Origin of the sequence: Rhodopseudomonas palustris HaA2, from assembly GCF_000013365.1 — a bacterium.
GTDB lineage: Bacteria > Pseudomonadota > Alphaproteobacteria > Rhizobiales > Xanthobacteraceae > Rhodopseudomonas > Rhodopseudomonas palustris_J.
This window is the reverse complement of record NC_007778.1, coordinates 1-55,229: the sequence shown is the minus strand read 5'-3', so window position 1 is coordinate 55,229 and position 55,229 is coordinate 1. Positions and strand designations below refer to the sequence as shown.

General features: G+C 67.0%; 53 protein-coding genes (1 of these 53 running past the window's edge). 30 read left to right on the top strand and 23 right to left on the bottom strand.

Features of this window, described 5'->3' with window-relative positions:
• Positions 1 to 219, top strand: the 3' portion of a protein-coding gene (locus RPB_RS00270) for a hypothetical protein (RefSeq protein WP_011438954.1). It extends 186 nt beyond the left edge of the window; 219 of the gene's 405 nt are visible here — the last part of the coding sequence; its start codon lies beyond the left edge, outside the window; the stop codon is at positions 217 to 219.
• Positions 220 to 238: 19 nt separating this feature from the next.
• On the opposite strand, the gene mepA is transcribed toward RPB_RS00270, so the two are convergent.
• Positions 239 to 1,195, bottom strand: coding sequence for a penicillin-insensitive murein endopeptidase (mepA, locus tag RPB_RS00265; RefSeq protein ID WP_011438953.1), 957 nt, complete (start codon positions 1,193 to 1,195; stop codon positions 239 to 241).
• Positions 1,196 to 1,567: 372 nt separating this feature from the next.
• Between mepA and RPB_RS00260 the strand changes: the two genes are divergently transcribed.
• Entirely contained in the window at positions 1,568 to 3,796 is a 2,229-nt protein-coding gene (locus tag RPB_RS00260; RefSeq protein ID WP_011438952.1) for a putative bifunctional diguanylate cyclase/phosphodiesterase, read from the top strand.
• A gap of 3 nt (positions 3,797 to 3,799) precedes the next feature.
• On the opposite strand, the gene RPB_RS00255 is transcribed toward RPB_RS00260, so the two are convergent.
• The gene (locus tag RPB_RS00255) at positions 3,800 to 4,723 is read right to left on the bottom strand and encodes a YiiX/YebB-like N1pC/P60 family cysteine hydrolase (RefSeq protein ID WP_011438951.1); all 924 of its coding nucleotides are present in this window, start codon (positions 4,721 to 4,723) and stop codon (positions 3,800 to 3,802) included.
• A 325-nt stretch (positions 4,724 to 5,048) separates the two neighbouring features.
• Between RPB_RS00255 and RPB_RS00250 the strand changes: the two genes are divergently transcribed.
• A complete protein-coding gene (locus RPB_RS00250) occupies positions 5,049 to 6,479 on the top strand; it encodes a flavin monoamine oxidase family protein (protein ID WP_011438950.1) in 1,431 nt (476 codons plus the stop codon).
• A 182-nt stretch (positions 6,480 to 6,661) separates the two neighbouring features.
• On the opposite strand, the gene pheT is transcribed toward RPB_RS00250, so the two are convergent.
• The 5 genes from pheT to rpmI all read right to left on the bottom strand — a co-directional run bounded on the left by pheT (position 6,662) and on the right by rpmI (position 11,874).
• A complete protein-coding gene (gene pheT / locus RPB_RS00245; protein WP_011438949.1) occupies positions 6,662 to 9,070 on the bottom strand; it encodes a phenylalanine--tRNA ligase subunit beta in 2,409 nt (802 codons plus the stop codon).
• Positions 9,071 to 9,211: 141 nt separating this feature from the next.
• Positions 9,212 to 9,703, bottom strand: a complete 492-nt coding sequence (locus tag RPB_RS00240) for an endonuclease domain-containing protein (RefSeq protein WP_011438948.1) — start codon at positions 9,701 to 9,703, stop codon at positions 9,212 to 9,214.
• Between the two features lie 260 nt (positions 9,704 to 9,963).
• A complete protein-coding gene (pheS, locus tag RPB_RS00235; protein WP_041797820.1) occupies positions 9,964 to 11,046 on the bottom strand; it encodes a phenylalanine--tRNA ligase subunit alpha in 1,083 nt (360 codons plus the stop codon).
• Between the two features lie 180 nt (positions 11,047 to 11,226).
• Positions 11,227 to 11,586 (bottom strand): 50S ribosomal protein L20, encoded by a 360-nt coding sequence (rplT, locus tag RPB_RS00230; RefSeq protein WP_011438946.1) that lies wholly within the window; start codon positions 11,584 to 11,586, stop codon positions 11,227 to 11,229.
• Positions 11,587 to 11,673: 87 nt separating this feature from the next.
• The gene (gene rpmI / locus RPB_RS00225; RefSeq protein WP_011438945.1) at positions 11,674 to 11,874 is read right to left on the bottom strand and encodes a 50S ribosomal protein L35; all 201 of its coding nucleotides are present in this window, start codon (positions 11,872 to 11,874) and stop codon (positions 11,674 to 11,676) included.
• A gap of 399 nt (positions 11,875 to 12,273) precedes the next feature.
• Between rpmI and RPB_RS00220 the strand changes: the two genes are divergently transcribed.
• Complete coding sequence (locus RPB_RS00220; protein ID WP_011438944.1) at positions 12,274 to 12,705, top strand: hypothetical protein; 432 nt, start codon at positions 12,274 to 12,276, stop codon at positions 12,703 to 12,705.
• Between the two features lie 130 nt (positions 12,706 to 12,835).
• Here the strand turns inward: RPB_RS00220 and RPB_RS00215 are convergent, their stop codons facing one another.
• Positions 12,836 to 15,043, bottom strand: a complete 2,208-nt coding sequence (locus RPB_RS00215) for a transglycosylase domain-containing protein (RefSeq protein ID WP_011438943.1) — start codon at positions 15,041 to 15,043, stop codon at positions 12,836 to 12,838.
• 194 nt (positions 15,044 to 15,237) lie between these two features.
• On the opposite strand from RPB_RS00215, the gene RPB_RS00210 reads away from it, so the two are divergent.
• Positions 15,238 to 15,489: a hypothetical protein gene (locus RPB_RS00210; RefSeq protein ID WP_011438942.1), complete on the top strand. Its 252-nt coding sequence runs from the start codon at positions 15,238 to 15,240 to the stop codon at positions 15,487 to 15,489.
• Positions 15,490 to 15,532: 43 nt separating this feature from the next.
• Here RPB_RS00210 and RPB_RS00205 read toward each other — a convergent pair whose 3' ends face one another.
• From RPB_RS00205 to RPB_RS00195, 3 genes are all read right to left on the bottom strand, one after another.
• Positions 15,533 to 15,739, bottom strand: coding sequence for a hypothetical protein (locus RPB_RS00205; protein WP_041798465.1), 207 nt, complete (start codon positions 15,737 to 15,739; stop codon positions 15,533 to 15,535).
• Between the two features lie 304 nt (positions 15,740 to 16,043).
• Complete coding sequence (locus RPB_RS00200; RefSeq protein WP_011438940.1) at positions 16,044 to 17,264, bottom strand: ABC transporter substrate-binding protein; 1,221 nt, start codon at positions 17,262 to 17,264, stop codon at positions 16,044 to 16,046.
• Positions 17,265 to 17,402: 138 nt separating this feature from the next.
• Entirely contained in the window at positions 17,403 to 17,771 is a 369-nt protein-coding gene (locus tag RPB_RS00195) for a DUF1304 domain-containing protein (RefSeq protein WP_011438939.1), read from the bottom strand.
• Between the two features lie 83 nt (positions 17,772 to 17,854).
• Between RPB_RS00195 and RPB_RS00190 the strand changes: the two genes are divergently transcribed.
• Complete coding sequence (locus RPB_RS00190; protein ID WP_011438938.1) at positions 17,855 to 18,283, top strand: DUF1330 domain-containing protein; 429 nt, start codon at positions 17,855 to 17,857, stop codon at positions 18,281 to 18,283.
• Between the two features lie 176 nt (positions 18,284 to 18,459).
• Positions 18,460 to 21,195, top strand: a complete 2,736-nt coding sequence (locus RPB_RS00185; RefSeq protein WP_245258284.1) for a hybrid sensor histidine kinase/response regulator — start codon at positions 18,460 to 18,462, stop codon at positions 21,193 to 21,195.
• Positions 21,196 to 21,204: 9 nt separating this feature from the next.
• On the opposite strand, the gene RPB_RS00180 is transcribed toward RPB_RS00185, so the two are convergent.
• The 3 genes from RPB_RS00180 to RPB_RS00170 form a co-directional block, all read right to left on the bottom strand.
• The gene (locus tag RPB_RS00180) at positions 21,205 to 21,651 is read right to left on the bottom strand and encodes a hypothetical protein (protein ID WP_011438936.1); all 447 of its coding nucleotides are present in this window, start codon (positions 21,649 to 21,651) and stop codon (positions 21,205 to 21,207) included.
• Positions 21,648 to 22,124 (bottom strand): MarR family winged helix-turn-helix transcriptional regulator, encoded by a 477-nt coding sequence (locus RPB_RS00175; RefSeq protein ID WP_041797819.1) that lies wholly within the window; start codon positions 22,122 to 22,124, stop codon positions 21,648 to 21,650. Before RPB_RS00175 ends, RPB_RS00180 begins: the two co-directional genes overlap by 4 nt.
• Positions 22,125 to 22,300: 176 nt before the next feature.
• Positions 22,301 to 25,099 (bottom strand): [protein-PII] uridylyltransferase, encoded by a 2,799-nt coding sequence (locus RPB_RS00170; RefSeq protein WP_011438934.1) that lies wholly within the window; start codon positions 25,097 to 25,099, stop codon positions 22,301 to 22,303.
• A gap of 168 nt (positions 25,100 to 25,267) precedes the next feature.
• On the opposite strand from RPB_RS00170, the gene RPB_RS00165 reads away from it, so the two are divergent.
• The 3 genes from RPB_RS00165 to mutT all read left to right on the top strand — a co-directional run bounded on the left by RPB_RS00165 (position 25,268) and on the right by mutT (position 27,804).
• Positions 25,268 to 25,777, top strand: a complete 510-nt coding sequence (locus RPB_RS00165; RefSeq protein ID WP_011438933.1) for an OsmC family protein — start codon at positions 25,268 to 25,270, stop codon at positions 25,775 to 25,777.
• 253 nt (positions 25,778 to 26,030) lie between these two features.
• On the top strand, positions 26,031 to 27,272 hold the full coding sequence (gene argJ, locus RPB_RS00160) for a bifunctional glutamate N-acetyltransferase/amino-acid acetyltransferase ArgJ (protein WP_011438932.1): 1,242 nt from the start codon (positions 26,031 to 26,033) through the stop codon (positions 27,270 to 27,272).
• Between the two features lie 118 nt (positions 27,273 to 27,390).
• Positions 27,391 to 27,804 carry an 8-oxo-dGTP diphosphatase MutT gene (gene mutT / locus RPB_RS00155; RefSeq protein WP_011438931.1) on the top strand — a complete coding sequence of 138 codons (414 nt, stop codon included), beginning with the start codon at positions 27,391 to 27,393 and terminating at the stop codon, positions 27,802 to 27,804.
• Between the two features lie 236 nt (positions 27,805 to 28,040).
• Here mutT and RPB_RS00150 read toward each other — a convergent pair whose 3' ends face one another.
• Positions 28,041 to 28,874, bottom strand: a complete 834-nt coding sequence (locus RPB_RS00150) for a methyltransferase domain-containing protein (protein ID WP_011438930.1) — start codon at positions 28,872 to 28,874, stop codon at positions 28,041 to 28,043.
• 61 nt (positions 28,875 to 28,935) lie between these two features.
• Positions 28,936 to 29,238 (bottom strand): hypothetical protein, encoded by a 303-nt coding sequence (locus RPB_RS00145; protein WP_041798464.1) that lies wholly within the window; start codon positions 29,236 to 29,238, stop codon positions 28,936 to 28,938.
• 164 nt (positions 29,239 to 29,402) lie between these two features.
• On the opposite strand from RPB_RS00145, the gene RPB_RS00140 reads away from it, so the two are divergent.
• The 5 genes from RPB_RS00140 (at position 29,403) to RPB_RS00120 (ending at position 32,810) form a co-directional block, all read left to right on the top strand.
• Positions 29,403 to 30,167, top strand: a complete 765-nt coding sequence (locus RPB_RS00140; protein ID WP_011438928.1) for a ComF family protein — start codon at positions 29,403 to 29,405, stop codon at positions 30,165 to 30,167.
• 38 nt (positions 30,168 to 30,205) lie between these two features.
• Positions 30,206 to 30,481, top strand: coding sequence for a glutaredoxin 3 (grxC, locus tag RPB_RS00135; RefSeq protein WP_011438927.1), 276 nt, complete (start codon positions 30,206 to 30,208; stop codon positions 30,479 to 30,481).
• On the top strand, positions 30,478 to 31,356 hold the full coding sequence (locus RPB_RS00130) for a carbon-nitrogen hydrolase family protein (RefSeq protein WP_011438926.1): 879 nt from the start codon (positions 30,478 to 30,480) through the stop codon (positions 31,354 to 31,356). The genes grxC and RPB_RS00130 overlap by 4 nt, the downstream gene beginning before the upstream one ends.
• Positions 31,353 to 31,847, top strand: a complete 495-nt coding sequence (locus tag RPB_RS00125) for a DUF1178 family protein (protein WP_011438925.1) — start codon at positions 31,353 to 31,355, stop codon at positions 31,845 to 31,847. The genes RPB_RS00130 and RPB_RS00125 overlap by 4 nt, the downstream gene beginning before the upstream one ends.
• Before the next feature lie 81 nt (positions 31,848 to 31,928).
• Complete coding sequence (locus RPB_RS00120; protein ID WP_011438924.1) at positions 31,929 to 32,810, top strand: SDR family oxidoreductase; 882 nt, start codon at positions 31,929 to 31,931, stop codon at positions 32,808 to 32,810.
• A gap of 225 nt (positions 32,811 to 33,035) precedes the next feature.
• Here RPB_RS00120 and RPB_RS00115 read toward each other — a convergent pair whose 3' ends face one another.
• Positions 33,036 to 33,704: a glutathione S-transferase family protein gene (locus RPB_RS00115; RefSeq protein WP_011438923.1), complete on the bottom strand. Its 669-nt coding sequence runs from the start codon at positions 33,702 to 33,704 to the stop codon at positions 33,036 to 33,038.
• Between the two features lie 248 nt (positions 33,705 to 33,952).
• Here RPB_RS00115 and RPB_RS00110 point away from each other — a divergent pair, with 248 nt between their 5' ends.
• From RPB_RS00110 to RPB_RS00040, 15 genes are all read left to right on the top strand, one after another.
• Entirely contained in the window at positions 33,953 to 34,555 is a 603-nt protein-coding gene (locus RPB_RS00110) for a 2-hydroxychromene-2-carboxylate isomerase (RefSeq protein WP_011438922.1), read from the top strand.
• 152 nt (positions 34,556 to 34,707) lie between these two features.
• Complete coding sequence (locus RPB_RS00105) at positions 34,708 to 35,445, top strand: SDR family oxidoreductase (RefSeq protein WP_011438921.1); 738 nt, start codon at positions 34,708 to 34,710, stop codon at positions 35,443 to 35,445.
• 77 nt (positions 35,446 to 35,522) lie between these two features.
• A complete protein-coding gene (panE, locus tag RPB_RS00100) occupies positions 35,523 to 36,443 on the top strand; it encodes a 2-dehydropantoate 2-reductase (protein WP_011438920.1) in 921 nt (306 codons plus the stop codon).
• A 348-nt stretch (positions 36,444 to 36,791) separates the two neighbouring features.
• Positions 36,792 to 38,438 carry a cytochrome-c oxidase, cbb3-type subunit I gene (gene ccoN, locus RPB_RS00095; protein ID WP_011438919.1) on the top strand — a complete coding sequence of 549 codons (1,647 nt, stop codon included), beginning with the start codon at positions 36,792 to 36,794 and terminating at the stop codon, positions 38,436 to 38,438.
• 11 nt (positions 38,439 to 38,449) lie between these two features.
• Positions 38,450 to 39,184: a cytochrome-c oxidase, cbb3-type subunit II gene (gene ccoO, locus RPB_RS00090; RefSeq protein WP_011438918.1), complete on the top strand. Its 735-nt coding sequence runs from the start codon at positions 38,450 to 38,452 to the stop codon at positions 39,182 to 39,184.
• A 9-nt stretch (positions 39,185 to 39,193) separates the two neighbouring features.
• Positions 39,194 to 39,358, top strand: a complete 165-nt coding sequence (locus RPB_RS00085; RefSeq protein ID WP_011438917.1) for a cbb3-type cytochrome c oxidase subunit 3 — start codon at positions 39,194 to 39,196, stop codon at positions 39,356 to 39,358.
• A 7-nt stretch (positions 39,359 to 39,365) separates the two neighbouring features.
• Positions 39,366 to 40,247, top strand: coding sequence for a cytochrome-c oxidase, cbb3-type subunit III (ccoP, locus tag RPB_RS00080; RefSeq protein ID WP_011438916.1), 882 nt, complete (start codon positions 39,366 to 39,368; stop codon positions 40,245 to 40,247).
• 109 nt (positions 40,248 to 40,356) lie between these two features.
• The gene (gene ccoG, locus RPB_RS00075; RefSeq protein WP_041798463.1) at positions 40,357 to 41,823 is read left to right on the top strand and encodes a cytochrome c oxidase accessory protein CcoG; all 1,467 of its coding nucleotides are present in this window, start codon (positions 40,357 to 40,359) and stop codon (positions 41,821 to 41,823) included.
• 19 nt (positions 41,824 to 41,842) lie between these two features.
• The gene (locus RPB_RS00070; protein ID WP_011438914.1) at positions 41,843 to 42,343 is read left to right on the top strand and encodes a FixH family protein; all 501 of its coding nucleotides are present in this window, start codon (positions 41,843 to 41,845) and stop codon (positions 42,341 to 42,343) included.
• A gap of 35 nt (positions 42,344 to 42,378) precedes the next feature.
• On the top strand, positions 42,379 to 44,574 hold the full coding sequence (locus RPB_RS00065) for a heavy metal translocating P-type ATPase (RefSeq protein WP_011438913.1): 2,196 nt from the start codon (positions 42,379 to 42,381) through the stop codon (positions 44,572 to 44,574).
• The gene (ccoS, locus tag RPB_RS00060; RefSeq protein ID WP_041797817.1) at positions 44,565 to 44,738 is read left to right on the top strand and encodes a cbb3-type cytochrome oxidase assembly protein CcoS; all 174 of its coding nucleotides are present in this window, start codon (positions 44,565 to 44,567) and stop codon (positions 44,736 to 44,738) included. The genes RPB_RS00065 and ccoS overlap by 10 nt, the downstream gene beginning before the upstream one ends.
• A 15-nt stretch (positions 44,739 to 44,753) precedes the next feature.
• Positions 44,754 to 44,957, top strand: coding sequence for a hypothetical protein (locus RPB_RS00055; protein ID WP_011438911.1), 204 nt, complete (start codon positions 44,754 to 44,756; stop codon positions 44,955 to 44,957).
• A 140-nt stretch (positions 44,958 to 45,097) separates the two neighbouring features.
• Positions 45,098 to 45,376 (top strand): hypothetical protein, encoded by a 279-nt coding sequence (locus RPB_RS00050; RefSeq protein WP_011438910.1) that lies wholly within the window; start codon positions 45,098 to 45,100, stop codon positions 45,374 to 45,376.
• 147 nt (positions 45,377 to 45,523) lie between these two features.
• Entirely contained in the window at positions 45,524 to 46,033 is a 510-nt protein-coding gene (locus RPB_RS00045) for an Lrp/AsnC family transcriptional regulator (protein ID WP_011438909.1), read from the top strand.
• A 192-nt stretch (positions 46,034 to 46,225) separates the two neighbouring features.
• Positions 46,226 to 47,305: a methyl-accepting chemotaxis protein gene (locus RPB_RS00040; RefSeq protein WP_011438908.1), complete on the top strand. Its 1,080-nt coding sequence runs from the start codon at positions 46,226 to 46,228 to the stop codon at positions 47,303 to 47,305.
• A 21-nt stretch (positions 47,306 to 47,326) separates the two neighbouring features.
• Here the strand turns inward: RPB_RS00040 and gyrB are convergent, their stop codons facing one another.
• The 6 genes from gyrB to RPB_RS25135 form a co-directional block, all read right to left on the bottom strand.
• A complete protein-coding gene (gyrB, locus tag RPB_RS00035; protein WP_011438907.1) occupies positions 47,327 to 49,768 on the bottom strand; it encodes a DNA topoisomerase (ATP-hydrolyzing) subunit B in 2,442 nt (813 codons plus the stop codon).
• Between the two features lie 227 nt (positions 49,769 to 49,995).
• Positions 49,996 to 51,132, bottom strand: coding sequence for a DNA replication/repair protein RecF (gene recF / locus RPB_RS00030; RefSeq protein WP_011438906.1), 1,137 nt, complete (start codon positions 51,130 to 51,132; stop codon positions 49,996 to 49,998).
• An 86-nt stretch (positions 51,133 to 51,218) separates the two neighbouring features.
• Complete coding sequence (locus RPB_RS00025) at positions 51,219 to 51,590, bottom strand: endonuclease domain-containing protein (protein ID WP_011438905.1); 372 nt, start codon at positions 51,588 to 51,590, stop codon at positions 51,219 to 51,221.
• Between the two features lie 165 nt (positions 51,591 to 51,755).
• Complete coding sequence (dnaN, locus tag RPB_RS00020; protein ID WP_011438904.1) at positions 51,756 to 52,874, bottom strand: DNA polymerase III subunit beta; 1,119 nt, start codon at positions 52,872 to 52,874, stop codon at positions 51,756 to 51,758.
• Positions 52,875 to 53,135: 261 nt separating this feature from the next.
• Positions 53,136 to 54,554: a chromosomal replication initiator protein DnaA gene (gene dnaA, locus RPB_RS00015; RefSeq protein WP_011438903.1), complete on the bottom strand. Its 1,419-nt coding sequence runs from the start codon at positions 54,552 to 54,554 to the stop codon at positions 53,136 to 53,138.
• A gap of 157 nt (positions 54,555 to 54,711) precedes the next feature.
• Positions 54,712 to 54,840 carry a hypothetical protein gene (locus RPB_RS25135; protein ID WP_283804835.1) on the bottom strand — a complete coding sequence of 43 codons (129 nt, stop codon included), beginning with the start codon at positions 54,838 to 54,840 and terminating at the stop codon, positions 54,712 to 54,714.
• Positions 54,841 to 55,229 lie beyond the last annotated feature (389 nt).

Here is a 55,229-nt window from a genome sequence, read left to right as displayed (position 1 = left end):
AAATCGCCGACCCAGGCGGTGTACTGCTACAAGAAAGCGTGCCGAAACGTGAAGCTCCAGAAGGTGCCCGGTGGCGACCTGACATTCTCGGTCAACGGCAAGGACTATTTCGAGATGAACATCGTCAATTCGACGCGGATCAACGGCCGTTTCTGGACCGACATGACGCCGCCGGCACGCTCACCCGACGCCACCGCGGTGTTCGTGCGCAAGCCATGATCGTCGGCGGCCTCGCCTGCTAGTCGATCTTCTTGTCGGGCGCGTTCAGCACGGCGCGGCATTCCGCCGGCAGTTCGGCGAGGGTGAGCTGGCGCTTCGGCTTCGGCGGCACTTTCGGCGGCTTGGGATGCAGCACCGCGTCGGAGAACCAGTAGGCGAGGTCGGCGGGCGCGCAGCCCTCGCCTTGCGGAGTTTCGGGTTGCGCCTCGCAGCCGGCGAGACCGGGCGGGCATTTGATGCGGATGTGGAAGTGGTAATCATGGCCGTACATCGGCCGCACCTTGTTGAGCCAGCCGCGGTCGCCCTTGGCCTCGCGGCACAGCGCCTTCTTGATCGCGGCGTTGGCGAAGATGCGCTCGACTTGAGGCTCCTGCGCGGCGGCGCGGATCACTTTCCAATGCGTCGGCGTCCAGGCCGCGGGATCGATGTCGAGCCGGTCGCGGCGCACCATCATCACCGCCGACATCTCCTCGCGCTCGTTGCGCGACAGCTGCCGGTTCGGCATCGGCGTCAGCCAGATGTCGGCGTCGAGCCCGACCTGATGGCTGGCGTGGCCGGTCAGCATCGGCCCGCCGCGCGGCTGCGACATGTCGCCGACCAGAATGCCCGGCCAGCCGGCGTCGCTGTGCGCCTTCCGCGACAGCCGCGCCACCAGATCGACCATCGCCGGATAGGCGTAGAACCGATTGCGCGACAGCCGCATCACCTGCCAGGTCTTGCCGGTGATCGGCAGCGCCTCGGCGCCGGCAAGGCAGCCGCGGGCGTAGAACCCGATCGGCCGCGGCGGCAGCGCGGCGGGCAGATACCGGCGGCCGAACAGTTCGCGCGCGGCGAGTTCGGGATCGTTGGGGTTGGCGAGCGGCGGCAGCGGCTTCGGATCGACCGTGCCCTTGTCCTGCGCCCACGCAGACGGCACCGAGGCGCCGAGCAGCGCGGCGGCCAACAGCCATCTGGCGGGAATCGATCGGCGACGCATCGCCGCCTTATAGCCGACCCAGGAGGCTGGCGAAATCGGGGGGCTGGCGATCGGGCGGGATCGCGAGCCATCCCGCGGCCGAAGGTCTCGATGTTAATGCCAAACTAACCCTCCGGGTGGTTGGCGCGAATTCAAGCTGACGATCCGTCTCCGCACAAGTCTTGTGCAGATCGCGCACAAAACTGCGATCGGATGGCAGAATAGGGTTCCCCGTCTTGTCGCGAGGCACCGGGCGACCGTCTGTGTCTGCCTCATCAACGGGCATTTTCGCCGTGATCGCGCCCGTCGATGCAAATGCCGCTGAAACCGTTACATAATTTTTTCAGATACATCCTGCACAACCGGTTCGCAAAGTGCGTATGGGGCGTGGGAATGCCGCAAATCCGGCTGAAGACAAGCAAGACATCGAAAAGATGCACGGTCGCGCGTAAGCCAAAGCCAAGCCGCTCCGCGACGAAAGGCCCCAAGCCATTGCCGCGTCCGAAGCGGCCGTCGCGCGCCGCGGCGGTCGCCGATCGCGAGCGCGCCGTCGCGGTCGCGCTGGACGAGGCCCGCAAGTCGCACGAGCGGCTGCGCGAGGCGATCGACATCCTGCCGCAGGGCATCGTGTTTCTCGACTCCGAGGGCCGCTACATCCTCTGGAACAAGCGCTACGCCGAGATCTACAAGGCCAGCGCCGATCTGTTCAAACCCGGCGCGCGGATCGAGGACACGATGCGTGTCGGCGTCGCGCGCGGCGACTATCCGGAGGCGGTCGGCCACGAGGAGGAATGGATCGCCGAGCGGATGCGGCGGCTGTTCGACCCGGGGCACAGCCACGAGCAGGTGCTCGCCGACGGTCGCTGCATCCGGATCGAGGAACGCACCACCTCCGACGGCGGCGTGATCGGCCTGCGCGTCGACATCACCGAGCTGAAGCAGCGCGAGGCGTCGTTCCGGCTGATGTTCGAGGGCAATCCGGTGCCGATGATCGTGTGCTCGCTGAAGGACGAGCGCATCGTCGCGGTCAACGACGCCGCGGTGCTGCATTACGGCTATTCGCCCGCCGAATTCGCCGGGTTGACGATCCGTCGCCTGCAGGCGTTCGGGACCGAGTTGCCATGGTCCGGCGAGCAGACCAACGAGGAGCGCGCGGCGCGGACCTGGACGCACGTCAAGGCCGACGGCTCGCTGATCGATCTGGCGGTCTATGCGCGCCAGCTCACCTACAATGGCGAGCCGGCCGTGCTGCTGGCGCTGATGGACATCACCGAACGCAAGCGCGCCGAGATGCGGCTCGCCTTCATGGCGCATCACGACGGCCTGACCAAGCTGCCGAACCGCAGCCTGCTGCGCAAGCGGCTCGACGAATTGCTGGCCAAGACCCGGCGCACCGGCGACAAGATCGCGGTGCTGTTCATCGGCGTCGATCATTTCAAGGCGGTGAACGACACGCTCGGCCACGCCATCGGCGACAAGCTGCTGCGCGGCATCGCGCGGCGGCTGCGTTCGACGCTGCGCGAGGAGGATCCGCTGGCGCGGCTCAACTCCGACGAATTCGCGGTGATCCAGACCGGGATCAAACGACCCGAAGACGTCACGCTGCTGGCCAAGCGGCTGCTGAATGCGATCGCCGAACCGTATCTGCTCGAGGGCCATTCGGTGGTCGCCGGCGCCAGCATCGGCATCGCGGTCGCGCCGCTCGACGGCGACGATTCCGAGAAGCTCTTGATGAACGCCGGCATGGCGCTGTCGCGTGCCAAGACGGATTCGCGTGGCAGCTTCAGCTTCTTCGAGCCGGACATGGACGCCCGCGCGCAGTCCCGCCGCAAGATCGAGACCGAGCTGCGCGCGGCGTTGCGTCACGAGGTGCTGCGGCCGTACTACCAGCCGCTGATCGCTCTGAGCGGCGGCGGCGTCACCGGCTGCGAGGCGCTGGTGCGCTGGCCGCATCCGGAGCGCGGCATGGTCTCGCCTGGCGAATTCATCCCGGTCGCCGAGGATACCGGCCTGATCAACGCGATCGGCGCGCAGGTGCTGCGCGCGGCCTGCCGGGACGCCGCGCGCTGGCCCGGCGACATCAGCGTCGCGGTCAATCTGTCGCCGCTGCAGTTCCGCGTCGGCAATCTGATGGCGACGGTGATGGATGCGCTGAAGCAATCCGGCCTGCCGCCGCGCCGGCTCGAACTCGAAATCACCGAGACGCTGCTGCTGGAGAAGAGCAGCCAGGTGATCGCGACGCTGCACGCGCTGCGCGCGCTCGGCGTCCGGATCTCGATGGACGATTTCGGCACCGGCTATTCGTCGCTCAGCTATCTGCGCAGCTTTCCGTTCGACAAGATCAAGATCGACCAGTCGTTCGTCCGCGGCGTCAGCGACAATCGCGAAGCCCAGGCGATCGTCCGCGCCATCATCAGCCTCGGCATGGGGCTCGGCGTCACCATCACCGCCGAAGGCGTCGAGACCGAAGCCGAACTGAACTGGCTGCGCGCGGAGGGCTGCCACGAGGCGCAGGGCTTCCTGTTCAGCCCGGCGCGGCCGAACGACGAGCTCAGGGACCTGCTCGATCGGCAGGGCACGGCCGGCGGTGCGTTCCCGGTCAGCGCGTCGCGCGTCGCGTAGCGGCTAGTTCGCGGGTTCCCGGGCCGGCGTCGGAGCGGGCGCTTGGTGATGGAGGGCGGTATCCATCACTTGCGCATCGCAAGCCGCCGCTTCCGCGTCAGCCGGCGCAGGAACGAGCGGCGGCGCCGGGTCCAGTCCGTCCTGAAAGGTACTGAACGGGCCCGCTACCTCCGCGAGCGGCTTCTGCTTGTCGGCCCAGTGCAGCGCGGTGTAGTCGAAGCCGTTGACGATGGTCGGCTTCACCACTTCGAAATACGGCGAGATGTCGAAGTCGCGCGGCATGTACAGCGACGAATCGCGGATGTGCAGGATCTCGCGGCGCGCGGCGCGGCTGCCGGCCTTGGTGATCTTGGGCAGGATCGGGTAGCGCACCGCATCGAACGCCTGCGCGATCAGCGCCGAGCAGATGATCTTGGTCGGATCGCCGGAGCCGAGCGCGATCATCCGTCGGCGCCAGCGCTGCGGCACCGGCATCGGTACCAAATAGCGCATCAGGTCGATGATGTTCTTGGTGTCGTAGCCGAAGCCGATCCGGTTGATGGCGTAGCGGCACACGGTGTGGCGGTCCTCGTGCGACAGGCCGACCGGGCGGCAGATCCGCGTGTGATAGTTCAGATGCCGCGACAGCGGCGACGACGAGACGCCCTCGCCGATATTGGCCTCGATCAGCACATGCGGCTCGCCGTCGGGCTCGGCCGCCCCGTCGATCGGGCCGACATACAGGGCCGCATGCGACCAGGTCGATTGGGTCAGATATTTGATGATGCCGGAGATCCGCGCATTGCCTTCGACCAGCAGCACGTCGCCGGGCTGCATGATGGTGCGCAGATGGTCGGGATCGCTCGGCGTGAACGGCTCGTAGCCCGGCTCTTCCTTCTGCAGATAGCCGGCGATGACCTTGCCGATGGCATCGAACACAATGCCCATCCGTTCACTCCCGCGACGTCGTCACGCTCTGTTGGCCGGCTCATCATTGTGGAGAGCCGTTGCAATTTAGTTCATCGGTTCCGCCGCCCGTATACCGATCGTTGCCCATGGCCGTTGCCGCGGTGCAGCGATTCCGGCAAGTTGCGAGGCGAACATGGGCATTGTGCGGCGTCGCGACGCAACCGGGCGCAGCCCGGAAACCGGGCGGAGTCGAAGGTTTTCAGCGCCGTTTGGGGTTAGACTGACGATCGCGCCCCGGCGCAGGACAAGGCCGGGTTGTGCCGCTTCGCAGCGGCCCGGCACAGACATTTTCGGAAACCATGACATGACAATTTCCCGACGCCGCTTTCTCGGAGCCACCGCCGGCCTGGCCGTCGCGCCGATGTTCGGGGGCCGCGCATCGGCGGCGCTGCCGCGCGAGGTCGATGTCGTCGTGGTCGGCGCCGGCGCTGCCGGCATCGCGGCGGCCCGGCGGATCGCCGCGAGCGGCCGCAAGGTGATCGTGGTCGAGGCTGCGGCGCAAATCGGCGGCCGCTGCCAGACCGACACCACCAGCTTCGACGCACCGTTCGATCGCGGCGCGCGGTTCCTGCACAATCCGGACAGCAATCCGCTGGTGCGGCTGGCGCGCAGCGAAGGCTTCGAGATCGCGCCGGCGGCGCCCGGGCAGAAAGTCCGGATCGGCCGCCGCAACGCGCGGGCGCGCGAGACCGAGGACCTGCTCGCCACCATGGTGCGGGCCAGCCGGGCGCTCGGCGACGCCGCCCGCGGCCGGGCCGACGTGTCCTGCGCCGCGGCGCTGCCGAACGATCTCGGCGACTGGACGGCGACGGTCGAATTCGTGCTCGGCCCAGTCGCCACCGGCAAGGACCTGAAAGACCTCTCGGCGATCGACGGCTTTCGCGCGCAGGATCGCAACGCCATCATCGGCGTGCGGCAGGGATTGGGCGGGCTCCTGGCCCGGCTTGCAGCGGCGCTGCCGGTGACACTGTCGACGCCGGTGACGCGGATCGTCTGGAGTGGCCGCGACATCGGCGTGGAGACCGCATCGGGCAAGATCGCGGCGCGCGCGATCATTCTCACCGCCTCGACCAATGTGCTGAGTTCGGGCGCGATCGCGTTTTCGCCGGAGTTGCCGAAGCGCCAGCTCGATGCCGCCGGCAAGCTCGGGCTCGGCAGCTACGATCGGATCGCGCTGTCTTTCAAGGGCAACCCGCTCGGCCTGTCGCGCGACGAGATGATGATCGAGCGAAGTGACAGCGCCCGCACCGCGGTGCTGAGTGCCAATGTCAACGGCTCGTCGCTGTGCACGGTCGATGTCGCCGGCGCCTTCGGCCGCGATCTGTCGGCGCAGGGCGAAGCGGCGATGCAGGCGTTCGCGGTCGAATGGTTGAGCAAGCTATTCGGCAGCGACATCGCCGCAGCGATCGACCGCAAGGCGGCGACGCGCTGGAACGCGGCGCCTTATGTGCAGGGCGCGATGTCGGCGGCGGCGCCCGGCGGCGCGGCGTCGCGCAAGGTGCTGGCCGAGCCGCTCGGCAATCTGTTCATCGCCGGCGAAGCCACCAGCGATCTGATGTGGGGCACCGTGCTGGGCGCATGGGAGAGCGGCGAGACCGCCGCCGACGCCGCGCTGAAGCGGATCGGCCCGGCAAAGCCCGCCGCCGCCGCGGAGAAGCCGCAGCGCAAGCCGAAGCCGCGTCGCCGCAATCAGGAAGCCACCGGCTCCGCCGATCGCTGGCCGGGCAGCCGTTGATTACAAGCACGACGTCATCCTGAGGTGCCCGTTTGTCCGCGCGCAGCGCGGGCGAACGGGCCTCGAAGGATGGCCGCAGGCACCCGTTGCGCATCCTTCGAGGCGCGCAAGAGCGCGCACCTCAGGAAGACGGCCGTGCGTGAGGCATAAGACGGAGCAGAATTAGTCTCGGTGCGACGAATTCAGCCGCGCAGCACGCCGCCGGTCTTCTTCGTCACCTCGGCGACGATCTTCGCGCCGACTGCGTCGATTTCCTGGTCGGTCATGGTCTTGTCGCGCGGCTGCAGCGTCACCGCGATCGCGATCGACTTCTTGTCGGTATCGATGCCCTTGCCCTCGTACACGTCGAACACGCCGACCGAGGTGATGAGCTTCTTGTCGATGCCCTGCGCGGCACGGACCAGGTCGGCAGCCGCGACCTTGCGGTCGACGATGAAGGCGAAGTCGCGCGACACCGGCTGGAACGCCGACAATTCCAGCGCCGGCTTGGCGCGGGTCGGGCGCTGCTTGGCGTCGGGGATCTTGTCGAGGAGCACCTCGAACGCCACCAGCGGTCCGTCGGCGTGCAACTGCTCGAGCACGCGCGGATGCAGCTCGCCGAAATAGCCCAGCACATTCTGCGGCCCGATCTGGATCGCGCCGGAGCGGCCGGGATGCAGCCAGGCGGGCAATTTATTCGTCGCGATCTGCAGCCCCGCCATCGGCGCGCCGGCCGCCGCCAGCACAGCGAAGGCATCGGCCTTGGCGTCGAGCGCGCTCGCTTGCGCCGAGCCCGACCAGTGCCGGCCGAGACCCTGCGCGGAGGCGACGCCGCGGCGCACGCCGCTCGCCGCGATGAATTGATCCTGCGGCCGGTCGCCCTTGAAGATCTGCCCGACCTCGAACAGCGCCAGATCCGGGATGCCGCGATCGGCGTTGGCCTGCGCGGCGGCGATCAGCCCAGGCAGCAGGCTCGGCCGCATGTCGGAGAGATCCGCGGCGATCGGATTGGCCAGCGCCAATTCGGGCTGGCCGCCGCCGAAGGCTTCGGCGCTTGGTTTGGAAATGAACGACCAAGTCACCGCCTCGGTCAGGCCGCGCGCGGCCAGCGCGCGCTTGGCGCGACGGGTGCGGGTCTGGATCTGGGTCAGCACCGGCTTGCGCGGTGCGTCGCCGCGCTCGAACGGCGTCATCGGCACCTTGTCGACGCCGACGATGCGGACGATTTCCTCGACGATGTCGGCCTTGCCGTGGACGTCGCTGCGCCACGACGGCACCGCGACCTTCACCACCGCGCCCGAGCCCGCCACCATGAAGCCGAGATGCGTGAGAATCCGGCGCACTTCCACGAACGGCACTTCGATGCCGGCGAGCCGCTTCACTTCGCTGAGCGGGAAATCGATGATGCGGTCGTCGCCGAACGCCTTGCCGACCACGACGGCCTCCGACGGCGTGCCGCCGCAGAATTGCATCACCAGATGCGTCGCGAGGTCGAGCCCCGGCACCATGAAGGCCGGATCGACGCCGCGTTCGAAGCGATAGCGAGCGTCGGTGTTGATGCCGAGCCGGCGGCCGGACTGCGCGATATTGATCTCGTTCCACAGCGCGGATTCGATCAGCACGTCGGTGGTGTCGTCGGAGCAGCCGGAGGCTTCGCCGCCCATGATGCCGGCGAGCGATTCGACGCCGTGGGCGTCGGCGATGACGCAGACGTTGGGGTCGAGCGTGTAGCTGCGGCCGTCGAGCGCCAGCAGCGTCTCGCCGTCCTTGGCGCGGCGCACGACGAGATCGCCCGAGACCTTGGCGGCGTCGAACACGTGCAGCGGGCGCGAGCGGTCGAAGGTCAGGAAGTTGGTGATGTCGACCAGCGCGTTGATCGGGCGCAGCCCGATCGCGGTGAGCCGCTGCTGCAGCCAGTCCGGCGACGGGCCGTTCTTGACGCCGCGCACCAGCCGCAGCGCGAAGCCGGGGCAGAGCTTGTCGTCTTCGACGCTGACCTTCACCGGGCAGGGGAAGTCGCCCTTGATCGGCTTGATCGACGGGTTCTTGAACTTGCCCATGCCGGCGGCGGCGAGATCGCGGGCGATGCCGGAAATGCCGGCGCAGTCCTGCCGGTTCGGCGTCAGATTGATGTCGAGCACCGGATCGCCGAGCCCGGCCCATTCTGCAAAGCCCTGGCCGATCGGCGCATCCGCCGGCAGCTCGATGATGCCGTCGTGGTCCTCGGAGAGCTCAAGCTCGGCGGCCGAGCACAGCATGCCGCGGCTCTCGACGCCGCGGATGTTGCCGATGCCCAGCGTGATGGCCTTGGCCGGAATGAAGGTGCCGGGCGGCGCGAACACGGTGACGAGGCCGGCGCGCGCATTCGGGGCGCCGCACACCACCTGCACGGGCGCGCCCGCGCCGGTGTCGACGCTGCAGACCTGCAGCTTGTCGGCGTTGGGATGCTTCTCGGCGGTCAGCACCAAGGCGATGGTGAACGGCGCCAGCGCCTTGGCCTTGTCTTCGATGCCCTCGACCTCGAGCCCGATCATGGTGAGCTTGTCGGCGAGCGCGTCGAGCTGCTCGTCGGTGTCGAGATGGTCTTTCAGCCAGGAGAGGGTGAGTTTCATCGGGTGTGACTTCCGTCTGGCGCTGTGCGTGTGTCGTGCTGAAATGAAGGACTGCGACCCGCATCGCCCTCACCCCAACCCTCTCCCGCAAGCGGGAGAGGGGGCGCGTCGTGCCGGATGGAGGGGGCGCGTGTCATGCTGTTAGTCCGCATCGTCCGTTGAATGACGCTGCTTTGAAGTTGTTTGGTCAGGTCGCTGCTTGGCCTCGCGCGCGGCGCGCTCCCTCTCCCGCTTGCGGGAGAGGGTTGGGGTGAGGGCCCTTGCCGCTAGCTCGGTCGCGATGCTCTGCAACACCCCGTCACGATTACTCATCACGTCGGCATTGCTAAAGCGAATCACCCGAAAGCCGCGCGCCTCGATCGCCGCCGTGCGGGCCGCGTCAGCGCGCTCGGCAGCGTCCGCAAAATGCTGACCGCCGTCGATCTCGACCACCAGCTTCACCGAATGGCAGGCAAAGTCGGCGATGAACGGCCCGATCGGCACCTGGCGCTTGAACGAAAACCCACCGAGGCGCTTGTCGCGCAGCTCGCCCCACATCAGCCGCTCGGCGTCGGTCGACTTCTTCCGCAACTCGCGCGCATGGCGGCGCAGGCTGGGCGACACTTTCCAGGTCGGCTGCTTCGAATCGTCCATCGCAAGCTCCGTCCCCGTGTCGCCCTCACCCCGACCCTCTCCCGCAAGCGGGAGAGGGAGCGCGTCGTGCGGTGTTGCAGGGCTTTGAATCATCTCAACTACAAATCTTTCTCAACTGACAGCGCCTGCGTTCAGGCGATCAATCCCGACAGCCGCGGCCTGCCCCCTCTCCCGCTTGCGGGAGAGGGCTGGGGTGAGGGCGACGCTTGTCGCAGCCTCCACGTCCAGCACAACACAGACAGCGCCTGCGAGTACCAAGCTCACGAACTCAATCCGCCCGCCAGCGTCGGGATATCCAGCGGCTTGAAGCCGTAATGATTCAGCCAGCGCGAATCGGCTTCGAACAATTGCCGCAGATCGCTCATGCCGTATTTCAGCATCGCGATGCGGTCGATGCCCATGCCCCAGGCGAAGCCCTGATAGACGTCGGGATCGAGGCCGCAGGCGGTGAGCACGTTGGGGTGCACCATGCCGCAGCCGAGAATCTCCAGCCAGTCCTCGCCCTCGCCGAAGCGGATCTCGTCCTTGCCGCGGCGGCACTGGATGTCGACTTCCAGCGACGGCTCGGTGAACGGGAAGAACGACGGCCGGAACCGCATATTGACGTTGTCGACCTCGAAGAACGCCTTGCAGAATTCGTGCAGGATCCACTTCAGATGACCGAGGTGGCTGCCCTTGTCGATGACGAGACCCTCGACCTGATGGAACATCGGCGTGTGGGTCTGGTCAGAGTCGCTGCGATAGGTGCGGCCCGGACAGATCACGCGGATCGGCGGCTTCTGGCTCAGCATGGTGCGGACCTGCACCGGCGAGGTGTGGGTGCGCAGCAGCAGGCGCGAGCCGTCGTCCTTCGGGTTGAAGTAGAAGGTGTCGTGCATCTCGCGGGCCGGATGGCCCTCGGGGAAGTTCAGCTTGGTGAAGTTGTAGTCGTCGGTCTCGATGTCCGGACCTTCGGCGATGGCGAAACCCATGTCGGCGAAGATCGCGGTGAGTTCGTCCCAGACCTGGCTGAGCGGATGAATCCGGCCGGCTTCGGCGAGCGGTTCACGCAGCGGCAGGGTGACGTCGATGGTCTCGGCGGCGAGCTTGGCGTCGAGCGCGGCGGCCTTCAGCACGTCGCGCCGCGCGGCCAGCGCCTGCGTCACCGCATCCTTGGCGAGATTGATCGCCGCGCCCTCGGTCTTGCGCTGCTCGGGGTCCATCTTGCCGAGCGTGGCGAGCAGCGCCGAGACGGAGCCCTTCTTGCCGAGCGCGGCGACGCGCACCGCTTCCAGCGCGGCCTCGTCGGAGGCCGCGGCGATGTCGGAGAGGATTTGAGATTGCAGAGTCGAAAGGTCGGTCATGGCGATCCTTCTCGGATGCAGAACCGGCCTCTCGTCCGTCATGCCCGGGCTTGTCCCGGGCATCCACGCCTTGCGGCGTGGCCAACAGAAAAGACGTGGATGGCCGGGACGAGCCCGGCCATGACGAATTCACTGCGTGCACAGACAGGCGCGACCGGGGACGCCTGTTGTGAGACGACCTCAGGCCGCGAGCGCGGCCTTGGCCTTCTCGGCGATCGCCTGGAACGCTGCCGGTTCGGTGATGGCGAGGTCCGACAGCACCTTGCGGTCGACGACGATGCCGGACTTCGACAGGCCGTTGATGAACACGCTGTAGGTCATGCCGAACGGGCGCACCGCGGCGTTGATGCGCTGGATCCACAGCGCGCGGAACGTCCGCTTCTTGCGCTTGCGGTCGCGGAAGGCGTATTGGCCGGCCTTGTCGACCGCGGCCTTGGCGGCGCGGATGGTGTTCTTGCGGCGGCCGCGGAAACCCTTGGCGGCCTTGTAGACTTTCTTATGCTTGGCGTGAGCCGTCACACCGCGTTTGACGCGAGCCATGACTGATCTCCTTCATCTGAAATTGGTTTGCTTGGCCGCGCGGACGCGGCCCGATGAGGCTGCCGCGCAGAGGCGCGGCGTGAACGGTCAGGCGTTCGGCAAGAAATACTTCTTGATGTTGTCGCCGTCGGTCTTGAAGATCACGCGGGTGCCGCGAAGCTGACGGATCTGCTTCTTGGTGCGCTTGATCATGCCGTGGCGCTTGCCGCGCTGGGCGGACATCACCTTGCCGGTGGCGGTGACTTTGAAGCGCTTTTTGGCGCCCGATTTGGTCTTCAGCTTGGGCATTTGGCTCTCCTATGCCACGCGCAAAACGCGCCGGTGAGGCGCTGCGCAGGCTCAAAATGCTCGTTAGAGCGTTGAAGTTGCTCGATTTATTCTCTCGCGAGAAAAACCGGCAGGCTCATCGCCACGGCAGCCCTTGATCAGCCGGGCGACGAAGGTTGCGCTTATGGCAGAGCGCGGCCGGATTGGCAACGCATAACGCCGGCGATCGCGTGCCGGCGCGCTCGGCTCGGCGGCGGAAATTGCGGCGCGCAGCCGAACCTTTCGGCGCATCGCCACGTCGCATCATCCGTAGACAGTTTGCGTCGACACCTCTTATCGGCAGGCGCAGGATCGCAGCATCCGCGCCGCGGCCGGCAAGGTCGGTACCGGCCGGTCGTAGGTTCAGCTTCGGAGATGATCATGACGTCCTCAGCCTGCTCTCATTCCGGACCGCCCAACCGCGGCATTGCTCGGACCGGCCTGTTGGCCGCCGCAGCCGTCCTGGCTCTGGCACTCGTGGCCGTGTCCGGCGACGCCGAGGCGGCGAAGCGGCGCGCTTCCGTCGGGCATTTCGACGGCACCTGGAACGTGGTGTTCGCCACCCGGGCCGGCAATTGCAGCCCGACCTACAGCGCGCCGTTCGCCGTGCAGGGCCGCCGCGTCGCCTCGGCCGGCGGCGGCAAGGTCACGGGCGGCATCACCGGGGGCGGCAATGTCGCGGTCCGGCTGTCGGTCGGCGCTTCGGTCGCCAATGGCCGCGGCCGTCTGTCGGGCAATTCGGGCACCGGGATCTGGAGCGGCCTGATCCAGGGCGACCGCTGCCGCGGCGTCTGGCAGGCGACGCGGGGCTGAGGCCCGAACGCGGTCGCCGCGAGCATCAACCCTCCCCCTCCAGGGGAGGGTAAAGAGAGCGCCGCCGCAATCCTCGACATCAGGGTGAGGGTGGGGGCGATGCGAGCACGGCCCTCATTGCGGGCGAACGCTATCGCCCGAACAGCCGGTCCATCAGCCAGCCGTCGAGGCCGCTGTCGGCTTCGGGGCGGACATTGGCGCGGGCGGGCTGCGGGCGAGCGGCGCCGGAAGCCGCAGGGATGTTGACGATCTGGGTTTCGCCGCGCGGGCCGGCCTGCGCGATGGTGCCGCCGGCGGAGGGGCTGCCTGCGACCAGCGGGCCGCCGCTCCAGCCGCCGCCGGGTAGCGGCTGCGGCGCGGTGCCTTTCAGCGCCTCGCGCATGAAGCGGGTCCAGACGTCGACCGGCAGGCCGCCGCCGGTCGCCTTCCGGGTCGGCGAATTGTCGTCATTGCCGAGCCAGACGCCGGTGACCAGCGTCCCGGTGTAGCCGATGAACCAGGCGTCGCGGAAATCCTGGCTGGTGCCGGTCTTGCCGGCGGCGGTCCAGCCCGGAACGTCGGCCTTCTTCGCGGTGCCGGACTGCAGCGTCTCCCGCATCATGGTGTTCATCATCGCCACCGCACGGGCATCGACGACGCGGTTCGGCGGATCGTTCGGCCGGGCATACAGCAGCTTGTTGCCGCTCGCGGTGCGGATCCGGTCGACGACATGCGGCGACGCCGCCAGCCCGCCATTGGCGAAAGGCGCATAGGCGCCGACCAGCTCCAGCACCGACACTTCCGAGGTGCCGAGCGCGATCGAGGCGTTGGCCTCGAGCTTGGAGGCGATGCCGAGCCGGTGCGCGGTGCGCACCACGTTCTTCGGCCCGACCTCGAGCCCGAGCCGCACCGCCACGGTGTTGAGCGACATCGACAGCGCCTGGGTCAGCGTCACCGAGCCGAAGTACTCATGGGTGTAATTCTCCGGCCGCCAGCCCTTGACGTCGAGCGGCGCGTCCTGCCGGATCGTCTCCGGCGTCAGCCCGGCCTCGATCGCCGTGAGATACACGAACGGCTTGAATGCCGAGCCCGGCTGCCGCTTGGCGGTGACGGCGCGGTTGAACTGGCTCTCGGCGTAGTTGCGGCCGCCGATCATCGCCCGCACCGCGCCGTCCGGCGTCATCGCCACCAGCGCGCCTTGCGAGACCTTGAACTTGACGCTCTTGGCGGCGAGTTCGTCGATGATCGCGGCTTCGGCTTCCGCCTGCAGCTTCGGATCGATCGAGGTCTCCACCACGATCGACTGATCGATCTGTCCGACCAGGTCGTCGAGCACCTCGCCGATCCAGTCGGCGACGTAGTTGATGGTGCCGGCGCCGGTCGGCTTGACGGTGTAGACCGGGTTGGCGATCGCGGTGCGGGCCTGCTTGTCGGTGATGAAATCGGCGTCGGCCATTGCGGCGAGCACCAGCTGGGCGCGCTTCTCGGCGCCCTCCGGATTGCGGTTCGGCGCCAGCCGCGACGGCGATTTGACCAGGCCGGCGAGCATCGCCGCCTCGACCAGGGTGACGTCCTTGGCCGACTTGCCGAAATATTTCTGCGACGCCGCCTCGATGCCGTAGGCGCCGGAGCCGAAATACACCCGGTTGAGATACAGTTCGAGAATCTCCGCCTTGGAATGCTTGCGCTCCAGCCACAGCGCCAGTTCGACCTCCTGCAGCTTGCGCATCAGGGTGCGGTCCTGGGTCAGGAACAGGTTCTTGGCGAGCTGCTGGGTGAGCGTCGAGCCGCCCTGCGACACGCCGCGATGCAGCACATTGGCGATCGCGGCGCGGCCGATGCCGATCGGATCGACGCCGAAATGCTGATAGAAGCGCCGGTCCTCGATGGCGATGAAAGCCTTCGGCAGATAAGGCGGCAATTCCTTCAGCGCCACATTGGTGCCGGCCATCTCGCCGCGCACCGCGAGCTGACTGCCATCGGCGGCGACGATGGTAATGGTCGGCGGTCGCTTCGGAATTTCCAGCGACTGGATCGGCGGCAGATGCGCGCCGACCCAGACCATCAGCCCGACCACCGCCAGCACCGCCCAGATGCCGGCGACGGCGGTCCAGTACACGGTGCGGGTGACGAGGCGGCGCAGTCCGCCTTTGCTGCGGGATTTTCCGCGCGGCTTGCGCGACCCGCCGCCGCCCGAGGATCTGGCGGGTTGCGCTTTGGCAGCTCTGGGCTTTTTCGGCCGGTCGTCGTCGGCCACGCTGATCCGGTCCTGCGGGTTGAGGCGCAGGCCGGACAGCGAGTCGGCCAAGCCGAATTTCGGCTCCCGCCGTTCGCCGGCTTTCTTCTTGCCCACCGCCATTCGCAACGCCCACGCCGACCGATGCGGGACCGTAACGGAGTGGGTTTAAGGCCCGGTAAAGCGATGGTTAAGGTCGGGTTCCAAGGTTCCGGCGAAGTCGTCGACAGTTCGACGGGCCCGCTTGAGGCATCTCAAGCGTCGTTTCCTGCGGCCTGCGATAGATCGCCGCCAGCGAGCCACGACGAGAGCGACTGATGAGCCGGGTACTGAAGACCGCCGAGGAGATCGAAATCCTGCTGCTGCAAGACGTCCGCCAGCAGCGCCATTGCGACAAGGTCGAGGCGATCCGGATCTGCCCGTGTCCGCCCGACGACGACAGCAACGGCGCCAATTGGAAAGTGGCCTCGGTCGACCCCGGCCAGGCCAGCCGCGAATTCGCCGGCGCCGCGGTGATGATCGCGATGGACCGGCTGCAGCGCGAGGTCAGCGTCGGTTCCGAGGGCTGAGCTTGCCGGGGGACGAGCCTGCGACAGCGACGGCCGGCGCGCCTCAGTGATAATCGCGCCGGGGCGGGGCGATTCCCATCTCGCCCATCAGCCAGCTCTTCATCTTGGCGCGGCTGGCGAAGCGCTTGGCTTCCTGCAGCAGCTCCTCGCGCTCGTCGCCCTCCGGCGTCAGCGCCGCCTCGATGTATTTGGCGACCGCGAGTTCCTCGAGCTGTTCGACGGTAAAGTAGCGACTGGGTTCTGCTCTCATCGTGATTTCGCCGCGCGCCGCGGCGCTCCCGAAGTCGTCCACATCCAGCATGTCTGCTGAGAACTCATTCGACGACGATTCGAGCGCAGCTGTCTGTCACGTTTTGCTCTGCGCGTGGAGAGCTCCACTTGAACCAACGATCAAGATCAATGATTGGGTTACCGATTAGTTGTGCGTAGTTCTACGCGCTCTTGCGAGGATCCGACCGGGTCGCGGCCGGAACTCCGCGTGGCGGTCCCGGGCTGCGGCGCGCATCGGCTGCGACGCCGCGCCCGGGATTTCTTCGTGCGGAATTCGCGCCGGCTCACATCGCGGCGTCGTCCTCAATGATCGGGCCGAACAGCTCCCAGCGCTCGCCGTTGAACTTCATCATCCGCAACTGCTTGTTGACGCGGAAGTCGGTCGGCGAGGTATTGATCGACATGCCCGGCAGCGACAGGTCGAGCGTGACGTTCTTCAGATTGGCGGCCTGCTTCATGATGTTGTCGCGGGTGAGATTGTCGCCGCACTGCTTCAGGATGGTGATCAGCAGCTCCGCGGTGGAATAGCCGTAGCTGTTGACGGTGTTCATCTTGTCGCCCTCGGGATAGTACTTGTCCATGAAGGCGAAGTACTTCTTCACGCCCGGGTCGTCGGCCCATTGCGGGTCGGCGGGGTCCTTGCCGTAATTGACGCTGATGATGCCCTTGGAGATGTCGAGGCCGGCGGGCTTCAGCGTCGCCGACACCGGGCTGGCGTTGATGTCGAGGATGTGCACCGGATTCCAGCCGAGATCGGCGACTTTCTTGATCGCCTGCGCGGCGAAGCGCGGCGTCGATGCGTCGTACAGCAGCGTGGCGCCGGCGGATTTCAGCTTGACGATCTGCGAGTCGACGGTCGGGTCGGTGAGTTCATAGGACGTCTCCGCCACGATCATCTTGTCGGCCTTGTCGCCGAGGCCGGCCCGCAGGCCGGTGACGTAGTCGCGGCCGAGATCGTCGTTCTGGAACAGCACGCCGATCTTGGCGTCGGGGTGGTTCTTCAGGATGTAGCGCGCGTAGATCCGACCCTCGGTCTGGTAGTTCGGGTTGTAGCCCATCGTCCAGGGGAAATTCTTCGGATCGGTGAACCGTGTCGCGCCGGTCGCCGCGAGCAGTTGCGGCACCTTCTTCTGGTTGAGATATTTCTGCACCGCGGCGTTGGACGGGGTGCCGATGATCTGGAAGGTCAGCAGCACCTCGTCGCTTTCGACCAGCTTGCGCACCTGCTCGACCGCTTTCGGCGGCGAATAGGCGTCGTCGTACTGGATCAGGTTGATCTTGCGGCCGTTGATGCCGCCGGCATCGTTGATCATCCGCATATAGGCCGCCTGGGTCTTGCCGATGCCCGCATAGGCCGAGGCGGGACCGGAGAACGGCACGGTCTGGCCGATCTTGATCTCGGTATCGGTGGCGCCGGTGTCGTATTTCTTCTGTGCCGCAGCCGGGGCGGCAGTGAGCACAATCGCAGCAACAGCCGCCGTGGCGGCCTGAATCAGGCTCTTCATCGGTCGTCGACTCCCTGTGGCTCGTGACCGGCGGTCTTCTGCGAGCCGCCGTTGGCAGGGAGTGTGGATCAGCACCGCTGCGCTGGCAATGGCGCCGTCGTCGCGGATCGGAGGGCGCAGATCGCGCGTGCGGTGCAACTAAGCCCGCGCCAGCCAGACCAGTATCAGCGCCAGCGCTGCCGGGGCGGCCTGCACATAAAGGATGCGTTTGCTGACGCTCCAGCCGCCATATAGTCCGGCGACGATCACGCAGCCGAGGAAGAACGTCGCGAGCTGCAGCGCGACGACGGGATCGGGATGCAGCAGGCTCCAGATCAGGCCGGCGGCGAGAAAGCCGTTGTAGAGGCCCTGATTGGCGGCCAGGACGGCGGAGCTGGCCGCCTTCTCGGGCGTGTTGCGGAAGGTCTTCAGCCCGAGCGGCCGGGTCCAGAGAAACATCTCGAGGATCAGGAAATAGACGTGCAGCGCCGCGACCAGCGCGATCAGGGTGTTGGCGACGGCATTCACGCGAAATCTCCGAATGCAGACAACAGGGGCAGCCGCGTGATAGTAGCACGGCCAACACGGGGCAACGCAACGGGGAGGGGTGAATGAGCGGGCATATCGATCCGACCAAGGAGGTGTTCGCGCAGTTTCGCGACAACGACCGGGAGGGGCCGATCCACATGCTCAATCTGGTGCGGCTGAAGCCGCGTGCCGCCTACCCGGACGGCCGCGCGGCGAGTGGAGCGGAAGCCTATGCGGCCTATGGCCGTGAGTCGCAGCCGGTGTTTTCGCGGCTCGGCGGCAAGGTGGTCTGGCAGGGTGCGTTCGAGCTGATGCTGATCGGTCCGCAGCAGGAGCACTGGGACCACGTCTTCATCGCCGAGTATCCGAGCGTGGCGGCGTTCGTCGAGATGATCCGAGATCCGGCGTATCGCGAGGCGGTGAAGCACCGCCAGGCTGCGGTCGAAGATTCCCGGCTGATCCGCCTGAAGCCGTTGCCGGCGGGCGGCGGCTTCGGCCAGATTCCGGACTAGCTCCGAGGCGCCATCGCGGCGCATTGCGCCGCCGCGGGGCTCAACACTAGACCATCGGCGATTCCGGCTCGATTCGGTGGCGCGCGTTGCGTCCATCGTATAGCGTGCCGGCGCCGATTGCGATCAATCGGCGGGGGAAGCGGCGCATGCGGCTGTCGGTGCGTCTGACGTTGGCGATGACGGCACTTGTGCTCTGTGCGGTGGCGGCGGTCGGCGTTCTGGCCTACTACAATATCGGTCGCGCCGTGGTGCCGGCCGAACTCACGCGTCTCGCCGGTCAGGCTAAGGCGCGGCTGGGCGCGTTCGATTCGATCCTCCGGGTGCTGCACAACGAGATTCTCGCCGCGCGGACGCTGCCGGGGCATCAGGGTATCGTTCGGGCCGTCCTCAATGGCGGCGTCGATCCGCAGGATCACTTCACTTCGGCGAAGTGGCTCAGCCATCTCGGCGACGTCTATGCCGGCCAGATGAGCGTCAAGCCGAGTATCGTCCGGTTCAGCCTGATCGGCGTCGCCGATGGCGGACGCGAATTGCTCAGCGTCGACCGCGCCGGACCGGACGGCGACATTCGCGTCGTGCCGGCCGACGAACTCGAGCGCGTCGGCGATGATGAACTGTTCGAGCGGACGCTGGCGCTGCCGCCCGAGCAGGATGTCTACGCTTCGCCGATCCGCGCCGGCCCGGGCCGCCACGGTGACACCGCGCCGGTGCCGATGATCTCGATTTCGGCGTTGCTGCGGGCGCCGTCGGGCGCGCCGTTCGGCGTGCTCGTGCTCGACTTCGACTTGCGGCCGACCTTCGAGCGGATCCGCGCCGCGCTCGACGACACCACCAAGGTGTATTTCGTCGGTGCCGATGGGCGCTATCTGCTGGATCTGCTCGACGGCCGGGTGACGCCGTCGGGCCAGACCGGCCGCTGGCAGGACGATTACCCCGATCTGGCGAAGGCGCTGGCCGACAAGCAAGGCACCGCCACGGTGCTCACCGCGCCCGACGGCAAGCGGGTCGGAGCGGCGATCGTGACCGCGCCGCTGGTCGGCGGCCTGCGCGTCGGCGTGATCGAGACCCAGGATTTCAGGAAGATCATCGCGCCGGCAACGGCGCTGGAGAACACCAGCATCACGGTCGCATTGGTTGCCGCTCTGGTGGCCGTGCTGCTGTCGGCGCTGCTGTCGCGGTCGCTCGCCAGGCCCGTGGCGCAGATCACCGCCGCGGTCGCCGGTTTCACCCGGAGCGGACGGCTCGCCTTGCCGACCGGGCTGAGCGGCGAACCCAAGATCCTGGCCGCCGCTTTCGCCCAGATGGTCGAGGAGATCGACAAGGCGACCGCGGCGCTGCGCGCCAAGTCGGAAGTGCTCGACAAGACCATCGCCAGCATGGCCGACGCCGTGCTGGTGATCGACGCCGAGGGGCGCCGGGTGTTCGCCAATCCGCCCGCCAACGCGATCTTCGGTGATTTCCGGGACATCGGATCGGAGACGTGGAGACGCGAGTATCAGCGCTTCCGGGCCGACGGCGTGACACCGATGGCGGAGACGGAATGCCCCGCGCGCCGCGCCTCCCAGGGCGAGGGGTTCGACAATGTCGAGATCGGCATCAGGCGCGACGGCGGGCCGCTGCTGCAACTTGCCGCCAGCGCGCGCACGATGCAGAAGGCCGATGGGAGTTTCGACGGCGCCGTGATCGTCTATCGCAACGTCACCGCGCTGAAGGAGACCGAGCGGCAACTGCGCCAGGCACAGAAGATGCAGGCGATCGGCCAGCTCACCGGCGGCGTCGCGCACGATCTCAACAACATCCTCACGGTGCTGACCGGCGGGATCGAGATCCTCGCCGAAGGCGTCAGCGACCGCCCGGCGCTCAGGGACGTGGCGCTGATGGTCGATCAGGCGGTGACCCGCGCCAGCGACCTGACCAACGGGCTGCTGTCGTTCGCGCGCAAGCAGCCGCTGCAGCCGCGCAGCATCGACGTCAACGCACTGATGCAGGAAACCGCGCGGCTGCTGCGCTCGACGCTCGGCGGCGACATCGAGGTCGAATTCGAGCCCGCGCCCGGCCTGCGCCCGGCGCTGGCCGACTCGTCGCAGCTCTCCAGCGCCCTGATCAATCTGGCGATCAACGCTCGCGACGCGATGCCGCGCGGCGGCACATTGCGGCTCGCGGCCGGCAACGCCGATCTCGACCAGCGCTACGCCGATCAGCACGACGAAGTCGTCGCCGGGCGCTACGTCGTGCTGGCGGTGACCGACACCGGCATCGGCATTCCGGCCGCGATCCGCGACCGGGTGTTCGAGCCGTTCTTCACGACGAAGGCGGTCGGCGAAGGCACCGGGCTCGGGCTCAGCATGGTGTACGGCTTCGTCAAGCAGTCCAATGGCCACATCGAGATCAGCAGCAACGAGGGCGCAGGCACCACGGTCCGGCTGTATCTGCCCTGCGCCGCGGCGCAGGACGATGCCGCCGATGCCGACGCTCCGCGGCAGGCGCAAGGCGGGCGCGAGACCATTCTGGTGGTCGAGGACGATGTGCTGGTGCGCAGCTATGTGATGACCGATCTGGCCGGGCTCGGCTACACCGCCCATGGCGCCGCCACCGCCGCGGAGGCGATGGTGCTGGTGTACGACGAACTCGAATTCGATCTGCTGTTCACCGACGTGATGCTGTCGGGCGGCATCGACGGCCGGCAGCTCGCCGATGCGCTGCGCAAACACCGTCCCGGCCTCAAGGTGCTGTTCACCTCCGGCTACAGCGGCGGCGCCTCGCGGCCGCAGGCCGACCGCACGGACGGATCCCTGATGCTGGCGAAGCCCTACCGCCGCGCCGAACTGGCGCGGATGCTGCGGCTCGCGCTCGACGGCGAGGCCGCATCCGCGCCGGCGAACGACGGCGACGTCCGCTTGCGCGGCACGTAGGGCATCGCGTCAGGCCCGCGCCGGCGCGAAGCGGTGGCTCAGGCGGAAGCCGTCGCGGATGTTGAGGCCGAGCAGCGCCAGGTTGATCGCGCCGGCGATGAGCTCGATCGCCTGCACCACGGTGAAGGTCTGGTCGAACAGCCCGGCGGCGGCGCGCTGCTGCAGGAAGATCGCGCACGGCACCAGCACCACGATGCCGTTGAAGGCGATCACCGGCATCCGCTTGCGCTTGCGCGCGATGTCGGGGTGCTGCGATTTGCCGCCGAGCCTGAAGCCGCTGGCGCCGGCCAGCGCGATTGCCGGCACCAGCAGCACCAGGCCCCACAGGATCGCGCGCTTGACCGCCGCGATGCTGGCCTGGTCGCCGCCGAGTTCGACGACCACGGTCGACAGCCAGAAGCAGAGGATGGTGACGAAGGCGATGATCCCGGCAACCGGGTGAAGCGTCCTGATCATGCTGAACTCCCGTTTTCGGATTGATCTTCCAGCCGGCCCCGCAGGGCCGCGAGGTTGTCGATGGTCTTGCGAAGGTCGCGGGCGGCGAGCCCGCCCGCCATCGCGTCGGCGACCGGCCGCCACAAGTCGGTGGCGCGGGCGAAGGCGCGCTCGCCGCGCGGCGTCATCACCACCAGCTTGGCGCGCTTGTGCGCCGGGTTGGCTTCGAAGCCGACCAGGCCGGCCTCGGCCAATTCGTCGACGATGCGCTGCACCGACTGGCGGGCGAGACCCATATTGTCGGCGAGCCGCGCCACCGAAAACGTGCCGCGGCCATGCGCGATCGAGCCCAGCACCTGCCAGCGCGCGCTGCTGAGGCCGAGCGGCTTCACCAGTGCGTCGCCGAACCGGATCAACGCGCCGTTGAGCCGGAAGACTTCCAGCACCAGCGCATTGGCGGGGTGGTCAAAGGGGGCGTGAGCTTCATCAGTCATGACAGTATACTGCCAAAATGGCAGCATACTGTCAATATGTCGTGCCGGCGCGGAAAACCGCATCGGCGCACGGCTTCCTGCGGCCGCGTGCGGCGCCGCCGTCGCGACGCTCGGTCTGGTGATCTCGGTCGATGTCAGAGGACGATGCGGCGAACCGGCTTGCCGGCCCGCCCGGCTCACGCCGCCGGCTGTTGCTCCGCGTCGCCATTGGCGAGCAGGTGAACCAGCGCGCGCTTGATCGCGGCCTGCCGGGTCGGCGCGGTGATCTGGGCGCCGAGCAGATCGGTGACGTAGAACACGTCGCGGGCGCGTTCGCCGAAGGTGGCGACATGCGCCGAGGCGATGTTGAGGTTCAGCTTCGAGATCGCGGTGGTGAGCTGATACAGCAGGCCGGGGCGGTCGAGGCCACTGACCTCGATCACGGTGTAGCGGTCCGACCAATTGTTATTGATCGAGACTTCCGGCTCGACCACGAAGGCGCGCAGCTTGGCGCGGCCGTTGGTGGCGCGCCGCGCCACCGCTTCGGGCAGCCGCAGCTTGCCTTCCAGCACTTCCTCGATCATCTCGCCGATCCGCGTCGCGCGGCGGCCCTCGTCCTCGTCGCGATCGTATTCGCGGCTGATCGAGATGGTGTCGAGCGCGCGGCCGTCGGTGGTGGTGTAGATCTGGGCGTCGACGATGTTGGCGCCGGCCGAGGCGCAGGCGCCGGCGATGATCGACAGCAGCCAGGGATGGTCGACCGCCAGGATCGTCAGTTCGGTGACGCCGCGCGCCTCGTCGAAGCCGACATTGACCGCGAGCTTGTGGCCGGCCTGTTCGGAGGCGCGCAGGAAGCGGGCGTGGCGGATCTTGCGCGCCAGCTCGACCTTGAGCCAGTACGCCGGGTAGTGCCGCGCCACGTAGGCGTCGAGCTCGGCCGCCGGCCATTCGGTGAAATTGGCGCGGAATTCCGCCTGCGCGCCGCGGATGCGCTCGGCGCGGTTGACCTCGGAGAAGCCGCCGGTCAGCACCGGCTCGGTCTCGTAATACAGCGTGCGCAACAGCTGCGCCTTCCAGCCGTTCCAGACGCCCGGGCCGACGCCGCGAATGTCGGCGGTGGTGAGGATGGTCAAGAGCTTCATCTGCTCGACCGACTCGACCACGGCGGCGAAATTCTCGATGGTCTTGCGGTCCGACAGGTCGCGTGATTGCGCCACGGTGGACATCACCAGATGCTTGTCGATCAGCCAGGCGATCAGTTCGGTGTCGGCGGCGTTGAAGCCGAACCGCGGGCACAGCCGCCGCGCCACCTTGGCGCCGGCGGTGGAGTGGTCCTCCGGCTGGCCCTTGGCGATGTCGTGCAGCAGCACCGCGACATACAGCACCGCACGGTGGTCGGGGCGGATCTTGCGGATCAGGTCGGACGACAGGATGAACTCGTCGTTGCCGCCGCGCTCGATCTCCTGGAGGTTGCCGACACAGCGCAGCAGATGCTCGTCCACCGTGTAGCTGTGATACATGTTGAACTGCATCATCGAGACGATGCGGCCGAAGGCGCGGATGAAGCGGCCGAGCACGCCGGTCTCGTTCATCCGCCGCAGCACCTGTTCGGCATTGTCCGAGGTCAGGATCTCGATGAACAGTCGATTGGCCTCGGGATCGTCGCGGAGCTGGGCGTTGATCAGTGCCAGCGAGCGCGTCACCGTCCGCATCGCGTCGGGATGGAAGGCGAGGTTGTTCTTCTGCGCCAACCGGAAGATCCGGATCAGATTGACCGGGTCGTGCTTGAACACGTCCGGCATCGCGCAATTGATGCGGTTGTTGTCGATGACGAAGTCGTCGCTCTCGGGTACCCGGCGTCGCGTCGCGCCGGGCCGCAGCCGCGCCATCATCCGCGACAGCGCCGGCGCCGGCTTGGCCTGCTGGTCCTCGAGCTTGGCGCACAGGATAGCGGTCAGATTGCCGACCTTCTTGGCGATCAGGAAGTAGTGCTTCATGAAGCGCTCGACGTCCTGCATCCCGGGATGCGAGGTGTAGCCGAGCCGCACGCCGATCTCGCGCTGCAGGTCGAACGACAGCCGCTCCTCGGCGCGCCGCGTCACGAAATGCAGATTGCAGCGCACCGACCAGAGGAAATCCTCGCAGCGGCGGAAGGTGCGGAATTCGATCTGGTCGAACACGCCGTGTTCGAGCAGTTCGCTGGTGCCGCGAACGCGGTAGACGTATTTGGCGATCCAGAACAGCGTGTGCAGGTCGCGCAAGCCGCCCTTGCCGTCCTTGACGTTGGGCTCGACCAGATAGCGCGACTGGCCGGAGCGGCGATGCCGCTCCTCGCGCTCGGCGAGCTTGGCGGTGACGAATTCGGCGGCGGTGCCCTCGACCACTTCCTTGTCGAAGCGGTCGACCAGTTCCTGATACAGCGCCTTGTCGCCGGTCAGGAAGCGGGTTTCCAGGATCGCGGTGCGGATCGTCATGTCGGCCCGGGCCTGACGGATCGACTCGTCGACCGAGCGGGTGGCGTGGCCGACCTTGAGACCGATGTCCCACAGGCAATACAGGATCACCTCGGCGACCTGCTCGCCCCAGGCGGTCTGCTTGTAGGGCAGGATGAACAGCAGATCGATGTCGCTCTCCGGCGCCATCAGGCCGCGGCCGTAGCCGCCGGTGGCGACCACCGACATCCGCTCCGAGCTCGACGGCGTCGGCGAATTGTAAAGATATTGAGTCGCCGCCATGAACAGCAGCCGGATGATCTCGTCCTGGACGAAGCACAGATGCTCGGCACAGCGCCGGCCGTGGCGGTCACGCAGCAACTGCGCCTCGGCCGCCGCGCGGGCCTTGGCGAGTTCGGCCTTCATGAGTTGCGCGAGCGCGGTGCGGAACGTCGGCTCGTTGCCGGCATGCTGCCCGGCCAGCGCCGCGATGTCGGCGGTGATCCGCGTTGTATCGAACCGCTCGTCGGCGGCCGGCCGTTGAGGTGTCACGACTTTGTCCATGCGACTCCGGATATCGGACGCCGCCCGCGCTGTCACGAAATTCCGCGTGATCAGGGCCGAACGGCTGATCGCCCGCCATGCGTCGGTTCGGGCCGGCGGGACGCATGCCAGGTGACAGGCGCCGAATTCCGGCATTAGATACCAGAAAACAGCCAAGGGAGAGACGTCATGGATGCGGCCACGCTGCGCGCCACCCAGGCCCCACTCAAGGAGCGCTTCAAATCCGACCCGGCGGCGGCGCTGATCACGCTGACGGCCAAAGGCGCGGTCGACGGCCCGGGCATCGCCTGCCGGCTCGAGACCGGCCGCGGGCCGGCGCAGGCCGGGCTACATCCGTCGGCCGGCGGCTCCGGGCTCGATCTGTGCTCCGGCGACATGCTGCTGGAGGCGCTGGTGGCCTGTGCGGGGGTGACGCTGAAGACGGTCGCCACCGCGATCGAGTTGCCGCTGACCGATGGCCGCGTCACCGCGGAGGGCGACCTCGACGTGCGCGGCGCGCTCGGCATCGACAAGGACGCGCCGGTCGGCTTCCGCGACATCCGGCTGCGGCTCGAGGTTGCGACCGATGCGCCGCAGGACCAGCTCGACCTGCTGCTGAAGCTCACCGAGCGCTATTGCGTGGTGTACCAGACCATCAAAAACGGCCCGAAGGTCTCGGTGTCGCTCGAGCGGGTGTGAGCGGGGCGCCGTTCGGCGGCAGGTCTATCAACATGTCGTCCCCGCGCAGGCGGGGACCCATACGCCGCAGCCTTGCGATGAGGGCAATGTGGTGGAGACCTCCCTTCAATGGGAAGGCCAGGGGCTATGGGTCCCCGCCTCCGCGGGGACGACTCGGCGCGGCCGGAATTTTTCTTCTCAACGCCATGCGCTTGTGAGACAGGGGTGGGCTCCCGCGCCGCGGGGCCCGTATGAACCTGCCGAAAGCGCTCCGATGTCCAGCAAAGTCTCTCCGCTCGCGCCCACCAACGTTCCCACGCTGCCGGAGCTCGCCGGCGTCCGCCTCGCCACCGCCGCGGCCGGCATCCGCTACAAGAACCGCACCGACGTGCTGCTGGTGGCGCTGGACCCGGGCACCAGTGTCGCGGGCGTGTTCACCACCTCGAAATGTCCGTCGGCGCCGGTCGAATGGTGCCGCGACAACCTCAAGGGCGGCACCGCGCGGGTGCTGGTGGTCAATTCCGGCAATGCCAACGCCTTTACCGGCAAGACCGGCCGCAAGGCGACGACGCTGACCGCCTCGATCGCCGCGAAGGCGACCGGCTGCAAGCCGGCCGAAGTGTTCCTCGCCTCCACCGGGGTGATCGGTGAGCCGCTCGACGCCACCAAGTTCGAGGGCGTGCTCGGCACGCTCGCCGAGACCGCGCAGCCGGGTGGCTGGCTGGATGCCGCGAAAGCGATCATGACCACCGACACCTTCCCCAAGGTCGCGACCAAGACCGTGAAGCTCGGCAAGGCCAAGGTCACGATCAACGGCATGGCCAAGGGCGCCGGCATGATCGCGCCCGACATGGCGACGATGCTGTCGTTCATCTTCACCGACGCGCCGCTGTCGGCGTCGTGCCTGCAGGCGCTGCTCAAGGCCGGCGTCGCCGACACCTTCAATGCGGTGACGATCGACGGCGACACCTCGACAAGCGACACGCTGCTGGCATTCGCCACCGGGGCGGCGGCAAAGAACGGCGCGCCAAAAATTTCGCGGGCCTCCGATCCGCGGCTGACCGCGTTCGTCAAGGCCTTCAACGCGGTGCTGGCCGATCTCGCCGAGCAGGTGGCGCGCGACGGCGAGGGCGCCCGCAAGCTGGTCGAGATCATCGTCGACGGCGCCGTCTCCAAGGCGAGCGCACGAAAGATCGCGCTGTCGATCGCCAATTCGCCGCTGGTCAAGACCGCGATCGCCGGCGAGGACGCCAATTGGGGCCGCGTGGTGATGGCGGTCGGCAAGGCCGGCGAGCCGGCCGATCGCGACAAGCTCTCGATTGCGTTCAACGGCATTCGCGTGGCGAAAGCCGGCGCGCGCGACCCGTCCTACGACGAGAAGGAAGTCTCGGCGGCGATGAAGCAGCCGGAAATCCAGATCAAGGTCGGGCTGGGTCTGGGCAAAGGCCGCGACCGGGTGCTGACCTGCGACCTCACCAAGGAATACGTCGCGATCAACGGCGACTACCGGTCGTGATGATCAGTCACCAACCATCCACGTCATTCCGGGGCGCGAGCGCAGCTCGCGAACCCGGAATCCATAACCCCTGCAGGGAGTATGGATTCCGGGCCCGCGCCAAGAGGCGCGTCCCGGAATGACGAAGTCTATCAAGCTCCTCCTCGTCGTCGCCGTCGCGCTGATCGACGCCGACAACCGCGTGCTGATCGCGCAGCGGCCGAAGCACAAGCAGCTCGGCGGGTTGTGGGAATTTCCCGGCGGCAAGGTCGATCCCGGCGAGCGGCCGGAAGCCGCGCTGATCCGCGAACTCGATGAGGAACTCGGCATCACGGTGAAAGAAGCCTGCCTGGCGCCGCTGACCTTCGCCAGCCATGCCTATGAGGACTTTCACCTGCTGATGCCGCTGTATGTCTGCCGGCGCTGGGACGGGCAGGTGATGCCGCGCGAGGGCCAGGAGCTGGCCTGGGTCCGCGCCAACAAGCTGCGCGACTACCCGATGCCGCCGGCCGATATCCCGCTGATCCCGCCGCTGATCGAGCTGCTGATGTAGTTCGTCATGCTGAGGCGCTCGCCCGCAGGGCGAGCCTCGAAGCATGCGCCACACGCGCGGCCTATCCTTCGAGGCTCGCTACGCTCGCGCCTCAGGATGACGCCCAACAAGTAGCAGCGTCATGCGCGGGCTTGACCCGCGCATCCATCACGCTTTCGAAGAAGATGGATTGCCGGGTCAAGCCCGGCAATGACGACTGGTTGGGTACCGTTCCGCAGCGTCCGGGACACAAATAGTTACTTCGTGCCCAGTCGCTTCACCGCCTCCGCCAGACTCGCTTTCGCCGAGCCGGGCTTCAGCGGCTGCTGCTGGCTGTCGTGGGGCGACCAGCCGGACAGCCAGATGATCTCGAAGGTGGCGCGGATGCGGCCGTCGGGGTCGGCGAAGCGCTCGGCGTAGATGTTGGCCATGCGCGCCAGCGTGGCGCGGCGTAGCGGGGTCCTGCGGCGCTCGATCAGCACATTGCCGGCGCCCATCCGCCGCAGGTCCTGCATCAGCGCGAAGGCGTGGTCGTAGCGCACCACCACGCGGTCGACATCGGTGACCGGCAGCGCGAAGCCGGCGCGTTGCAGCAGCGCGCCGAGGTCGCGCAGATCGGCGGTGGGCGCGACATGCGGCGAGACGCCGCCTTCGATCTCGGCCTCGGCGGCCGCGAAGGCCTGGCGCAATTCGGTCAGCGTGTCGCCGCCGGTCAGCGCCGCGAGCAGCAGCCCGTCCGGCTTCAGCGCGCGGCGGATCTGCGCCAGCACGCCGGGCAGATCATTGGCGAATTGCAGCCCCAGCGCCGACACCGCGAGGTCGAGCGAGCCGGGCGCCAGATTGAGCGCCTCGTCGCCGGATGGGTCGATGTCGACATGCCTGACGTTGGGAAAGCGCTCCGCCGGCAGCGCATCGCCGGGCGTCCAGATATCGGCAATCGCATTGAAGTCGCGCAGCACCGCGTGCAACCGCTCGGCCATCTCCTCGGTGATGCGGTCGAGCAGGAACGGCGCGGGGCCGAGCGCACGGGCGCGGGCGAGCCTTGCTGCAAGCAGGCGGCGATCGAACAGGATGGGCGTGGGCTCGGTCATGCGCGGCAGCTAGCGTCACGGACGCCGCCCGGCAAGAGCCGCGCCGGCATCGTCGTCATGCTCAGTTCAGCTTCGAGGCCGCGGCCGGGCTCTGCTGCGAGGCCTCGAACATCTTCAGCACCGCGTCGAGTGCGTTGCGCAGATGCAGCGCGCCGGCCTGGCTGCAACGCAGCCGCGCGGTGGTGACGAATTTCACCTCGACCGAGCCGTCGGACAGCGGGTTCAGCGTGCGCGCGGCGAGTTCGATCTCGACATTGTTGGCCATCACGCCATGCGCCGGCGCGATGTCGAAATAGACGTGCGACGCGGTCGGGATGTCGACGTAATTGATGATGTCGGCGGATTTGTCGTTGGACTCGGACACGGCGATCTCCCGGGTTGCGCGGCGCGTATCGCCCTTGTGCGCCATTCGCGCGCCGGACACTACCCGGTTGTCAGCCTTGACGCCGGTGGGCGCGGCGCTAGCCTCCGGCCATGCAGGTGGAACCTCTCACGGCTCCTGAGGCGACAGCGGGTGGCGGTGGCCTGATGCAGGCCGTCGGCGCGGTCCGCCGGCTGTGGTCGCGCGCGGCGCATCTGGCGCTCGATGTCGCGCTACCGACGCTGTGCGTCGCCTGCCGCGAGCCGGTGGCGGGTGAGGGGCTGTGCCCGCAATGCTGGTCGCAGCTCTCGTTCATCGCGCCGCCTTATTGCGAGAAGCTCGGGATTCCGTTCGTCTATGACCCCGGGCCCGGTATCCTGTCGATGCAGGCGATCGCCGATCCGCCGGCCTATGCCCGCGCCCGCGCCGCGGTGCGCTACGACGAGGTGGCCAAAACGCTGGTGCATGCGCTGAAATTCCACGACCGGATCGATCTGGCGCCGACCATGGGGCGGTGGATGGCGCATGCCGGCGCGCCGCTGCTGGCCGACGCCGATCTGCTGATTCCGGTGCCGCTGCATTGGCGGCGCGGCTTCGCCCGGCGCTACAACCAGTCCGGCGCGCTGGCGCGGGCGATCGGCCGGCAGACGCAATTGCCGGTGGCGATCGAGGCGCTCAAGCGGGTGCGTCCGACCGCGCATCAGATCGGACTGTCGCGGGCGGAACGCGCCGCCAATGTGCAGGGCGCCTTCAAGGTTCCGGCCGAGCGCAAGGCCGAGGTTCAGGGGCGACGGATCGTCCTGGTCGACGACGTGCTGACCTCGGGCGCCACGGTCGATGCCTGCGCCCGGGCGCTGCTGCGGGCGAAGGCCCAATCGGTCGATGTGCTGGTCTTCGCGCGGGTTGTGGACACCCTGAAATCTCCCATATAATCCGCATCTTGCTTCCACCGCCGAGCCCTGGAGCTGCGATGAGTGCTGCGATCGAGATCTTTACGCGTCCCGGCTGCGGCTATTGCAGCGCCGCCAAGTCGCTGCTGAACCGCAAGAAGGCGGCGTTCACCGAATACGACGTCGCGGTCGATCCGGCCCATCGCAAGACCATGGACGCGCGCACCTATCCGGGATCGACCTATCCGCAGATCTTCATCGGCGGCACCCATGTCGGCGGCTGCGACGACCTCTATGCGCTCGATCGCGAAGGCAAGCTGGACGCGCTCTTGGCCGGCGAGAAGGCCACGTCATGACGGAAACCGCGCCCTTCAATGCCGCGCTGGTGCAGATGCGCACCGGGCTCCTGCCCGGGCCGAGCCTCGAGCAGGGGACCAAGCTGATCCGCGAGGCGGCGGCGGCGGGCGCCGACTACGTGCTCACCCCCGAGGTGAGCAACATGATGCAGCTCAACCGCGAGGCTTTGTTCGACCAACTCGCCGACGAGGACAGCGACGTATCGCTGAAGGCCTATCGCGATCTCGCGCGCGAGCTGAAAATTCATCTGCATATCGGCTCGCTGGCGCTGCGCGCGAGCCCGGATCGGGCCGTCAACCGCTCGTTCCTGATCGATCCGTCGGGGACGATTCTGGCGAGCTACGACAAGATCCATATGTTCGACATCGATCTCGGCAATGGCGAGAGCTATCGCGAATCGGCGAACTACCAGCCCGGCGAAACCGCGGTGATCTCCGATCTGCCGTGGGGCCGGATCGGGCTGACGATCTGCTACGATGTGCGCTTCCCGGCGCTGTATCGCGCGCTCGCCGAAGCCGGCGCGTCGTTCATCTCCGTGCCGGCGGCGTTCACCCGGCCGACCGGCGAGGCGCATTGGCACGTGCTGCTGCGGGCGCGGGCCATCGAAAACGGCTGCTTCGTGTTCGCCGCCGCGCAAGGCGGGCTGCACGAGAACAAGCGCGAGACCTACGGCCATTCGCTGATCATCGATCCGTGGGGCGTGGTGCTGGCCGAAGGCGGCGTCGATCCGGGCTTCGTGATGGCGCGGATCGATCCGGCCGAGGTCGGCAAGGCGCGCGGCAAGATCCCGTCGCTGCAGCACGGCCGCCGCTTCACGCTGGTCGACGCCAAAGCGACGCCCGACTATCTGCATCTCGTGCGGGAGCAGACATGATCCGCTACACGCTGCGGTGCGATCGTGGCCACTCGTTCGAGAGCTGGTTCCAGAGCTCGTCGGCTTACGATTCGCAGGTGCGGCGCAAGCTGGTGGAGTGCCCTTCCTGCGGTTCGGTGAAGGTCGAGAAGGCGATCATGGCGCCGCAGATCGTCGGCAAGAAAGGCCGCGGCCGCGCGCCGGAGCCGGTGACGAGCGAACCCGCCGTGGGCGAGGCGTCGGAGCCGATGACTTCGGAGCCGTCGGCGACGCCGCTGATGCTGGCGCAGGAGCGCGAGCTGCGCGCCAAGCTGAAGGAATTGCGCGACCACATCGTCAAGACCGCCGACAATGTCGGCGAGCGCTTCCCCAACGAAGCCCGCAAGATGCATTACGGCGATATCGAGCACCGCCCGATCTTCGGCGAAGCCTCGCCCGCGGAGGCCAAGGCGCTGATCGAGGAAGGCATCGAGGTCGCGCCGCTGCCGGTGCTGCCGGAAGACCGCAATTAGCACCTCCGCCGAAGCCGCTTCGATCTGATCGCGTCCCGCGCTACAAGGGACGAAAGCTGGTCGGCGCAAAGGGAGGAATTCATGTCATCACTCGCGGGCAAGACGCTGTTCATCACCGGGGCCAGCCGCGGCATCGGGCTGGCGATCGCGCTGCGGGCGGCGCGCGACGGCGCCAATGTGGCGATCGCCGCCAAGACCGCCGAGCCGCAGCCCAAGCTGAAGGGCACGATCTACACTGCGGCCGACGAGATCCGCGCCGCCGGCGGGCAGGCGCTGCCGCTGATCTGCGACATCCGCGACGAGGCGCAAGTGATCGCCGCGATCGACAAGACGGTGGCCGAATTCGGCGGCATCGACATCTGCGTCAACAATGCCAGCGCGATCAGCCTGACCAATTCGCAGGCGACCGACATGAAGCGCTACGACCTGATGATGGGCATCAACAGCCGCGGCACCTTCATGGTGTCGAAATACTGCATCCCGCATCTGAAGAAGGCGGCCAACCCGCACATCCTGATGCTGTCGCCGCCGCTCGACATGAAGGCGAAATGGTTCGCGGCCTCGACCGCCTACACCATGGCCAAATTCGGCATGAGCATGGTGGTGCTGGGATTGTCGGGTGAATTGAAGGGCGCGGGAATCGCCGTCAACGCGCTGTGGCCGCGCACCACCATCGCCACCGCCGCGGTCGGCAATCTCTTGGGCGGCGACGCGATGATGCGCGCCAGCCGCACGCCGGAGATCATGGGCGACGCCGCGCACGCGATCCTGACCAAGCCGTCGCGCGACTTCACCGGGCAGTTCTGCATCGACGACAAGGTGCTGTATGAGGCCGGCGTCACCGATTTCGAGCGCTACCGCGTCGATCCGAGCGTGCCATTGATGTCGGATTTCTTCGTGCCGGACGACGACGTGCCCCCGCCCGGCGTCACCGTCGCGTCGCTGCCGGGCGCGAAGGGGTAGGGCATTTTATAGGCGCCGTGCGCGCCCCGAGCACTGCGAACTCCCTCTCCCGCGTGCGGGAGAGGGTTGGGGTGAGGGCGACGCGAGCGGTGGAGTCTCGATTCAGAGAGATCAGGCAGATCGCAAGCGCAGTGCCTGCGGCTTCCCCCACCCCGGCCCTCCCCCGCAAGCGGGAGAGGGGGCAGGCAGTGCTCGCGGCGAGCGACGTGCTGACTTCGCTTGCGGCTACGCCTTGCCGATCTCGTACGGCCCACCCTTTTCCAAGGCACGCTTGTAGGCCGGACGGGCGTGGATGCGGGCGAGCCAGGCTTGGGCGTTCGGGTAGGTCTGGTCGAGCCCGGCGCGGGACGCGGCGGCTTCCAGCGGGAAACTCATCTGGATGTCGGCGGCGGTGAAGTCGGCGCCGGCGAAGTAATCGCTCTTGGCCAGCTCGCTCTCCCAGAACGCCATGTGCTGCTTGAGCTGCGGATCGACGAAGCCGGTCAGCGCGCCGCCGGCGACCAGCTTCACCAGCGGCCGCAGCAGCGCCGGCGCGCGCTGCGGCATCATGGTGAACAGCAGCTTCAGCAGCAGCGGCGACATCGCCGAGCCTTCGGCATAGTGCAGCCAGTAGGTGTAGCGCAGCCGCTCCGGCGTCTTCGGCGGCGGGATCAGCCGGCCGTCGCCATAGGTCTCGACGATGTAGGTGATGATCGCACCCGACTCGGCGACGGTATTGCCGGCGTCGGTGATCACCGGCGATTTGCCGAGTGGGTGCACGGCGCGCAATTCCTTCGGCGCCATCATGTCGGGCTGGCGCTGATAGCGCTTGATCTCGTAGGGCAGGCCGAGCTCCTCGAGCAGCCACAATACCCGTTGCGAACGCGAATTGTTGAGATGGTGGACGGTGATCATGTCTCGATATGTCCGGTTGTGCGCGTCGACGCGCCAGGGCGCCGCCGCAGGGAAGGCCACCCGCCCATAGCAGACTTCGTGCCAGTTCGGCATCACAGTTCCGAAGCCGGTTTCGGTCCCCGGCCCGGGCGGTTCGGCCTGGTCGCGGCCGCGACCCGGTTGATTGCCCGCCGCCGACCCGCTAGGCTGCTATGGCATGACGATGATCATATAAGGCGCGCCGTACGCGCCGCGACCGGGAGTGACCAATGACCCAGCCGGCCCCGCAATTCCTGTTCGATTTCGGCAGCCCCAATGCGTTTCTCAGCCACCGGGCGATCCCGGCGATCGAGCGGCGCATCGGCGTCACATTCGACTACGTCCCGGTGCTGCTCGGCGGCATCTTCAAGGCCACCAACAACAAATCCCCGGCCGAGACGCTGGCCGGCGTCAGGAACAAGCGCGAATTCATGGCGCTGGAGACCGAGCGCTTCCTGAAGCGCTTCGGCGTCACGCCCTATGTGTGGAATCCCAACTTCCCGGTGAACACCCTCAATCTGATGCGCGCCGCGGTTGCGGCGCAGCGCGACGGCGTGTTGGCGCAATATGTCGACGCCGCCTTCCACCACATGTGGGTCGAGCCAAAGAAGATGGACGATCCGCAGATCGCAGCCCAGGCGCTGGCGTCGTCGGGGCTCGATGCGGAAAAGCTGTTCGCCGGCGCGCAGGAGCCGGAGATCAAGGCGAAGCTGATCGCCAACACCGAGGACGCGGTCGCCCGCGGCGTGTTCGGCTCGCCGACCTTCTTCGTCGGCGCCGAGATGTTCTTCGGCAAGGAGCAACTCCGCGACGTCGAGGAGATGTACGGCTGAGTCCGCGATTTCAAAGCGCCCGACACCTCCGTCATGGCCGGGCTCGTCCCGGCCATCCACGGACACCGGCGCAGCGGTTGCGTCATCGTGGATGCCCGGGACGAGCCCGGGCATGACGAACTCATAACCCGGTTCAATTCGGAGAAGCCAACATGACGCCACGCAACGCAACCGTCGCGGTGATCGGCGCCGGCGACTACATCGGCGCCGAGATCGCCAGGAAATTCGCCGCCGAAGGCTTCACGGTGTTCGCCGGCCGGCGCGACGGCGCCAAGTTGGAGCCGCTGGTGCGGGAGATCGAGGCGGCCGGCGGCCGCATCGTCGCGCGCACGCTGGATGCCCGCAAGGAGGACGAGGTCGCGGCGTTTCTCGACGCCGCCGACGCGCATGCGCCGCTCGACGTGACGATCTTCAACGTCGGCGCCAACGTCAATTTCCCGATTCTGGAGACCACCGACCGGGTGTTCCGCAAGGTCTGGGAAATGGCGTGCTGGGCGGGCTTTCTCGCCGGGCGGGAATCGGCGCGGCTGATGCTGCCGCGCGGACGGGGCAACATTTTCTTCACCGGCGCGACCGCGTCGCTCCGCGGCGGCTCGGGTTTCGCGGCCTTCGCCAGCGCCAAATTCGGGCTGCGCGCGGTGGCGCAGTCGATGGCGCGCGAATTGATGCCGCAGAACATCCACGTCGCGCATCTGATCATCGATTCGGGGGTCGACACCGCCTGGGTCCGCGAGCGCCGCGAGCAGCTCTGGGGCAAGCAGGCGCTCGACAATCCCGACCTCCTGATGCCGCCGGCCTCGGTCGCCGGGGCCTATTGGCAGCTCTATCAGCAGCCGAAAAGCGCCTGGACCTTCGAGATGGAAATCCGTCCCTTCGGGGAAAAGTGGTAGGGGCCATGCAAAGCCGGCGCTCGCCATGGCGGGGCCGTCGCGATAGGAGTTCGCAACATTCAAGGGAGGGGTGAGCGATGCGGATTCTGATTGTCGGCGCCGGTGCGATCGGTGGCTATTTCGGCGGCCGGCTGCTGCAGATCGGCCGCGACGTCACCTTCCTGGTGCGCCCCAAGCGCGCCGACGAGCTGGCGCGTGACGGGCTGGTGATCAAGAGTCCGCACGGCGACCTGACGATTCCACATCCGCCGGTGGTCCAGGCCGATGGCCTCGCGCCCGACTACGATCTGGTGCTGCTGAGCTGCAAGGCGTTCGACCTCGACGACGCCATCGCCTCGTTCGCCGCGGGGGTCGGGCCGCAGACCGTGGTGCTGCCGCTGCTCAACGGAATGAAGCATCTCGACGTGCTCGACGCAGCGTTCGGTCGCGCGCGGGTGCTCGGCGGCCAATGCGTGATCGCGGCGACGCTGGATGCGCAGCGCCATGTCGTGCAGCTCGCGCCGATGAATGCGATCACCTTCGGCGAGCGTGACGGCGGCCTGTCGGACCACGTCGGCGCGATCGCGCGGACGCTGGGCGGCTCCTCCTTCGAGGTCAACCCGAGCGCCGAGATCATGCAGGAGATGTGGGAGAAGTGGGTGTTTCTCGCCTCGCTGGCCGGCTCCACCAGCCTGATGCGCGCGGCGGTCGGCGATATTCTGGCGGCGCCCGGCGGCGCCGATTTCATGCTCGGCGTGGTCGACGAGATCTCGGCGATCGCAGCCGTCGCGGGCCATCCGCCGCGCGAAGCGTTCCTCGAACGCGCCCGTGGCGCGCTGCTGGCGAAAGGCTCCGCGCTCACCGCCTCGATGTTTCGCGACATCCAGGCCGGCGCCAGGATCGAGGCCGATCATGTGATCGGTGACCTGATCGCGCGCGGCGATGCGGCCAAACGCCCGGTCGCCCGGCTGCGGGTGATCTACACCCACCTCAAGGCCTATGAGCGGCAGCGCGGCTGACCCGCCGGGCCGACGCGATTCAGCGCCCGCGACAGCAGCGCCGCGCGGGTCCGCGTCCGGCGTAGACGCCTCGGATACCATCCATAAAAGCGAATGAATTGCGTTCGCTTCTTGCGCATCTCATCCTTTGGTCTAGTGGTTCGCCCGTCCGTGTCAAAAACGCCTCGTACTGGCACGAGGCGCGCGTGCTGAGGCCTTTTGTTCCTTGCACATTTGACGCGTTTCAATGACAACCGCCGCGACCGCACTGCTGTGGCGCAAAATTGTGCAATTTGATTTCGATCAAATGGCCCTTTCCGTTTCAGGGTTTGGTGCGACCAACTGCCCCGCCGAGAAAAGATTGATCAGATGAATCAAGCTCTCACATCCAAACGGATCACCTTCGGCGAGGGTGGTCTGACGCTCGTGTTCACGCTGACCACGGCGCTTTGCATCTACGCGTCGATCTTCGCCAAGGACGCGCCGTTCGCCTTCCACGCCGCTCTCGGCGCTGCCGTCAGCGCCTGGGCCGTGTTCGCGATCATCACCCGCTACAGCCGCCGCACCGGCGTGCCGCCGCAGGAAATCAACGGCGTGCCGAACTACAATCTCGGCCCGATCAAATTCCTGTCCTTCATGGCGATGTTCTGGGGCATCGCCGGGTTCTCGGTCGGCCTCTACATCGCGTTGGAGCTGGCCTATCCGGGGCTCAACGTCGCGCAATGGGTCAATTTCGGCCGGCTGCGCCCGCTGCACACCTCCGCGGTGGTGTTCGCGTTCGGCGGCAACGTGCTGCTGGCGACCTCGTTCTACGTGGTGCAGCGGACGACGCGGGCGCGGCTCGCGGGCGATCTGGCGCCGTGGTTCGTGGCGATCGGCTACAACTTCTTCATCGTCATCGCCGGCACCGGCTATCTGCTCGGCGTGACGCAATCCAAGGAATACGCCGAACCCGAATGGTACGCCGACCTGTGGCTGACCATCGTCTGGGTGACCTATCTGCTCGTGTTCGTCGCGACATTGATGAAGCGCAAAGAGCCGCACATCTACGTCGCGAACTGGTTCTACCTCGCGTTCATCCTGACCATCGCCGTGCTGCATCTCGGCAACAATCCGACGCTGCCGGTGTCGCTGCTCGGCTCGAAGTCGTACATCGCCTGGGCCGGCGTGCAGGACGCGATGTTCCAGTGGTGGTACGGCCACAACGCGGTCGGCTTCTTCCTCACCGCCGGCTTCCTCGCCATCATGTACTACTTCATCCCGAAGCGGGCGGAACGGCCGGTGTATTCCTATCGGCTGTCGATCATCCACTTCTGGGCGCTGATCTTCCTCTACATCTGGGCCGGCCCGCACCATCTGCACTACACCGCGCTGCCGGACTGGACGCAGACGCTCGGCATGACCTTCTCGATCATGCTGTGGATGCCCTCCTGGGGCGGCATGATCAACGGCCTGATGACGCTGTCGGGCGCCTGGGACAAGCTGCGCACCGACCCGGTGCTCCGCATGATGGTGGTGTCGGTCGCGTTCTACGGCATGTCGACCTTCGAAGGCCCGATGATGGCGATCAAGGCCGTCAACTCGCTCAGCCACTACACCGACTGGACCGTCGGCCACGTCCACTCCGGCGCGCTCGGCTGGGTCGGCTTCGTCTCGTTCGGCGCGCTGTACTGCCTGGTGCCGTGGATCTGGGGCCGCAAGGAGCTCTACAGCCTCCGGCTGGTGAACTGGCACTTCTGGATCGCGACGCTCGGCATCGTGCTCTACATCTCGGCGATGTGGGTGTCGGGGATCCTGCAGGGCCTGATGTGGCGCGCCTACACCTCGCTCGGCTTCCTCGAATATTCGTTCATCGAGTCCGTCGAGGCGATGCATCCCTTCTATGCCATCCGCGCCGCGGGCGGCGGACTGTTCCTAATCGGCGCGCTGATCATGGCCTACAACCTCTGGATGACGGTTCGCGTCGGCGAATCGTCGGAGGCCCAGCCCCGCGTCGCCCTGCAGGCCGCCGAGTAAGGAACCGACCGATGTCTTTCTGGAATCGTCACAAGATCTTCGAGACGAACTCGATCATCCTGATCGTCGGCATTCTGCTCGTGATCTCGATCGGCGGCCTGGTCGAGATCCTGCCGCTGTTCTACCTCAAGAGCACGATCGAGAAGGTCGACGGGATGCGTCCCTATACGCCGCTCGAACTGGCCGGCCGCAACATCTACATCCGCGAGGGCTGCTACCTCTGCCACTCGCAGATGATCCGTCCGTTGCGCGACGAGATCGAGCGCTACGGCCACTACTCGCTCGCCGCCGAAAGCATGTACGACCATCCGTTCCAGTGGGGCTCCAAGCGCACCGGTCCGGATCTGGCGCGGGTCGGCGGCAAGTATTCCGACGACTGGCACGTCGCGCATCTGAGGGACCCGCGGTCGATCGTGCCGCAGTCGGTGATGCCGGCCTATGCGTTCCTCGGCAAAACCACCGTCGACGGTGCGAGCCTGTCCGATCATCTGCGCACCAACCGCACCCTCGGCGTGCCCTACAGCGAAGAAGACGTCGCCAAGGCGGCCGAAGACCTCAAGACCCAGGTCGATCCCGACAGTGCCGGCGCAGCCGACCTGCTGAAGCGCTATCCCAAGGCCGTGGTCCGCAATTTCGACGGCCAGGACGGCGCTCCGACCGAACTCGACGCGCTGGTCGCCTATCTGCAGATGCTCGGCACGCTCGTCGACTTCAAGCTCTACAACGAAAAAGCCAATTTGCGCTGAGGCCGGGACATGAAAGCGATCCTCTCCGTCGAGAACTTCGTCTCCAGCTTCGTCACCATGTGGTGGACGCCGCTGTTCGTGGTGATCTTCCTCGCCATCGTGGCCTACGCGTTGTGGCCTCAGAACAAGGCGGAGTTCGACGCCGCCGCCCGTATGCCGCTGCGAGAGGATTGATACGACCATGGCTGACCACGCACATCACGCCGAGATCGACAAGGTCACCGGCACCAGCACCACCGGCCATGAATGGGACGGCATCAAGGAACTGAACACGCCGCTGCCGCGGTGGTGGATCTGGACCTTCTATGCCTGCATCGTCTGGTCGCTCGGCTACTTCCTGGTCTATCCGGCTTGGCCGTTGGTCAACGGCTACACCACCGGCTTCTTCAACTACTCCTCGCGCGCCGAACTGGCGGTCGACCTCGCCAAGCTCGACGTGGTGCGCGGCGACAAGATGGCGGCGCTCGCCACGGCGCCACTCGCCGACATCGAGAAGGATCCGGCGCTGCTGGCTTTGGCCCGCGCCAAGGGCAAGGTGGTGTTCGGCGACAATTGCGCCGCCTGCCACGGCTCCGGCGGCGCCGGCGCCAAGGGCTACCCCAACCTGAACGACGACGACTGGCTGTGGGGCGGCACGCTCGAGCAGATCGAGAAGACCCTCCTGTACGGCGCCCGCTCGGGCCACGACGACGCCCATCAGGGCAACATGCCGGCGTTCGGCAAGGACGGCCTGCTGGAGAAGGACCAGATCGTCCAGCTCGCCAATTACGTGCGCTCGCTGTCGGGGTTGTCGGTCCGGCCCGGCACCGATCTCGCCGCCGCCAAGCAGCTGTTCGCCGACAATTGCTCGTCCTGTCACGGCGACGAAGCCAAGGGCAATGTCGAGCTCGGCGCGCCGAATCTGACCGACCGGATCTGGCTCTACGGCTCGGATGAGGCTACGTTGATTGAGACCATGACCAACGGCCGCGGTGGCGTGATGCCGGCCTGGAACGAGCGTCTCGATCCGGCCACCATCAAGGCGATGGCGGTGTACGTGCACTCGCTCGGCGGCGGCAAATAGCCGCCGGCCGCCGGACGGGATCCTCGACGTGTTGGGGGGCACGCGAGGGTCGACAGACGCGCCGGCCGCGGAGTCGCGGCGCGGCGACGAAACCAAGAAGAACCCCGAGATGAACAAGCCCCTGCGCGACACCGACCTGGTCCCGGACGACGACGGAGGCCCGCTCTACGCCGCCGGGAAGAAGATCTATCCGCAGCGCGTCTCGGGATCGTTCCGGCGCATCAAATGGATCCTGATGGCGGTGTGCCTCGGGATCTACTACTTCCTGCCCTTCGTGCGCTGGAATCGCGGCCTCGGCGCACCCGACCAGGCGGTGCTGATCGATCTCGCCAACAACCGTTTCTATTTCTTCTTCATCGAGTTGTGGCCGCAGGAGATCTATTACTTCACCGGCCTTTTGATCGTCGCCGCGATCACGCTGTTTCTGATGAACGCGCTCGGCGGCCGGGTGTGGTGCGGCTATCTCTGCCCGCAGACGGTGTGGACCGACCTGTTCTTCGCGGTCGAGCGGCTGGTCGAGGGCGATCGCCGCGAGCGGATGCGCAAGGCCGAGGAGGGTTGGTCGCTGCAGCGCGGCTCCGAGTTGGTGCTGAAGCATTCGATCTGGCTGATGATCGCGTGGTGGACCGGCGGCGCCTGGGTGCTGTATTTCGCCGACGCGCCGACGCTGATCAAGGACCTGGTCACCTTCCAGGCGCCGATGGTCGCCTATATCTGGATCGGCATCCTCACCTTCACCACCTACACGCTCGCCGGCTTCATGCGCGAGCAGGTCTGTGTCTACATGTGCCCGTGGCCGCGGATCCAGGCGGCGCTGACCGACGAATGGGCGCTCAACGTCACCTATAAGTACGATCGCGGCGAGCAGCGCACCTCGCTGAAGAAGGCCGCGCAGGCGCGCGCGCTGGGCGAACAGGTCGGCGACTGCGTCGATTGCAACCAGTGCGTCGCGGTGTGCCCGACCGGCATCGACATTCGCAACGGGCCTCAGCTCGACTGCATCCAGTGCGGCCTGTGCATCGACGCCTGCGACAACGTCATGACCAAGATCGGCCGCCCGACGCGGTTGATCGGCTACGACAACGACATCAACATCCATCGCCGGATGGAGGGCAAGCCGGAGATCTTCAAGCCGCTGCGTGCCCGCACCGTGGTGTATTCGGCGCTGATCGCCGGCATCGGCGCGATCATGCTGTATGCGCTGCTGAACCGCAGCCTGCTCGACCTCAACGTGCTGCACGACCGCAACCCGGTCGCGGTGCGGCTCAGCGACGGCTCGATCCGCAACGGCTACACCATCCGCTTCCTCAACAAGCGCGGCTTCGACCGCGTGATCGCGGTCGACGTCAGCGGGCCGCCGAATGCGGTGATCCACATCGTCGGCGCGGATTCGATCGTGCCGGACCGGCCGATGATCATCCTGGCCCGCGACGCCACCACCGAACTGCGCGTGCTGGTCGATTCCCGCCCGTCGTCCGAGGAAGACCTCGCACCGTCCACGCCGGTGGCGTTCCACGTCACCGATATCGGCCTCGGCGAAGTCGCATCCGCCAAGGACGTCTTCGTCAAGCCCTGACCGCCACCGGAGCCGTTCCATGACTCGTCCAACCTCCAAACCCAGGCAACTCACCGGCAAGGTCGTGTTCGTGTCGCTGGTCGCCTTCTTCGGCGTGGTGTTCGGCGTCAACGGGCTGATGATGGCGCTGGCGATCAAGACGCTGCCGGGTACCGAGGTCGACAGCGCCTATGCGGCGAGCCTCGCTTACGAAAGCGAGATCGCCGCGGCGCGCGATCAGGAGAAACGCGGCTGGAAGGTCGACGCCCGGGTCGAACGCCGGCCCGACGGCCGCGCGACGCTGCGGGTCGAGGCGCGCGACCGCGCCGGACTGCCGCTGTCGGGGCTGACATTCTTCGGCCGCCTCGAGCGACCGGCCGACAAGGCGGGGGACCACGATGTGGTGCTCGCCGAGACCGCGAGCGGCGTGTTTCAGGGCGATGCCACGGGGGTCGCACCGGGGCGCTGGGATCTGGTGCTGGAGGGCGATCAGAACGGCAACCGCATGTTCTTGTCGAAGAACCGCCTGACGCTGAACTGACGAGCGATCCGGACGAGGATCAAAAGGCGCGCCGCATGTTGATGACCCGGGACTTCTCGCACTACGTCAAGGACGTCGATCCGCAGACCGCGCATCTCGACCTCGCGGTCGAGGGCGTCAGCTGCGCCGGCTGCATGGCCAAGATCGAGCGCGGGCTGTCGGCGATTCCGGACGTGACGCTGGCCCGCGTCAACCTCACCGACCGCCGCCTCGCGGTGGAGTGGAAGAAGGGCGCGGTGGAGCCGGCGCTGTTCATCGATCGGCTCGCCGAACTAGGCTACAAGGCCTATCCCTACGAGCCGGTCCGCGCCGAGGTCGAGGAGACCGAGCGCAGCAAGTTCCTGCTGCGCTGCCTCGGCGTCGCCGCCTTCGCGACCATGAACGTGATGATGCTGTCGGTGCCGGTGTGGGTCGGCGGCGATCTCAGTCCCGAAGCACGCGATTTCTTCCACTGGCTGTCGGCGCTGGTGGTGCTGCCCTGCGCCGCCTATGCGGGCCAGCCGTTCTTCCAGTCGGCCTGGCGCGCGCTGAAGGCCAAGAGCGTCAACATGGACGTGCCGATCACGATCGGCGTGGTGCTGGCGCTGGGCATGTCGCTGGTCGAGACCATCAATCACGCCGAGCACACGTATTTCGATGCGGCGATCATGTTGATCGCCTTCCTGCTGGCGGGCCGCTTCCTCGACCAGAAGATGCGGCAGAAGACCCGCGCGGTCGCCGGCAATCTGGCCGCGCTGAAGGCCGAGACCGCGACCAAATTCGTCGGTCCCGACGAAATCAGCGAAGTGCCGATCGCCGCGGTGCGCGCCGGCGACCTCGTGTTGCTGCGCCCGGGCGAGCGCTGCGCGGTCGACGGCAGCGTGGTCGAGGGCCGCTCCGAGATCGACCAGAGCCTGATCACCGGCGAGACGCTGTATGTGAAGGCCGAGCGCGGCACCCAGGTCTATGCCGGCACGCTCAACATCTCCGGCACGCTGCGCGTGCGGGTTTCCGCGGCGTCGGAAGGCACGCTGCTCGCCGAGATCACCCGGCTGCTCGACCATGCGCTGCAGGCGCGCTCGCGCTACGTTCGGCTCGCCGATCGTGCCTCGCAGCTCTATGCGCCGGTGGTGCACGCCACCGCGCTGCTCACCGTGATCGGCTGGGTGCTGGCCGGCGCGAGCTGGCACGATGCCATCGTCATCGGCATCGCCGTGCTGATCATCACCTGCCCCTGCGCGCTCGGTCTGGCGATCCCCGCGGTGCAGACGGTGGCCTCGGGCGCGATGTTCCGCGCCGGCGTGTTGCTCAATGCCGGCGACGCAATCGAGCGCGCCGCCGCGGTCGACACCGTCGTGTTCGACAAGACCGGCACGCTGACGCTGCCGGAGCTCGACGTCGTCAACGGCGCCGGCGTGCCCGACGAGGTCTTCCAGCTCGCCGGGCGCCTCGCGCTCGCCAGCCATCATCCGGTCGCCGCCGCGGTGGCGCGCGCCGCCCAGGCCAAGGCGCCGCTGCCCGGTGTCACCGAGGAGCCCGGCCGCGGCGTCCGCGCGCTGTTCGAGGGCGAGGAGCTGCGGCTCGGCAGCCCGGCCTTCTGCGGCGCCGATGCCGAGGCCAACGCCATTCTCAGCGCCGATCCGGAAGTCTCGGTGGTCGCCTTCAGCCGCGGCGATCGGCACACCGTGTTCGCGGTCCGGCAGTTGCTGCGGCCCGACGCCGCCCGGACGATCGACGCGCTGCTCAATCGCGGCATCGCCGTGGAATTGCTGTCCGGCGACCGCGAGCCGGCGGTGCGGCATGCGGCCGACGCGCTCGGCGTCAGCGCCTGGCGCGCCGGGGTGACGCCGGCCGAGAAGATCGCCCATATCGAGGCCTTGAAGGCGCAGGGGCGCGTGGTGATGATGGTCGGCGACGGCATGAACGACGCGCCGTCACTCGCCGCCGCGCATGTGTCGATGTCGCCGATCAGCGCCACCCATCTCAGCCAGGCGACCGCCGATCTGGTGTTTCTTGGCAAGGAACTTGCACCGGTATTGGCCGCGATCGACTATTCGCGCAAGGCGATGGCAGTGATGCGGGAGAATCTGACGCTGGCGATCGGCTACAATGTGCTCGCGGTGCCGATTGCGATCGCGGGCCTCGCCACGCCGCTGATCGCCGCATTGGCGATGTCCGGCTCGTCGATCCTGGTGATGCTGAATGCGATGCGCGCCCGTCGGGTCCGCCTGGGGGGTGCGTCATGGAAGTGATGGTGTTTTTGGTGCCGCTGGCGCTGATGCTGGGGCTGCTCGGTCTGGCGGCGTTCCTGTGGTCGCTGAAGAGCGGCCAATACGAGGACCTCGACGGCGCCGCCTGGCGGGCGATTTCCGACGACGACCAGACGCCGCGGCCGCCGGCGAAGGAACCGGCCTGAGAGTGCGAGGCTGATATGGCGATGTTCACCTACTCCGATTCGGACGCGCTGATCCGGCCCAAGCCGGCGCCGGTCGAAACCCGCCCGGAGCCCGCGACGGACGAGGATGCCGACACACGCTGGCTGCGGTCGCTGTCGCTGCCGCACCGGTCGTTCGTGCGGTTCTACCGGGCGCTGCGCAAGCTGCAGCCGATGTTTCCGCCGCTGTCCTGCTGCTGAGTCGCCGCAGGGCAAAGCGACGCGCCACCAAAGCGTTAAGCCGAATTCATCGGGCTGATACAGACCGCGGTTATCAGGCCGGCGTAGCACCGACGCGAATCGCGCTCCGCGAATCGCCCGCCTCGAATCGACGAGCCGCCATGCCCCGCACCTTCGCCTCCCAAGTCGCCGCGTCCGAAGCCCCCGCGACCCAGGCCGGGTCCCAATCCGCGTCCAAAGCCTTCATCATCGAAGTGAATTCGCGCGCCGCCGGGATTGTCGTGCGTGACGGCCGTGGCTTTCGTTTCCATGCCGCGACCGACGATTTCACCGGACTGGAGGGCCGTGGCTTCCGTTCGCCGGGCGACGCCCATAAGGCCGCGCAGCGCCTGCTCGACAGCCTTCGGCTCGGCCGGAGCATGAAATTCGGCGCCGCCTGATCGAGCCCGGCCAGGACCCGACCAAGACCCGGCCAAGAACCGGTCAAGACCCGGCTTCGCGGCCACGCCGGCCAGCGTCGGCACTTGCGTGAAAAAATCTTCCAAGTAGAATGATCTCTGATCTTCAATTTGGAAGAATGTTCTCTCATGTCTGATGCCGATGTTCCCGTCGCCGAGACCGTCCGCCGCCTCGATGCGATCGACCGGAAGATTCTGACCGTGCTGCAGCAGGACGCTTCGCTGTCGGTGGCCGAGATCGGCGACCGCGTCGGGCTGTCGTCGACGCCGTGCTGGAAACGGATCCAGCGGCTCGAAGCCGACGGCGTCATCACCCGGCGGGTGGCGCTGGTCGATCAGGACAAGATCGGGCTCGGCCTGTCGGTGTTCGTGTCGATCGAGAGCGGTGATCATTCCGAGGCGTGGCTGAAGACCTTCGCCGACGCGGTCAGCGCGATGCCGGAAGTGATCGAATTCTATCGGATGGCCGGCGACGTCGACTACATGCTGCGCGTGGTCGTCGCTGACATGCGGGCCTACGACGTCTTCTACAAGCGGCTGATCAGTACGGTTCCGCTGAAGAACGTCACCTCGCGCTTCGCGATGGAGAAGATCAAGTCGGTCACTGCGCTACCGGTACCGCCGATGAGTGCCGCCTGACGGACTCGTCGGTTCGTTGCCGTGTTGCGGGAGCGCCCCTCCCGCATTGCGGGAACCGATCGGTGATTGATCATCTGCACAAACTAACAGCGGTCTCGCCGGCGCGAATTCCTAATTCCCGGTTTTCGGTTTAGCTCTAGTTAGGACAAATCACGCAAATTATCGCCCGGCGCGACGTCGGGGTGGAAACAAATGCAGACAGCGGTCATTCGGCGGGATGGATCGGCCGACCAGGTCGCTTCCGCGGACCATGACGACATCTCGGCGCTGGTGGCGCGGCTGACCTCCGAGGTCAATGAGATCGCCTGCGGCAAGACCAAATCGATCCAGAAGATCACCAGCCAGATGAAGATCCTGGCGCTCAACGCGCTGATCGAGAGCGCCCGCGCCGGCAAGCAGGGCGCCGGCTTCGCGATCGTGGCGCAGGAGGTGCGCAATGTCGGCGCCCAGATCGAGGAGATCGCGCGCGATCTCGAAAGCCAACTCACCAAACGCACCGGCGAACTGATCAGTTCGATCGGCAGCATGACCGAGCGGTCGCGCGGCGACCGGCTGGTCGATCTGTCGCTCAACGCGGTCGAACTGATCGATCGCAACCTCTACGAGCGCACCTGCGACGTGCGCTGGTGGGCGACCGATTCCGCGGTGGTCGATTGCGCCGCGAAACCCGATGCGGCGTCGGCGTCCTATGCCGGCGAGCGGTTGGCGGTGATCCTCGGCGCCTACACGGTGTATCTCGACCTGTGGCTGTGCGGCCTCGATGGCACGATCCTCGCCAACGGCCGGCCCGGCCGGTTCGGCGTGGTCGGCAGCAGCGTCGCGGGCTGCGACTGGTTCAAGGAGGCACTACGCCTGCGGTCGGGCGACGACTATGTCGCCGGCAATGTCGAGCGGATGCCGCAGCTCGGCAATGCCCAGGTCGCGACCTATTGCGCCAGCGTGCGCAGCGACGGCCGCAGCACCGGCGCGCCGCTCGGCATCCTGGCGATCCATTTCGACTGGGAGGCGCAGGCCAGGGCGATTGTTCAGGGCGTGCGGCTCGATCCGCAGGACAACGCCCGCGTGCTGCTGCTCGACTCCCGGTTCCGCGTGATCGCCGCCTCCGACGGAAGCGGCCTGCTCGAGGAACGCTTCCCCCTGAAGGTCGCCGGCCAGCGCAGCGGTACCTACCGCGACGCCTCGGGCGCCATGGTCGGCTTCCACCTCACCCCGGGCTACGAAACCTATCGGGGCCTCGGCTGGTACGGCGTGATCGTCAGCCGGGCGGAGTAGGCTGGCGCCGCTGCAGTGGGTTTACACGTCCACCGTCGCGCTCAGCGAATTCTCCTGGATGAATTCGCGGCGGGGTTCGACGACGTCGCCCATCAGCTTGGTGAAGATGTCGTCGGCTTCGTCGACTTCGCGGACCTTCACCTGCAGCAGCGAGCGGGCGTTGGTGTCGAGCGTGGTCTCCCAGAGCTGGCTCGGGTTCATCTCGCCGAGGCCTTTGTAGCGCTGCAGCGCCACGCCCTTGCGGCCAGCGTCGGTCACCGCCTCGAACAGGCTGACCGGGCCGTGGATCGCGGTTTCCGCATCCTTGCGGCGCAGCACGCCGGGGCGCGGATAGACCTCCTGCAGCACGGCGGCGTATTCATCGAGCTTGCGGGCGTCGGCGGAGCCGAGCAGCGCGTCGTCGATCATCGCCACGTCCTTGACGCCGCGCACGGTGCGCTCGAAGTGGAAGCCTTCGCCTTCGACGAAGCGGCCGATCCAGCCGCGCTCGACCTCGTCGGCCAGCGCGTCGAGCCGGCGCGCGATATAGGCGGCGGCTTCGTTGGCGGTCGCCACGTCGCTGGTGATCCGCGGGCTGAGCACGCCGGCGATCGCCGCCTGCTCGACCACCGAGCGATTGTAGCGGCCGTGCAGATTGTGCAGCGTCTGGCGGATCACGCGGGCGTCCTCGACCAGCGCCAGCAGATCCCGCCCGCCGCGGACTTCGCCGGAGGCGATCTTGAACGCGCAATCGTCGAGTCCGGTCGCGATCAGATATTCCTCGAGCGCGCGCTCGTCCTTGAGATACTGCTCCGACTTGCCGCGCGTCACTTTGTACAGCGGCGGCTGCGCGATGTAGAGGAAGCCGCCCTCGATCAGAGCCGGCATCTGCCGGAAGAAGAACGTCAAGAGCAGCGTGCGGATGTGCGCGCCGTCGACGTCGGCGTCGGTCATCAGGATGATCTTGTGGTAGCGCAGCTTGGCGATGTCGAAATCGTCGCGGCCGATGCCGGTGCCGAGCGCGGTGATCAGCGTGCCGATCTGCTCGGAGCCCAGCATCTTGTCGAAGCGCGCGCGCTCGACATTGAGGATCTTGCCGCGCAGCGGCAGCACGGCCTGGAATTCGCGGTTGCGGCCCTGCTTGGCGGAGCCGCCGGCGGAGTCACCCTCGACGATGAACAGTTCGGATTTCGACGGATCGCGCTCCTGGCAGTCGGCGAGCTTACCGGGCAGCGAGGCGATATCCAGCGCGCCCTTGCGCCGCGTCAGCTCGCGCGCTTTTCGCGCGGCTTCGCGGGCGGCGGCGGCTTCGATCACCTTGCCGACGATGACCTTGGCTTCGGCGGGATGTTCCTCGAACCAGGCTGCGAGCGCTTCGTTCAGCACGTTCTCGACCACCGGCCGGACTTCCGAGGACACCAGCTTGTCCTTGGTCTGCGACGAGAACTTCGGATCCGGCACCTTCACCGACAGCACCGCGGTGAGGCCTTCGCGGCAATCGTCGCCGGTCAGCGCGATCTTTTCCTTCTTGGCGTTGCTGTCCGCATAGCCGTTGACCTGCCGCGTCAGCGCGGCGCGGAAGCCGGCCAGATGCGTACCACCGTCGCGCTGCGGGATGTTGTTGGTGAAGCACAGCACGTTCTCGTGGTAGGTCTCGTTCCACCACAATGCGGCTTCGACGCCGATGCCGTTGAGATCCGCCGCCAGCACGATCGGCGCCGGCACCATCGGCTTCTTGTTGCGGTCGAGATATTTGACGAATTCGGTGACGCCGCCCTCGTAGCGCATCTCCTCGCGCTTCTCGACCGGGTGGCGCATGTCGGACAATACGATGTTCACGCCGGAATTCAGGAAGGCGAGTTCGCGTAAGCGATGCTCCAGCGTCGCGAAGTCGTATTCGATGTGGGTGAAGGTTTCCGGCGACGCGAAAAATGTCACCTCGGTGCCGCGCCGGCCATTGGCGTCGCCGACAACGCTCAGCGGCGCCACCGCGTCGCCATGGGCGAATTCGATGATGTGCTCTTTGCCGTTACGCCACACGCGCAGGACCAGCTTGCTCGACAGCGCATTGACCACCGAGACGCCGACGCCGTGCAGTCCGCCGGACACCTTGTAGGAGTTCTGGTCGAATTTTCCGCCGGCATGGAGCTGGGTCATGATGACTTCGGCCGCCGAAATGCCTTCGCCCTTGTGGATGTCGACCGGAATGCCGCGGCCGTCGTCGCGCACCGTCACCGAGCCGTCGGCGTTGAGCACGACTTCGACCGCGGTGGCGTGGCCGGCGAGCGCTTCGTCGATGGCGTTGTCGACGACTTCGTACACCATGTGGTGCAGGCCGGAGCCGTCGTCGGTGTCGCCGATATACATGCCCGGCCGCTTGCGGACAGCGTCGAGGCCCTTCAGCACCCGGATCGATTCCGCGCCGTATTCGGCCGGAACGGGCGACGGGGTTTCGGCGATCGGCTGCCGGGCGGGTTCAGTCATGCAGGAACCTTTGAAGGATGAGTTCGAATCGGCTTGCGAGGGCGCGCATGCAGCGCCTTTTGTGCCACGAAAGACGGATTGCGCCTAGCGCAAAGTGGCATGCTTCAAGTTATTGAAGAGATAGGATTTTTTATCGGTTCAGCAAGCCCGAAAACGGCCGATTCGAGCACTCGGGAATGTCGGCTCGCAAGGGCCGGTTGAGGCCCCTTCGGGGCGATCTCCGCCGCTCATTGTTGCGGCCTGATCCGGCCGGATTCGACGGTGAATATCTCGGCGCCGGAACCGATCTCGGCGAACGCTGCGGGGTCGGCGCCGGTCATCCAGACCTGGGCGCCGAGCTTCGCCAATTCCTCGAACAGCGCGGCGCGCCGCGACGGGTCGAGATGCGCCACCACCTCGTCGAGCAGCAGCAGCGGCGTGATGCCGGTCATCTCCGAGACGAGCTGCGCATGCGCGAGGACGAGCCCGATCAGCAGCGCCTTCTGTTCGCCGGTGGAGGCGTCGCGCGCCGGCATCGCCTTCGGCGCGTAGACGACTTCGAGGTCGGTCAGATGCGGGCCGTCGAGGGTGCGGCCGGCGGCGGCGTCGCGCGGGCGGCCCTCGCGCAGGATGGTGCGGTAGCGATCTTCCACCGCCGTGGCGGGTTCGGTGAGCAGCGCGCTCTCCATCCAGCCGTCGAGCATGATCTTCGCCGACGGAAACGCCGATGCCGCGCCGCGGGCGTCGAGCATCGCGGCGAGGCGCATCGCGGTCTGGCCGCGCATCGCCGCGACCGCGACCGCGAGCTCGGCGGTTTCGCGCTCGATCGCATCGAGCCAATGCGCGTCGGGGTAACGTACCTCCAGCAGGCGGTTCCGCGATCTGAGGCTGCGGTCCAGCGCCGAGACCCGGCCCGAATGCTGGCTGTCGATCGCCAGCACCAGCCGGTCGAAGAACCGCCGCCGTTCCGAGGCCGCGCCCATGAACAGCCCGTCCATCGCCGGCGTCAGCCACACCATGCGTAAGTGATCGCCGAATGCGGTGGCGGAGCCGACCGGCTCGCGGTCGATCCGGCAGCGCCGCGAGGTCGCGGCGTCGGCGCGCGGCGGATCGATCCCGGTGCCGAGCGTCGCCAGCCCGAGCGCGCCCTCGACCTCCGCCGCCACCGCCCAGGAGCCGTCGCCCTCATTGTCGGCGACGTCGTCCAGCGTCGCCCGCCGCAACCCCCGCCCCGGCGACAGAAACGAGATCGCCTCGAGGCAATTGGTCTTGCCGGCGCCGTTGGCGCCGACCAGCACCACGCGCTCGGCACTCGTCGTCAGCACCGCCGCCCGATAATTGCGGAAATGCGTCAACGTCAGCCGGGTGATGCGGGAGGCGGTCATGTGATTAAAGCGAGAACAGCGCCGAGTGACCCTCTCCCCTTGTGGGAGAGGGTGGCGCCGAACGAAGTGAGGCGCCGGGTGAGGGGTTATTCGTCCGTTTCGGAAAGCTTCGCAAGGATATCTTCAAGCACCGCTGTGCGACGCTGCAGCACGTCGTTGTTCCAGTAGCGCGGCACGCGAAAGCCCGCAGCGAGGAGCGTGGCATCGCGAATCTGGTCGCGCGTTTGCTCTGCATGCTGACTGCCGTCGATCTCGATCACCAGGCGCTGCTCGAAGCAGACGAAGTCGAGAATGTAGTTCTGGAACGGCACCTGCCGGCGGAATTTCAGCTGGGCGAAACGGCGATCGCGCAGCAACTTCCACATCGCGGATTCCGCATCAGTGGGCGCGTGCCGCATCGTCTTGGCAAAGGCACGGAGTTTCGCTGGGGTTGAAACGTGACGCGGGCGCTGCGGCATGACCCCTCACCCGGCTTCGCTTCGCGAAGCCACCCTCTCCCACAAGGGGAGAGGGTGATCAAAGCGGGCTCTGCATTGTCTGGTCAAGTCAGGCAAATGCCGCTTACGGCGATTCTCCGGTCAAGCCGGGCGGTGACAATTGATGCCGGTCGGGCGCGGGTGGAACTACACCCGCATCGGCATCAGCACGTACAGCGCGTTTTTCTTGTCGCGGTCCTGGATCAGGGTGGGCGAGCCGGGGTCGGCGAGGCGCAGCACTGCGACTTCGCCTTCGATCTGAGCGGCGATGTCGAGCAGATAGCGCGAGTTGAAGCCGATATCGAGCGGGTCGGAAGCGTATTCGACCTCAAGCTCCTCGGTCGCGCTGCCGGAATCCGGGTTGGTCACCGACAGCACCAGCTTGCCGGCGCTCAAGGCCAGCTTCACGGCGCGGCCGCGTTCGCTCGAGATCGTCGAGACGCGGTCGACCGCGGCCTCGAAATCCTTCTTGTCGACCACCAGTTCCTTGTCGTTGTTCTGCGGAATCACGCGGCCGTAATCCGGGAAGGTGCCGTCGATCAGCTTCGAGGTCAGCACCACATTGCCGATGGTGAAGCGGATCTTGCCGACCGACAGTTCGAGGCCGATCTCGGCGTCGTTGTCCTCGATCAGCCGCTGCACCTCGCCGACGGTCTTGCGCGGCACGATCACGCCGGGCATGCCGGCGGCGCCGGCGGGCTGGGTCAGGTCGACCTGCGCCAGCCGATGGCCGTCGGTCGCGACCGCGCGCAGCTTGGCGTCCTTGGCCGAGCCGGCGGTGTGCAGATAGATGCCGTTGAGGTAGTAGCGGGTCTCTTCGGTCGAGATCGCGAACTGGGTGCGGTCGATCAGCCGCTTGACGTCGGAGGCGGTGAGCGAAAACGAATGCGACATCTCGCCGGCGGCCAGATCCGGGAAGTCGCTCTCCGGCAGGGTCTGCAGCGTGAAGCGCGAGCGCCCGGCGCGGATCGCCAGCACCGAACGGTCGCCGTCGCTTTCCAGCACGATCTGCGAGCCGTCGGGCAGCTTGCGGACGATGTCGTAGAACATGTGGGCCGGCACGGTGGTCGACCCCGCGGTGGCGGTCTCGGCCGGCAGCGTTTCGGTGACTTCGAGGTCGAGGTCGGTCGCCTTCAGCGACAATTGGGCGTTTTCGGCGCGCACCAGCACGTTGCCGAGAATCGGAATGGTGTTGCGGCGCTCGACCACGCGGTGGACGTGGCCCAGCGACTTCAGAAGTTGCGCGCGTTCGACCGTGACCTTCATTGCAAAACCCGCCTGATCCGCACCCGCATCGTGTGATGCAGCCGCCGGAGGTACTGGAGAAGCCGGGCGGCCTGAAACGGCGCCACGGCGATGGGGACCCTGCGGATGCGTCCCGAACCCGCGGGGGGTCCGCAGGGTGGCGTGGTTATGCGGCGGACGCAAGGGTGCGTGGCCGGTATGGCCCCGAATGTCCCCGAGTTTTGCCGAGGGCCGCCGCGGCCGGGCGCTTCCCCGGTCGTTTCGTCCGTCACGCCGCCGGGGCTATTCCTGAAGCTGGCGCTTGAGCGAATCCACCTCGTCGGACAGCGTGGTGTCCTTGGACACCAGCCCCTCGATCTTGCGGACGGCGTGCAGCACCGTGGTGTGGTCGCGCCCGCCGAAACGGCGGCCGATCTCCGGCAGCGAGCGCAGCGTCAGCGTCTTGGCCAGATACATCGCCACCTGGCGCGGGCGTACCACATTGGCGGTGCGGCGCGACGACAAGAGATCCGAGCGGCTGACATTGTACTGCCGCGCGACGATGCGCTGAATGTCTTCGATCTTGATCCGCTTCGGCTCCTGCGGCCGGATCAGATCGCGCACCTCGTGCTCGGCCATCTCCAGCGTCACCGGCTGGGCGTTGAGCTTGGAATGCGCCAGCAGGCGGTTGATCGCGCCTTCGAGATCGCGGCCGTTATGCGTGATGGCGCGGGCGAGATATTCCAGCACCGGCGCCGGCACGTCGAAGCTCGCATGATGCGCGCGCGCCGCGACCACGCGCGACTTCAGAATGCCGAGCCGCAGATCCTCGCCGAGCGGCGCCATCTCGACGACGAGGCCGCCGGCGAGCCGCGAGCGCACCCGCTCGTCGAGGCTTTCGAGATCCGACGGCGGACGATCGGCCGCGACCACGACCTGGCGGCCGGCGTCGATCAGCGCGTTCAGCGTGTGGCAGAATTCGGCCTGGGTGGTCTTGCCCTGCAGGAATTGCAGATCGTCGATTACCAGCACGTCGATGCCGCGCAGCGCTTCCTTGAAGGCGAGCGAGGTCTGCGTCTTCAGCGCGGCGACGAAGCCGTACATGAATTTCTCGGCGGTGAGATACAGCACCTTGCGCTCGATGCCGGTATTGCCGGCCCAGGTGACGGCCTGCAGCAGATGCGTCTTGCCGAGGCCGACGCCGGAATGGATGTAGAGCGGGTTGAACATCACCGGATCGCCGCGGCGGCCTTCCGCCACCTGCTTGGCGGCGGCATGCGCCAGCGTGTTGGAGCGGCCGACGACGAAGCTCGCGAAGGTCAGCCGCGGATCGAGCGGCGAGCCGCCGAGCGCATCGTGATTGGACGAGGCCGGCACCGTGGCGTGGCTGCGCGTCTCGGTGGCGGGACGGTGCTCGGCGCGACGATGCTCGACCGGCGCCGCCGCTTCCTTGGCCACCGCCGCGCGCATCGGCGAGCGAACGGTGAGATCGATGCGGCAGACTTCCGGCAGTTCGGCCTGCCAGCAGGTCAGCACCTTGTCGGAATAGTGCGTCTGGATCCAGCTCTTCAGAAACCGCGTCGGCACCGACAGATGCACGCTCTCCGGCTGAACGGCTTCGAGGTCCATGCGCGCGAACCAGCTCGAATACACGTCCTCGCCGACGCTCGAGCGCAGACGGCCTTTTACGCGAGACCAGCGATCATGTTCCATGTTCGACATTTCAGCAGCTTTTCAGATGGAGTGATGTTCAACGCAGCGGGCGAAACCATGACGGCTCGCGCCGCGCCGCGACGTCGCGAAGCAAACTCCGGACACAGCTCTGCCGTTCGGCGAGGCGCCGACGTCAGTTCAGGGGCCGTTGACGGGTTGCTTCAGGTCAGCGCGGACTCGACGGGTGCACCGGAGTTCGGGCGCTGCTGCGACTGATGATGGTCGTGGAGGTCTTGAAATAATCTCGCGCCGAAACCTCGGCAGCCTGGAATGAACCGTTGAATTCGTCGCTCATGAAACCTCCCCCTCCTGACGCGCTTGCACGCGGCAAGATGTCGTCAAATCCCGAGTCAATTCTAAGTCCAGCCGCCGTGCCGTCTTCGTGACAACCGATCGTTGCTCACCGTGCCATCGCCCGCCGGAGACGTCTGCAAGCAGACGTTCCGCACGAATTCAGCCACAGCTTCGCCGGTCTCATATTGCTATGAGTCACAACCTGTCTGCCATTTGAAAAACGCCACGAACACGCATACCGCCGCCGATCTGCATGTCCGCCCCTGGTTCTCAAACCGCGCTGATCTGAAGAACCGTGGGCGTCGCGGGCGATCTAAGAAATACACGACCTCCCTTTTCTCGCAACGGATATGATTCGATCCGTGCGGCGCAAAACGCGGCGCGGGGTGC

What these genes read in the sequence shown, in the direction of transcription:
- dnaN (WP_011438904.1), bottom strand. Translation starts at nt 52,874, where the DNA reads ATGAAGGTCACGGTCGAACGCGCGCAACTTCTGAAGTCGCTGGGCCAC.
- RPB_RS00240 (WP_011438948.1), bottom strand. Translation starts at nt 9,703, where the DNA reads ATGGACGATTCGAAGCAGCCGACCTGGAAAGTGTCGCCCAGCCTGCGC.
- grxC (WP_011438927.1), top strand. Translation starts at nt 30,206, where the DNA reads ATGAGTGCTGCGATCGAGATCTTTACGCGTCCCGGCTGCGGCTATTGC.
- rpmI (WP_011438945.1), bottom strand. Translation starts at nt 11,874, where the DNA reads ATGCCCAAGCTGAAGACCAAATCGGGCGCCAAAAAGCGCTTCAAAGTC.
- panE (WP_011438920.1), top strand. Translation starts at nt 35,523, where the DNA reads ATGCGGATTCTGATTGTCGGCGCCGGTGCGATCGGTGGCTATTTCGGC.
- RPB_RS00140 (WP_011438928.1), top strand. Translation starts at nt 29,403, where the DNA reads ATGCAGGCCGTCGGCGCGGTCCGCCGGCTGTGGTCGCGCGCGGCGCAT.
- RPB_RS00190 (WP_011438938.1), top strand. Translation starts at nt 17,855, where the DNA reads ATGAGCGGGCATATCGATCCGACCAAGGAGGTGTTCGCGCAGTTTCGC.
- RPB_RS00185 (WP_245258284.1), top strand. Translation starts at nt 18,460, where the DNA reads ATGACGGCACTTGTGCTCTGTGCGGTGGCGGCGGTCGGCGTTCTGGCC.
- RPB_RS00055 (WP_011438911.1), top strand. Translation starts at nt 44,754, where the DNA reads ATGGCGATGTTCACCTACTCCGATTCGGACGCGCTGATCCGGCCCAAG.
- RPB_RS00070 (WP_011438914.1), top strand. Translation starts at nt 41,843, where the DNA reads ATGACTCGTCCAACCTCCAAACCCAGGCAACTCACCGGCAAGGTCGTG.
- rplT (WP_011438946.1), bottom strand. Translation starts at nt 11,586, where the DNA reads ATGGCTCGCGTCAAACGCGGTGTGACGGCTCACGCCAAGCATAAGAAA.
- ccoN (WP_011438919.1), top strand. Translation starts at nt 36,792, where the DNA reads ATGAATCAAGCTCTCACATCCAAACGGATCACCTTCGGCGAGGGTGGT.
- RPB_RS00110 (WP_011438922.1), top strand. Translation starts at nt 33,953, where the DNA reads ATGACCCAGCCGGCCCCGCAATTCCTGTTCGATTTCGGCAGCCCCAAT.
- RPB_RS00215 (WP_011438943.1), bottom strand. Translation starts at nt 15,043, where the DNA reads ATGGCGGTGGGCAAGAAGAAAGCCGGCGAACGGCGGGAGCCGAAATTC.
- RPB_RS00065 (WP_011438913.1), top strand. Translation starts at nt 42,379, where the DNA reads ATGTTGATGACCCGGGACTTCTCGCACTACGTCAAGGACGTCGATCCG.
- RPB_RS00260 (WP_011438952.1), top strand. Translation starts at nt 1,568, where the DNA reads ATGCCGCAAATCCGGCTGAAGACAAGCAAGACATCGAAAAGATGCACG.
- ccoP (WP_011438916.1), top strand. Translation starts at nt 39,366, where the DNA reads ATGGCTGACCACGCACATCACGCCGAGATCGACAAGGTCACCGGCACC.
- pheS (WP_041797820.1), bottom strand. Translation starts at nt 11,046, where the DNA reads ATGACCGACCTTTCGACTCTGCAATCTCAAATCCTCTCCGACATCGCC.
- RPB_RS00200 (WP_011438940.1), bottom strand. Translation starts at nt 17,264, where the DNA reads ATGAAGAGCCTGATTCAGGCCGCCACGGCGGCTGTTGCTGCGATTGTG.
- RPB_RS00085 (WP_011438917.1), top strand. Translation starts at nt 39,194, where the DNA reads ATGAAAGCGATCCTCTCCGTCGAGAACTTCGTCTCCAGCTTCGTCACC.
- recF (WP_011438906.1), bottom strand. Translation starts at nt 51,132, where the DNA reads ATGACCGCCTCCCGCATCACCCGGCTGACGTTGACGCATTTCCGCAAT.
- RPB_RS00040 (WP_011438908.1), top strand. Translation starts at nt 46,226, where the DNA reads ATGCAGACAGCGGTCATTCGGCGGGATGGATCGGCCGACCAGGTCGCT.
- dnaA (WP_011438903.1), bottom strand. Translation starts at nt 54,554, where the DNA reads ATGTCGAACATGGAACATGATCGCTGGTCTCGCGTAAAAGGCCGTCTG.
- pheT (WP_011438949.1), bottom strand. Translation starts at nt 9,070, where the DNA reads ATGAAACTCACCCTCTCCTGGCTGAAAGACCATCTCGACACCGACGAG.
- mutT (WP_011438931.1), top strand. Translation starts at nt 27,391, where the DNA reads ATGACGAAGTCTATCAAGCTCCTCCTCGTCGTCGCCGTCGCGCTGATC.
- RPB_RS00045 (WP_011438909.1), top strand. Translation starts at nt 45,524, where the DNA reads ATGTCTGATGCCGATGTTCCCGTCGCCGAGACCGTCCGCCGCCTCGAT.
- RPB_RS00150 (WP_011438930.1), bottom strand. Translation starts at nt 28,874, where the DNA reads ATGACCGAGCCCACGCCCATCCTGTTCGATCGCCGCCTGCTTGCAGCA.
- RPB_RS25135 (WP_283804835.1), bottom strand. Translation starts at nt 54,840, where the DNA reads ATGAGCGACGAATTCAACGGTTCATTCCAGGCTGCCGAGGTTTCGGCG.
- ccoS (WP_041797817.1), top strand. Translation starts at nt 44,565, where the DNA reads ATGGAAGTGATGGTGTTTTTGGTGCCGCTGGCGCTGATGCTGGGGCTG.
- RPB_RS00105 (WP_011438921.1), top strand. Translation starts at nt 34,708, where the DNA reads ATGACGCCACGCAACGCAACCGTCGCGGTGATCGGCGCCGGCGACTAC.
- RPB_RS00120 (WP_011438924.1), top strand. Translation starts at nt 31,929, where the DNA reads ATGTCATCACTCGCGGGCAAGACGCTGTTCATCACCGGGGCCAGCCGC.
- RPB_RS00125 (WP_011438925.1), top strand. Translation starts at nt 31,353, where the DNA reads ATGATCCGCTACACGCTGCGGTGCGATCGTGGCCACTCGTTCGAGAGC.
- RPB_RS00050 (WP_011438910.1), top strand. Translation starts at nt 45,098, where the DNA reads ATGCCCCGCACCTTCGCCTCCCAAGTCGCCGCGTCCGAAGCCCCCGCG.
- RPB_RS00180 (WP_011438936.1), bottom strand. Translation starts at nt 21,651, where the DNA reads ATGATCAGGACGCTTCACCCGGTTGCCGGGATCATCGCCTTCGTCACC.
- RPB_RS00255 (WP_011438951.1), bottom strand. Translation starts at nt 4,723, where the DNA reads ATGGGCATTGTGTTCGATGCCATCGGCAAGGTCATCGCCGGCTATCTG.
- gyrB (WP_011438907.1), bottom strand. Translation starts at nt 49,768, where the DNA reads ATGACTGAACCCGCCCGGCAGCCGATCGCCGAAACCCCGTCGCCCGTT.
- RPB_RS00175 (WP_041797819.1), bottom strand. Translation starts at nt 22,124, where the DNA reads ATGACTGATGAAGCTCACGCCCCCTTTGACCACCCCGCCAATGCGCTG.
- ccoO (WP_011438918.1), top strand. Translation starts at nt 38,450, where the DNA reads ATGTCTTTCTGGAATCGTCACAAGATCTTCGAGACGAACTCGATCATC.
- RPB_RS00115 (WP_011438923.1), bottom strand. Translation starts at nt 33,704, where the DNA reads ATGATCACCGTCCACCATCTCAACAATTCGCGTTCGCAACGGGTATTG.
- RPB_RS00025 (WP_011438905.1), bottom strand. Translation starts at nt 51,590, where the DNA reads ATGCCGCAGCGCCCGCGTCACGTTTCAACCCCAGCGAAACTCCGTGCC.
- ccoG (WP_041798463.1), top strand. Translation starts at nt 40,357, where the DNA reads ATGAACAAGCCCCTGCGCGACACCGACCTGGTCCCGGACGACGACGGA.
- RPB_RS00170 (WP_011438934.1), bottom strand. Translation starts at nt 25,099, where the DNA reads ATGGACAAAGTCGTGACACCTCAACGGCCGGCCGCCGACGAGCGGTTC.
- RPB_RS00210 (WP_011438942.1), top strand. Translation starts at nt 15,238, where the DNA reads ATGAGCCGGGTACTGAAGACCGCCGAGGAGATCGAAATCCTGCTGCTG.
- argJ (WP_011438932.1), top strand. Translation starts at nt 26,031, where the DNA reads ATGTCCAGCAAAGTCTCTCCGCTCGCGCCCACCAACGTTCCCACGCTG.
- RPB_RS00130 (WP_011438926.1), top strand. Translation starts at nt 30,478, where the DNA reads ATGACGGAAACCGCGCCCTTCAATGCCGCGCTGGTGCAGATGCGCACC.
- RPB_RS00220 (WP_011438944.1), top strand. Translation starts at nt 12,274, where the DNA reads ATGACGTCCTCAGCCTGCTCTCATTCCGGACCGCCCAACCGCGGCATT.
- RPB_RS00165 (WP_011438933.1), top strand. Translation starts at nt 25,268, where the DNA reads ATGGATGCGGCCACGCTGCGCGCCACCCAGGCCCCACTCAAGGAGCGC.
- RPB_RS00205 (WP_041798465.1), bottom strand. Translation starts at nt 15,739, where the DNA reads ATGAGAGCAGAACCCAGTCGCTACTTTACCGTCGAACAGCTCGAGGAA.
- mepA (WP_011438953.1), bottom strand. Translation starts at nt 1,195, where the DNA reads ATGCGTCGCCGATCGATTCCCGCCAGATGGCTGTTGGCCGCCGCGCTG.
- RPB_RS00250 (WP_011438950.1), top strand. Translation starts at nt 5,049, where the DNA reads ATGACAATTTCCCGACGCCGCTTTCTCGGAGCCACCGCCGGCCTGGCC.